58 protein-coding genes (2 of these 58 cut by a window edge) are annotated in these 55,762 nt (G+C 69.5%); 42 read left to right on the plus strand and 16 right to left on the minus strand.

Annotated features, from left to right (window positions below; genetic code table 11):
- Positions 1–60 carry the final stretch of a phosphotriesterase family protein gene (locus ACFXQA_RS13175; protein WP_394520330.1) on the plus strand. The gene continues 987 nt to the left of window position 1, outside the view, so the window shows 60 of its 1,047 coding nt (coding positions 988–1,047); its start codon lies beyond the left edge, outside the window; it ends in the stop codon at positions 58–60.
- A 20-nt stretch (positions 61–80) separates the two neighbouring features.
- Here the strand turns inward: ACFXQA_RS13175 and ACFXQA_RS13180 are convergent, their stop codons facing one another.
- Both ACFXQA_RS13180 and ACFXQA_RS13185 read right to left on the minus strand, forming a co-directional pair.
- Positions 81–1,592, minus strand: coding sequence for a high affinity choline transporter 1 (locus tag ACFXQA_RS13180; protein ID WP_394520331.1), 1,512 nt, complete (start codon positions 1,590–1,592; stop codon positions 81–83).
- Positions 1,593–1,742: 150 nt separating this feature from the next.
- Positions 1,743–2,402, minus strand: a complete 660-nt coding sequence (locus ACFXQA_RS13185; RefSeq protein WP_394520332.1) for a TetR/AcrR family transcriptional regulator — start codon at positions 2,400–2,402, stop codon at positions 1,743–1,745.
- Positions 2,403–2,486: 84 nt separating this feature from the next.
- On the opposite strand from ACFXQA_RS13185, the gene ACFXQA_RS13190 reads away from it, so the two are divergent.
- The 6 genes from ACFXQA_RS13190 to ACFXQA_RS13215 all read left to right on the plus strand — a co-directional run bounded on the left by ACFXQA_RS13190 (position 2,487) and on the right by ACFXQA_RS13215 (position 11,711).
- Positions 2,487–3,326: an urea amidolyase associated protein UAAP1 gene (locus ACFXQA_RS13190; protein ID WP_394520333.1), complete on the plus strand. Its 840-nt coding sequence runs from the start codon at positions 2,487–2,489 to the stop codon at positions 3,324–3,326.
- Between the two features lie 10 nt (positions 3,327–3,336).
- Entirely contained in the window at positions 3,337–4,017 is a 681-nt protein-coding gene (locus ACFXQA_RS13195; protein WP_394520334.1) for an urea amidolyase associated protein UAAP2, read from the plus strand.
- Positions 4,014–7,628, plus strand: coding sequence for an urea carboxylase (uca, locus tag ACFXQA_RS13200; protein ID WP_394520335.1), 3,615 nt, complete (start codon positions 4,014–4,016; stop codon positions 7,626–7,628). Before ACFXQA_RS13195 ends, uca begins: the two co-directional genes overlap by 4 nt.
- Positions 7,625–9,307: an allophanate hydrolase gene (locus tag ACFXQA_RS13205; RefSeq protein ID WP_394520336.1), complete on the plus strand. Its 1,683-nt coding sequence runs from the start codon at positions 7,625–7,627 to the stop codon at positions 9,305–9,307. The genes uca and ACFXQA_RS13205 overlap by 4 nt, the downstream gene beginning before the upstream one ends.
- Before the next feature lie 4 nt (positions 9,308–9,311).
- Entirely contained in the window at positions 9,312–10,142 is an 831-nt protein-coding gene (locus ACFXQA_RS13210; protein ID WP_394520337.1) for an MBL fold metallo-hydrolase, read from the plus strand.
- Between the two features lie 132 nt (positions 10,143–10,274).
- On the plus strand, positions 10,275–11,711 hold the full coding sequence (locus tag ACFXQA_RS13215) for an MFS transporter (RefSeq protein WP_394520338.1): 1,437 nt from the start codon (positions 10,275–10,277) through the stop codon (positions 11,709–11,711).
- A 12-nt stretch (positions 11,712–11,723) separates the two neighbouring features.
- Here ACFXQA_RS13215 and ACFXQA_RS13220 read toward each other — a convergent pair whose 3' ends face one another.
- Positions 11,724–12,185: an ester cyclase gene (locus tag ACFXQA_RS13220; protein WP_394520339.1), complete on the minus strand. Its 462-nt coding sequence runs from the start codon at positions 12,183–12,185 to the stop codon at positions 11,724–11,726.
- 33 nt (positions 12,186–12,218) lie between these two features.
- Positions 12,219–12,815: a TetR/AcrR family transcriptional regulator gene (locus tag ACFXQA_RS13225; RefSeq protein WP_394520340.1), complete on the minus strand. Its 597-nt coding sequence runs from the start codon at positions 12,813–12,815 to the stop codon at positions 12,219–12,221.
- A 189-nt stretch (positions 12,816–13,004) separates the two neighbouring features.
- Here ACFXQA_RS13225 and ACFXQA_RS13230 point away from each other — a divergent pair, with 189 nt between their 5' ends.
- A complete protein-coding gene (locus ACFXQA_RS13230; RefSeq protein WP_394520341.1) occupies positions 13,005–13,457 on the plus strand; it encodes an SRPBCC family protein in 453 nt (150 codons plus the stop codon).
- A gap of 124 nt (positions 13,458–13,581) precedes the next feature.
- A complete protein-coding gene (locus ACFXQA_RS13235) occupies positions 13,582–14,571 on the plus strand; it encodes a quinone oxidoreductase family protein (RefSeq protein ID WP_394520342.1) in 990 nt (329 codons plus the stop codon).
- A 10-nt stretch (positions 14,572–14,581) separates the two neighbouring features.
- Here ACFXQA_RS13235 and ACFXQA_RS13240 read toward each other — a convergent pair whose 3' ends face one another.
- Genes ACFXQA_RS13240 through ACFXQA_RS13265 form a run of 6 tightly spaced genes read right to left on the minus strand, consistent with a single transcriptional unit; the run spans position 14,582 to position 21,571 of the window.
- The gene (locus ACFXQA_RS13240) at positions 14,582–16,006 is read right to left on the minus strand and encodes an alkaline phosphatase family protein (RefSeq protein WP_394520343.1); all 1,425 of its coding nucleotides are present in this window, start codon (positions 16,004–16,006) and stop codon (positions 14,582–14,584) included.
- Complete coding sequence (gene eboE, locus ACFXQA_RS13245) at positions 16,003–17,163, minus strand: metabolite traffic protein EboE (protein WP_394520344.1); 1,161 nt, start codon at positions 17,161–17,163, stop codon at positions 16,003–16,005. Before eboE ends, ACFXQA_RS13240 begins: the two co-directional genes overlap by 4 nt.
- Before the next feature lie 2 nt (positions 17,164–17,165).
- Positions 17,166–18,050, minus strand: a complete 885-nt coding sequence (locus ACFXQA_RS13250) for a TatD family hydrolase (protein ID WP_394520345.1) — start codon at positions 18,048–18,050, stop codon at positions 17,166–17,168.
- 37 nt (positions 18,051–18,087) lie between these two features.
- Positions 18,088–19,503, minus strand: coding sequence for an EboA domain-containing protein (locus ACFXQA_RS13255; protein ID WP_394520346.1), 1,416 nt, complete (start codon positions 19,501–19,503; stop codon positions 18,088–18,090).
- Positions 19,500–20,363, minus strand: coding sequence for an SCO3242 family prenyltransferase (locus ACFXQA_RS13260; protein ID WP_394520347.1), 864 nt, complete (start codon positions 20,361–20,363; stop codon positions 19,500–19,502). The genes ACFXQA_RS13255 and ACFXQA_RS13260 overlap by 4 nt, the downstream gene beginning before the upstream one ends.
- A complete protein-coding gene (locus ACFXQA_RS13265) occupies positions 20,360–21,571 on the minus strand; it encodes an inositol-3-phosphate synthase (protein ID WP_394520349.1) in 1,212 nt (403 codons plus the stop codon). Before ACFXQA_RS13265 ends, ACFXQA_RS13260 begins: the two co-directional genes overlap by 4 nt.
- Positions 21,572–21,961: 390 nt before the next feature.
- On the opposite strand from ACFXQA_RS13265, the gene ACFXQA_RS13270 reads away from it, so the two are divergent.
- Positions 21,962–22,240, plus strand: a complete 279-nt coding sequence (locus ACFXQA_RS13270) for a DUF3253 domain-containing protein (protein ID WP_394520350.1) — start codon at positions 21,962–21,964, stop codon at positions 22,238–22,240.
- Between the two features lie 19 nt (positions 22,241–22,259).
- On the opposite strand, the gene ACFXQA_RS13275 is transcribed toward ACFXQA_RS13270, so the two are convergent.
- The gene (locus ACFXQA_RS13275; protein WP_394520351.1) at positions 22,260–22,727 is read right to left on the minus strand and encodes a MarR family winged helix-turn-helix transcriptional regulator; all 468 of its coding nucleotides are present in this window, start codon (positions 22,725–22,727) and stop codon (positions 22,260–22,262) included.
- Between the two features lie 105 nt (positions 22,728–22,832).
- On the opposite strand from ACFXQA_RS13275, the gene ACFXQA_RS13280 reads away from it, so the two are divergent.
- The 9 genes from ACFXQA_RS13280 to ACFXQA_RS13320 all read left to right on the plus strand — a co-directional run bounded on the left by ACFXQA_RS13280 (position 22,833) and on the right by ACFXQA_RS13320 (position 31,585).
- Complete coding sequence (locus tag ACFXQA_RS13280; protein ID WP_394520352.1) at positions 22,833–23,303, plus strand: MaoC family dehydratase; 471 nt, start codon at positions 22,833–22,835, stop codon at positions 23,301–23,303.
- Complete coding sequence (locus ACFXQA_RS13285; protein WP_481825245.1) at positions 23,300–24,211, plus strand: SDR family NAD(P)-dependent oxidoreductase; 912 nt, start codon at positions 23,300–23,302, stop codon at positions 24,209–24,211. The genes ACFXQA_RS13280 and ACFXQA_RS13285 overlap by 4 nt, the downstream gene beginning before the upstream one ends.
- A gap of 2 nt (positions 24,212–24,213) precedes the next feature.
- Positions 24,214–25,818: an AMP-binding protein gene (locus tag ACFXQA_RS13290; RefSeq protein ID WP_394520353.1), complete on the plus strand. Its 1,605-nt coding sequence runs from the start codon at positions 24,214–24,216 to the stop codon at positions 25,816–25,818.
- Positions 25,815–26,699 (plus strand): amidohydrolase family protein, encoded by an 885-nt coding sequence (locus ACFXQA_RS13295; RefSeq protein WP_394520354.1) that lies wholly within the window; start codon positions 25,815–25,817, stop codon positions 26,697–26,699. Before ACFXQA_RS13290 ends, ACFXQA_RS13295 begins: the two co-directional genes overlap by 4 nt.
- Positions 26,696–27,877: an acyl-CoA dehydrogenase family protein gene (locus ACFXQA_RS13300; protein WP_394520355.1), complete on the plus strand. Its 1,182-nt coding sequence runs from the start codon at positions 26,696–26,698 to the stop codon at positions 27,875–27,877. Before ACFXQA_RS13295 ends, ACFXQA_RS13300 begins: the two co-directional genes overlap by 4 nt.
- A gap of 108 nt (positions 27,878–27,985) precedes the next feature.
- The gene (locus ACFXQA_RS13305) at positions 27,986–28,990 is read left to right on the plus strand and encodes an ABC transporter substrate-binding protein (RefSeq protein ID WP_394520356.1); all 1,005 of its coding nucleotides are present in this window, start codon (positions 27,986–27,988) and stop codon (positions 28,988–28,990) included.
- A gap of 77 nt (positions 28,991–29,067) precedes the next feature.
- Positions 29,068–29,919 (plus strand): ABC transporter permease, encoded by an 852-nt coding sequence (locus tag ACFXQA_RS13310; RefSeq protein ID WP_394520358.1) that lies wholly within the window; start codon positions 29,068–29,070, stop codon positions 29,917–29,919.
- Positions 29,919–30,773, plus strand: a complete 855-nt coding sequence (locus tag ACFXQA_RS13315) for an ABC transporter permease (RefSeq protein ID WP_394520360.1) — start codon at positions 29,919–29,921, stop codon at positions 30,771–30,773. Before ACFXQA_RS13310 ends, ACFXQA_RS13315 begins: the two co-directional genes overlap by 1 nt.
- A complete protein-coding gene (locus ACFXQA_RS13320; protein WP_394520361.1) occupies positions 30,770–31,585 on the plus strand; it encodes an ABC transporter ATP-binding protein in 816 nt (271 codons plus the stop codon). The genes ACFXQA_RS13315 and ACFXQA_RS13320 overlap by 4 nt, the downstream gene beginning before the upstream one ends.
- On the opposite strand, the gene ACFXQA_RS13325 is transcribed toward ACFXQA_RS13320, so the two are convergent.
- Positions 31,582–32,568 carry an LLM class flavin-dependent oxidoreductase gene (locus ACFXQA_RS13325; protein WP_394520362.1) on the minus strand — a complete coding sequence of 329 codons (987 nt, stop codon included), beginning with the start codon at positions 32,566–32,568 and terminating at the stop codon, positions 31,582–31,584. The two genes, ACFXQA_RS13320 and ACFXQA_RS13325, sit on opposite strands and share 4 nt — an antisense overlap.
- 121 nt (positions 32,569–32,689) lie before the next feature.
- On the opposite strand from ACFXQA_RS13325, the gene ACFXQA_RS13330 reads away from it, so the two are divergent.
- The 7 genes from ACFXQA_RS13330 to ACFXQA_RS13360 all read left to right on the plus strand — a co-directional run bounded on the left by ACFXQA_RS13330 (position 32,690) and on the right by ACFXQA_RS13360 (position 37,677).
- Positions 32,690–33,124 carry an Hsp20/alpha crystallin family protein gene (locus ACFXQA_RS13330; RefSeq protein ID WP_394520363.1) on the plus strand — a complete coding sequence of 145 codons (435 nt, stop codon included), beginning with the start codon at positions 32,690–32,692 and terminating at the stop codon, positions 33,122–33,124.
- A 68-nt stretch (positions 33,125–33,192) separates the two neighbouring features.
- Positions 33,193–33,741, plus strand: coding sequence for a hypothetical protein (locus ACFXQA_RS13335; protein ID WP_394520364.1), 549 nt, complete (start codon positions 33,193–33,195; stop codon positions 33,739–33,741).
- Positions 33,741–34,625 carry a carbohydrate kinase family protein gene (locus ACFXQA_RS13340; RefSeq protein ID WP_394520365.1) on the plus strand — a complete coding sequence of 295 codons (885 nt, stop codon included), beginning with the start codon at positions 33,741–33,743 and terminating at the stop codon, positions 34,623–34,625. The genes ACFXQA_RS13335 and ACFXQA_RS13340 overlap by 1 nt, the downstream gene beginning before the upstream one ends.
- A gap of 180 nt (positions 34,626–34,805) precedes the next feature.
- Positions 34,806–35,546 carry a hypothetical protein gene (locus ACFXQA_RS13345; RefSeq protein WP_394520366.1) on the plus strand — a complete coding sequence of 247 codons (741 nt, stop codon included), beginning with the start codon at positions 34,806–34,808 and terminating at the stop codon, positions 35,544–35,546.
- A complete protein-coding gene (locus ACFXQA_RS13350) occupies positions 35,524–35,937 on the plus strand; it encodes a phage holin family protein (protein WP_394520367.1) in 414 nt (137 codons plus the stop codon). Before ACFXQA_RS13345 ends, ACFXQA_RS13350 begins: the two co-directional genes overlap by 23 nt.
- The gene (locus ACFXQA_RS13355; protein ID WP_394520368.1) at positions 35,934–36,533 is read left to right on the plus strand and encodes a DUF3618 domain-containing protein; all 600 of its coding nucleotides are present in this window, start codon (positions 35,934–35,936) and stop codon (positions 36,531–36,533) included. Before ACFXQA_RS13350 ends, ACFXQA_RS13355 begins: the two co-directional genes overlap by 4 nt.
- A 73-nt stretch (positions 36,534–36,606) precedes the next feature.
- Positions 36,607–37,677: a YihY/virulence factor BrkB family protein gene (locus ACFXQA_RS13360; RefSeq protein WP_394520369.1), complete on the plus strand. Its 1,071-nt coding sequence runs from the start codon at positions 36,607–36,609 to the stop codon at positions 37,675–37,677.
- Positions 37,678–37,696: 19 nt separating this feature from the next.
- On the opposite strand, the gene ACFXQA_RS13365 is transcribed toward ACFXQA_RS13360, so the two are convergent.
- Entirely contained in the window at positions 37,697–38,071 is a 375-nt protein-coding gene (locus ACFXQA_RS13365; protein ID WP_394520370.1) for a hypothetical protein, read from the minus strand.
- A gap of 106 nt (positions 38,072–38,177) precedes the next feature.
- Positions 38,178–39,830: a sensor histidine kinase gene (locus tag ACFXQA_RS13370; RefSeq protein ID WP_394520371.1), complete on the minus strand. Its 1,653-nt coding sequence runs from the start codon at positions 39,828–39,830 to the stop codon at positions 38,178–38,180.
- Positions 39,831–39,918: 88 nt separating this feature from the next.
- Here ACFXQA_RS13370 and ACFXQA_RS13375 point away from each other — a divergent pair, with 88 nt between their 5' ends.
- Both ACFXQA_RS13375 and ACFXQA_RS13380 read left to right on the plus strand, forming a co-directional pair.
- Positions 39,919–40,707 (plus strand): alpha/beta fold hydrolase, encoded by a 789-nt coding sequence (locus ACFXQA_RS13375; RefSeq protein ID WP_394520372.1) that lies wholly within the window; start codon positions 39,919–39,921, stop codon positions 40,705–40,707.
- A complete protein-coding gene (locus ACFXQA_RS13380) occupies positions 40,704–41,372 on the plus strand; it encodes an esterase/lipase family protein (protein WP_394520373.1) in 669 nt (222 codons plus the stop codon). Before ACFXQA_RS13375 ends, ACFXQA_RS13380 begins: the two co-directional genes overlap by 4 nt.
- A gap of 38 nt (positions 41,373–41,410) precedes the next feature.
- Here ACFXQA_RS13380 and ACFXQA_RS13385 read toward each other — a convergent pair whose 3' ends face one another.
- Entirely contained in the window at positions 41,411–42,085 is a 675-nt protein-coding gene (locus tag ACFXQA_RS13385) for a DUF998 domain-containing protein (protein WP_394520374.1), read from the minus strand.
- A gap of 87 nt (positions 42,086–42,172) precedes the next feature.
- On the opposite strand from ACFXQA_RS13385, the gene ACFXQA_RS13390 reads away from it, so the two are divergent.
- The 5 genes from ACFXQA_RS13390 (at position 42,173) to ACFXQA_RS13410 (ending at position 46,197) form a co-directional block, all read left to right on the plus strand.
- Positions 42,173–42,667 (plus strand): metallophosphoesterase family protein, encoded by a 495-nt coding sequence (locus ACFXQA_RS13390; RefSeq protein WP_394520375.1) that lies wholly within the window; start codon positions 42,173–42,175, stop codon positions 42,665–42,667.
- 70 nt (positions 42,668–42,737) lie between these two features.
- Positions 42,738–43,748, plus strand: a complete 1,011-nt coding sequence (locus tag ACFXQA_RS13395; protein ID WP_394520376.1) for an SDR family oxidoreductase — start codon at positions 42,738–42,740, stop codon at positions 43,746–43,748.
- Between the two features lie 44 nt (positions 43,749–43,792).
- Complete coding sequence (locus tag ACFXQA_RS13400; protein ID WP_394520377.1) at positions 43,793–44,278, plus strand: SRPBCC family protein; 486 nt, start codon at positions 43,793–43,795, stop codon at positions 44,276–44,278.
- Positions 44,275–45,729 carry a phytoene desaturase family protein gene (locus ACFXQA_RS13405; RefSeq protein WP_394520378.1) on the plus strand — a complete coding sequence of 485 codons (1,455 nt, stop codon included), beginning with the start codon at positions 44,275–44,277 and terminating at the stop codon, positions 45,727–45,729. The genes ACFXQA_RS13400 and ACFXQA_RS13405 overlap by 4 nt, the downstream gene beginning before the upstream one ends.
- Before the next feature lie 132 nt (positions 45,730–45,861).
- Positions 45,862–46,197, plus strand: coding sequence for a hypothetical protein (locus ACFXQA_RS13410; RefSeq protein WP_394520379.1), 336 nt, complete (start codon positions 45,862–45,864; stop codon positions 46,195–46,197).
- Positions 46,198–46,217: 20 nt separating this feature from the next.
- On the opposite strand, the gene ACFXQA_RS13415 is transcribed toward ACFXQA_RS13410, so the two are convergent.
- Complete coding sequence (locus tag ACFXQA_RS13415) at positions 46,218–46,664, minus strand: MarR family winged helix-turn-helix transcriptional regulator (protein ID WP_394520380.1); 447 nt, start codon at positions 46,662–46,664, stop codon at positions 46,218–46,220.
- A 207-nt stretch (positions 46,665–46,871) separates the two neighbouring features.
- On the opposite strand from ACFXQA_RS13415, the gene ACFXQA_RS13420 reads away from it, so the two are divergent.
- The 9 genes from ACFXQA_RS13420 to ald form a co-directional block, all read left to right on the plus strand.
- Complete coding sequence (locus ACFXQA_RS13420) at positions 46,872–47,225, plus strand: DUF7882 family protein (RefSeq protein WP_394520381.1); 354 nt, start codon at positions 46,872–46,874, stop codon at positions 47,223–47,225.
- A gap of 155 nt (positions 47,226–47,380) precedes the next feature.
- On the plus strand, positions 47,381–48,391 hold the full coding sequence (locus tag ACFXQA_RS13425; RefSeq protein WP_394520382.1) for a pyridoxal-phosphate dependent enzyme: 1,011 nt from the start codon (positions 47,381–47,383) through the stop codon (positions 48,389–48,391).
- On the plus strand, positions 48,388–49,545 hold the full coding sequence (locus ACFXQA_RS13430) for a cystathionine gamma-synthase (RefSeq protein ID WP_394520383.1): 1,158 nt from the start codon (positions 48,388–48,390) through the stop codon (positions 49,543–49,545). Before ACFXQA_RS13425 ends, ACFXQA_RS13430 begins: the two co-directional genes overlap by 4 nt.
- Before the next feature lie 222 nt (positions 49,546–49,767).
- On the plus strand, positions 49,768–50,883 hold the full coding sequence (locus tag ACFXQA_RS13435; RefSeq protein ID WP_394520384.1) for a fatty acid desaturase family protein: 1,116 nt from the start codon (positions 49,768–49,770) through the stop codon (positions 50,881–50,883).
- A 242-nt stretch (positions 50,884–51,125) separates the two neighbouring features.
- Positions 51,126–52,163: an iron-siderophore ABC transporter substrate-binding protein gene (locus tag ACFXQA_RS13440; protein WP_394520385.1), complete on the plus strand. Its 1,038-nt coding sequence runs from the start codon at positions 51,126–51,128 to the stop codon at positions 52,161–52,163.
- Positions 52,160–53,203, plus strand: coding sequence for a FecCD family ABC transporter permease (locus ACFXQA_RS13445; protein ID WP_394520386.1), 1,044 nt, complete (start codon positions 52,160–52,162; stop codon positions 53,201–53,203). Before ACFXQA_RS13440 ends, ACFXQA_RS13445 begins: the two co-directional genes overlap by 4 nt.
- Complete coding sequence (locus ACFXQA_RS13450) at positions 53,200–54,243, plus strand: FecCD family ABC transporter permease (RefSeq protein ID WP_394520387.1); 1,044 nt, start codon at positions 53,200–53,202, stop codon at positions 54,241–54,243. The genes ACFXQA_RS13445 and ACFXQA_RS13450 overlap by 4 nt, the downstream gene beginning before the upstream one ends.
- Positions 54,240–55,052: an ABC transporter ATP-binding protein gene (locus ACFXQA_RS13455; RefSeq protein ID WP_394520388.1), complete on the plus strand. Its 813-nt coding sequence runs from the start codon at positions 54,240–54,242 to the stop codon at positions 55,050–55,052. Before ACFXQA_RS13450 ends, ACFXQA_RS13455 begins: the two co-directional genes overlap by 4 nt.
- Before the next feature lie 36 nt (positions 55,053–55,088).
- Positions 55,089–55,762, plus strand: the 5' portion of a protein-coding gene (gene ald / locus ACFXQA_RS13460; RefSeq protein ID WP_394520389.1) for an alanine dehydrogenase. 412 nt of this gene lie beyond the right edge of the window; 674 of the gene's 1,086 nt are visible here — the first part of the coding sequence; its start codon is at positions 55,089–55,091; its stop codon lies off the right edge, out of view.

The following is a 55,762-nucleotide window of genomic DNA, read 5'->3' on the forward strand; positions in this document are numbered from 1 at the left end:
GGATCGATGCTGGTGGACGAGCCCCGACGACTCCTCGACCGCCCGACGGCGACGGCGTGAACCGCCGTCGGGCACCGGCGTCACGCCGGGGTGGGAACCGCCGGCTCGGAGGAGCGGCGCTCCGCGTCGAGATCGGCGCGGACGTTCTCCTCCGCCGCCACCTCCGACGCGCGGCGTCCGACGATCGCCGCGACGAGCACGAAGGTGCCGAAGCCCACCAGCGCCGAGACGAGGGTGGCCCACCCGTCGAAGTCGGCTCCGACGACGGTGTTGGGGACGTAGAAGATGTCGTTCGGCACGCCGTACAGCGTGGGGGTCAGAGCGAGGAACACGATCCGCACGACGAATCCGACGGCCATCGCCGCGAGCGCGGCTGCCGAGCCGGGGCGCTTCCAGAACACGCCGAACAGGAACGGGGCGGCCAAGCACGCGAGCATGAGGTCGAAGGCGAGGGTCAGCAGGATGCCGGTCTGGCTCACCTGGATGGCGAGGAACGCGCCTCCGATCACGAACGGGATCATGGCGATCCGCGTCCAGCGCAGCAGCGGGTCGGGGCCTGCCCCGGTGTGGCGGCGGACGGTGAAGATGTTGCGCACCGCGATCGCCGAGGTCGCGAGCATGGCGCCGGACGCGGTCGAGAACGAGGCGGCCACGATGCCCGACAGCACGAGGATCGCCACGAGCGGTGGCGCGAAGTCTCCGAGGAGCGTGAAGAGCACCGGCCCGTCCTCCACCGAAATGCCGAGGGTCGCCGACACGCTCAGCGCCACGATCGCGAAGATGGTGCCGATGGCCGCCGTGAGTCCCGCGGCGATGAAGCACGAGCGCTGCGCGACCGATGGGCTCTTGGCGCCGAAGATGCGCTGCATGAAGTCGATCGCCACGATGTCGCCGATCGCCAGAGAGACGAGCGTCGCCCAGTTGATCGGAGCTCCGGCCGCCGGGTCGGTCAGTTGCTCGAGGTCGAACGGGCCCATCCCCTCGGGGATGACGATGCCGTAGGACACGGCCACCCAGAGCAGGAGCACGATCGACGCGACGACCGTGATCGCGGTCTGGATCGCCGCGGTATAGGCGTCCGAGAACAGGCCGCCGGCGATCGTGTAGGCCAGCACGAGGATGACGGCGAGGATCACGCCCCACGCGTACGGGATGTTCGCGAAATGTTCGAGCAGGAAGCCGCACGCCACGAGGTTGCCCGCGAGAAGGATCGTGAACGACACGACCATGAGCGCCGAGGCGGCGAGCTCCGTGGGCCGGTTGTAGCGCAAGCGGAAGAAATCGCCGAGGGTGAACAGTTTCATCGCGTTCATGCGCTTGGCGAGGAAGATGCCGGTGAGCAGCAGGCAGATCGCGAGTCCGATCGCCAGAGACGCTCCCGACCAGAATCCGAATTGCGAGGTGAGGTCGGTGTTCCCGACGGTGGCGTTCGCATCGACGGCGGCGGCCGTGAGCGAGACGGCGACGAGGGGGACGCCGAGGCGTCGTCCGGCGACGAGATAGTTGGCGCTGTCGCCGTCGACCTTGCGAGCGACCACGATGCCGACGACGAGGATGACGACGACGCTGAGTGCGACTCCGAAGATGATCATGTGAACTCCCGGGCGGGAAAGGGCGGTGGGGTGGGGTTTCTGTTGCTTGACAGAAAGAATCGCCACCGGCACCGCCATCAGCGGTTTCGACCGTGTAACAGTCCTGTGAAATCAGCCGGGATCGACCCGGACCCGGGAAGTACGCGCGGCTCAGCCGATGCGGTCGAGCGCGTCCCGGCCGACCGCGACGGCCTGAGAGATCGCGTCGGGGCGCAGGTCGAGGACGCGCAGCGCTGCCGAGGCGATGGCTTCCGCGGTGCGCTCCGTGATCACGACGCCGCGCTTTCGCTGGAGGATCACGCTCTCCACGAGTCCCAGAACGAGGCTGGTCGTGATCTGCAGGCGGTCGTCGGCGACTCCGCTGGCCGCGACGAGCGTCTTGTACGTCGTCTCGAGCTCGTTGCGCCGCTCGCGGAAGGGCAGGAAGGCGTCTTCCGATACCTCGGGCAGCAGGTACAGCGCTCCGACGTTCTCGGGGCCGGCCGAGAGCAGCCGCACATCGGCGACGCACAGCGCCCACAACCTGGCCGCGGGGTCGTCGTCGGCCGCGAGCAACTGGGCGGCGACCTCGAGAGACGGCTGCACGGTCTCGAGCAGGAGAGCGAGAAGGATGTCGTGCTTGCGCTCGAAGTGGTGGTACATCGAGGCCTGTCGGATGCCGGCGGCCTCGGCGATCGCGTGCGTGCTCGACGACGTGTACCCGCGGGTGCAGAACAGCGCCGCCGCGGCGGTGAGCACGTCGGCCCGGGTGCCCTGACCGGTGGGGGACGGGCCCGCGACGCGGGGTCGTCCGGTTCGTGCCGGCGCCATGGACCCACCGTAACGCCCGTGTCGTAACACGGGCGAAACGCCGACGTGGTGTCATACCTGTCAATCGATAGAAAGGTTCCCGGAATGGACGGTCGAAAGCTCGCCCTGGGTGATGTCGAACGTGCGCGCGAGGATGCCCGCGCCCGCGCCACCGAGTCGGAATGGATGCCGTACCTCCCCCCTGCGTCCGCGCCGTTCGCGCCCGCAGACGTCGAGCCCTCGTCGCTCCGGTGGGCGGAGACCGTGGCGCCCGGGGGTTACACCCACCTCAGGGTTGCGCGGGGCACGCGCATCCGACTCGAGGACCCCCACGGAGACGCCTGCGCGCACGTCCTCGTCTTCAACGCCGTCAACCCCGCAGAACGGCTGAACGTCGCCGACACCCAGAAGATCCCCTGGCAGGCCTACCTCCGTGACGGCCATCCGCTGCTCTCCGGTGACGGGCGGGTGCTCGCCACCGTCGTCGCCGACACCTCGGGGCGGCACGACGCCTTCTGCGGCACGACCAGCGACGCGTGGAACGAGCAGAAGTACGGCGACGCGCTTCCCGAGGGCCCGACGCCGTCTGGACACGGGCTGCTGTGGCTCGCAGCGTCGAAGCACGGCCTGACCTCGCGCGACCTGCCCCCGGCAGTCACGTTCTTCCAGGGGGTGAGGGCGGATGCTGAGGGGTCACTCGTCTGGCACGGATCCGCGGGTGCCGGAACCCGCGTCGACCTGCGTGCCGAGCTGCCGCTCATCCTGCTCGTCGCGAACGTCCCCCACGCGGCCGACCCCCGTGAGGACTACGTCGTCGGGCCGCTCCGCGTCATCGCCTGGACGGAACGCCCGACCGGCGAAGACGACGACGTCTTCTTCGCGAGCCCCGAACGCACGCGTGCGTACCGCAACACCATCGCCTATGCCGAGCTCGCCGGTCTCTGAGGAGGATGCCATGATCACCACCGTTCCCGACCGTCCCGTCCACGCCGAAGGCGTCGCGCTCGACTGGTCGTCGCCCCTCGCCGACGGCGAGATCGTCCGCGACGAAGTCGTGGCGCCCCGCGCCGCGTGGTCGGCGGTCATCCCAGCCGGTTCCGTGTTGACCATCGTCGACGTCGGCGGCAACCAGTCGGCCGACTTCCTCGCCTACTCCGCCGCCGACACCGACGAGCGCTACTCCGCCGCCGACACGATCGCCTGGCAGCAGAACGTCTACGTTCGCACCGGCACGGTGCTCCGCAGCAACCTCGGGCGTCCGCTCATGACCGTCGTCGGCAACGAGGTCGATCGACAGGACACGATCGGTGGTGCCTGCAGCAAGGAGTCGAACACGCTGCGCTACGGCCATCACACCCTCTATCAGCACGGCTGCCGCGAGAACTTCCTGGCGGAGGCAGCCCACCACGGCCTCGGTGCGCGCGACCTCGTATCGAACCTCAATTGGTTCATGAACGTGCCGGTGGAGGCCGACGGGTCGCTCGGCATCGTCGACGGCATGTCGGGCCCGGGAAAGCGGGTCGCTCTCCGCGCGGAACGCGACGTGCTCGTGATCGTCTCGAACTGCCCGCAGATGAACAACCCGTGCAACGACTTCAGCTGCACGCCGCTGCGCATGATCGTGACGAGCCCGTGAGCGGCTTCGATACCGTCCTCGTCGCGAACCGGGGCGAGATCGCGCGCCGCATCGTGCGTTCGGCGCGCGAGCACGGTCTGCGCACGGTCGCGGTCTTCTCCGACGCCGACCGCGCCGCCCCGCACGTGCGCGAGGCCGACATCGCGGTGCGCCTGGGGCCTGCGCCCGCCGCCGAGTCGTACCTGCGCATCGACGCCGTGCTCGACGCCGCAGCGAGCAGCGGGGCGGGGGCGATCCATCCGGGCTACGGGTTCCTCGCCGAGAACGCCGCGGCCGCGCGCGCCGTCGAAGCCGCCGGGCTCGCCTGGGTCGGCCCCACGCCCGACCAGCTCGACGCGTTCGGACTCAAGCACACCGCGCGGGAGCTCGCCGCGGCGGCGGGCGTGCCCCTCCTTCCGGGGAGCGGTGTGCTGGCCACGCGTGACGAGGCGGTCGCCGCCGCATCCGCCATCGGGTTCCCCGTCATGCTCAAGGCCACGGGCGGCGGCGGGGGTATCGGCATGCGCGTCTGCGCCGACGAAGACGCGGTCGCCGAAGCGTTCGACGCGGTGACCCGTCAGGCACAGGCCAACTTCGGATCGTCGGGGCTCTTCGTCGAGAAGTACGTGCGTCCCGCGCGGCACGTCGAGGTGCAGCTGTTCGGCGACGGCGCCGGCCGTGTGGCAGTTCTCGGCGACCGGGACTGCTCGCTGCAGCGCCGCAACCAGAAGGTGATCGAAGAGGCTCCCGCGCCGCGGCTGCCCGATGCCGTGCGCGCGCAACTGCACGCGACGGCCGCCGCTCTCGCGGCGAGCGTCGACTATCGCTCGGCCGGCACCGCGGAGTTCGTCTACGACCCGATCGCGGAGCGCGCGTACTTCCTCGAGGTCAACGCACGCCTGCAGGTCGAGCACCCGGTCACCGAGGCGGTCTTCGGCATCGACCTCGTCGGGCTCATGCTGGATCTGGCATCCGGCGGGCCCGGTGCCCTCGACGCCTCGCTCTTCGAGGCCGCCCGCACGCCGAACGGTCACGCGGTCGAAGCGCGCATCTACGCCGAAGACCCCGACCGCGGCAACGCGCCCTCCACCGGTCTCGTCACCGGCGTGCACCTGCCCTCCGGAGACGGCGTGCGCGTCGACTCATGGATCGAACCCGGACTCGAGGTCACGTCGTACTACGACCCGCTCCTCGCCAAGGTGATCGCGCACGCCTCGTCGCGCGACGCGGCCCTCGACCTCCTCCACTCCACGCTCGCCGACACGCGCATCGACGGGATCGTGACCGGCACCGGGATGCTGCGCGAGGTGGTGCAGCATCCGCTCGTCCGAGACGCCGCCCACGACACCGGCACCCTCGACGGCATCGGTGATCCCGACCCCCGCATCGAGGTCGTCGAGCCCGGAATGATGACGACCGTGCAGGACCTGCCCGGTCGACTCGGCTACTGGCAGGTCGGCGTGCCGCCGTCGGGGCCGATGGATGCGGTTTCGTTCCGCGAGGCGAACCTCGCCGTGGGCAACCCGCCCCAGGCCCCCGGACTCGAGATCACGCTGACCGGGCCCACCCTCCGCCTGACCGCCCCGACGGTCCTCTGCGTGACCGGGGCGCCCGTCGAGGTGACGCTCGACGGCGCTGTCGTGCCGATGTGGGCACCCGTCGAGGTTCCCGCGGGCGGCGTGCTGCGCGTGGGGGCTTCCGCCGGTCCCGGCATCCGCTCCTACCTTGCCGTCGGCGGCGGGATCGATGTATCCGCCTACCTCGGAAGCGCCTCGACCTTCACCCTCGGAGGTTTCGGCGGGCACGGGGGCCGTGCCCTGGTGGCCGGTGACGTGCTGCGTCGGGCTCAGGTGGTCGACGCCTCACAGGTCGGCGCGACTCCGTCGGAGCGGCGTCCGCACCTCACCACGCACTGGACGATCGGCGTCACCGAGGGCCCTCATGCCGCGCCGGAGTTCTTCACCCGTGCCGACATCGACGAGCTCTACGCCTCCGAGTACACGGTTCAGGTCAACTCGGCGCGTACCGGCGTGCGGCTGAGTGGACCGCAGCCGGAATGGGCCCGCACCGATGGAGGGGAGGCGGGCCTCCACCCGTCGAACATCCACGACACCCCGTACGCCGTCGGCGCGCTCGATTTCACCGGAGACACCCCGATCATCCTCGGGCCCGATGGGCCGAGTCTCGGCGGGTTCGTCTGCCCCGCCGTCGTCGCGAGCGGCGAGTTGTGGAAGACCGGTCAGCTGCGCCCGGGAGACACCGTGCGTTTCTCGCCCGTTCGCGAGGTCGATGCCGCCCGGCTCGAGTCGGCGCGCGCGCTGGGTGCCCCGCCCCTCGTCGGGCGCGGCGACGGCGACGACGGTGTCATCGCCGTGCGCGAGGCCGATGTCGACGAGCGCGGCGTGGATCGGCCCCGCGTGACCTACCGCCGAGACGGCGACGACAACCTGCTGGTGGAGTTCGGCGCGCAAGAGCTCGATCTCGGGTTGCGGATGCGGGTGCACGCGCTGCAGACGAGCCTGGCCGAGCACGCCCCGCGCGGCATCGTCGACGTGACCCCGGGTATCCGTTCGCTGCAGGTGCACACCGACGCGTCGGTGCTCCGTGCCTCCCAGCTGGTGGGACTCCTCCGCGAACTGGACGACGACCTGCCGCCGACGCGCGAACTCGTGGTGCCCTCCCGCGAGGTGCGTCTGCCGCTGTCGTGGGACGACCCCGCCACCCGCCTGGCCATCGAGCGGTACATGGCGGGGGTCCGCGACGATGCTCCCTGGACGCCCTGGAACATCGAATTCATCCGCCGCATCAACGGGCTCGACAGCGTCGACGACGTGTACCGCACGGTCTTCGACGCGCAGTACCTCGTGCTCGGTCTCGGTGACGTCTACCTCGGTGCGCCGGTCGCGACACCGCTGGACCCGAGGCATCGCCTCGTCACGACGAAGTACAACCCCGCCCGCACCTGGACGGCGGAGAACTCCGTCGGCATCGGTGGTGCGTATCTCTGCATCTACGGCATGGAAGGTCCCGGCGGCTACCAGTTCGTCGGGCGCACGGTGCAGGTGTGGAACAGGTTCCGGCGCGGGGGGCTCTTCCGCGACAACCCGTGGGCGCTGCGGTTCTTCGACCGCATCCGCTGGTATCCCGTCTCGGCCGACGAGTTGCTCGAGCTCCGCGCCGAGACCGACGCCGGGCGCGGGGAGTTCGAGACCGTCGACGGAGAGTTCCGGCTGGCTGATCACGAACGGTTCCTCGCCCACAACGCGGCGGGCATCGACGCGTTCCGCGCTCGGCAGCAGGAGGCCTTCGGTGCGGAGCGGGACCGCTGGCGGGCCGCCGGGGAGTTCGACCGCCCGGTGGACTCGGGGACGGTCGCTGCGGTACCGACCGAAGAACCACTGCCGCCGGGCTGCGTCGCGGTGCGGGCCCCCTTCTCGGCGGCCGTCTGGAAGATCGAAACGCAACCGGGGCACGACGTGGAAGAGGGAGATCGGATGCTGGTACTCGAGGCGATGAAGATGGAGACGGCCGTGAACGCGACCGAGGCGGGCACCGTGCACCGCATCTACGTGCGGCCCGGCGAACGCGTCGAGGCGGGCCAGCTCCTGGCGGCGGTCGAGGTGACCCGATGACCGGCGTCGGCGCGGCGCTGGAACGCGTGGTCGCCGCCTACGCCCGGAACGTCGCGGTCGACCGCCCCGAGGCGTGGATCTCGCTCCGGCCCGAGGCCGAGGCACGCGCCGAGGCCGCAGACATCGACCGCCGTGTGGCAGCGGGGGAGCGATTGCCCCTCGCCGGCACCGTGGCCGCGGTGAAAGACAACATCGACGTCGCCGGCTTCGATACGACGGCGGGGAGCCCCGCGTACGCCTACGCCCCTTCCGCGGATGCGACGGCGGTCGCGCGGCTGCGCGCAGCGGGCACGGTCGTTCTCGGAAAAGCGAACCTCGACCAGTTCGCGACAGGACTCGTCGGCACGCGGAGCCCGTACGGCGCCGTCCGGGGGGCCTGGGATCCCATGCGAATCTCGGGCGGATCGAGCTCGGGCTCGGCGGTGCTCACCGCGCTCGGCGTCGTCGACATCGCTCTCGGCACCGATACGGCCGGCTCCGGCCGCGTGCCCGCCGCCTTGAACGGCATCGTCGGGGTGAAACCCACGGTCGGACTCGTGCCGACGACCGGTGTCGTCCCGGCCTGCCGCAGCATCGACTGCGTCACGGTCTTCGCCCGCGAGCTGACGCTCGCCCGCGAGGCCGCCGAACTCATGAGCGGGCCCGACGGCGTCGACCCGCTCGCCCGGGTCGATGTGCCCGCCCCACCGCTTCCCGCCCGGCCAGTGGTCGCCATCCCGACGTCCGAGCACCTCGAGGGGCTCGCAGAGGGATGGGCGGAGACCTTCCGCGGCGTCGTCGGGCGGCTCGCCGCATCCGGTGTCGACATCGTCGAAGTCGACATCGCTCCGCTCTTGGAGGCCGCCTCGCTCCTCTACGGCGGAGCGTTCGTCGCCGAGCGGACCGCCGCCGTCGGCGGGTTCATCGAGGCGAACCGCGATCTCATCGGCACGGACATCGACCCGACGGTGGCGGCGATCGTGCTGGCCGGAGCCGAAGCCCGAGCTGTCGACTACTTCCGTGATCGCGAGAAGCTCGAGCGACTCGGGCTCGAGGGTCTCCGCCGACTCGAGGGCACGGTGGCCCTCCTGACGCCCACGACGACCTGGCATCCGACGCTGGACGAGGTGGCCGCAGACCCCGTCGGCGCGAACTCGCGCATGGGGCGCTTCACGAACTTCGCCAACCTCCTCGATCGCAGCGCGCTCGCCGTTCCCGCGGGGGTGGTGGGCGGCAAGCCGTTCGGTGTGATGCTCACCGGCGCGGCGTTCGCCGACCGCACGCTGGCCCAGCTCGCCGAGCGGATCTCGGCACCGGCGATAGAGGTGCTCGTCGTCGGGGCGCACCTGCGCGGTCAGCCGCTGAACCACCAACTCGTCGCGGCGGGCGGCACCTTCGCCGCCGCCGTGACGACGTCGGCCGACTACCGGTTGTTCGCGCTCGCCACGACCCCGCCGAAGCCCGGACTGGTCCGCGTCGACGCGGAGGGCGCCTCGATCGAAGGCGAGGTGTGGCGACTGCCCGCCGCGGGGTTCGGCGGTTTCGTCGCCGCGCTGCCGGAACCGATGGGCATCGGTTCCGCGCGGCTTGCCGACGGGTCGGTCGTCTCGGGCTTCCTGTGCGAGACCGTGGCGCTGCAGGGGGCGGTCGACATCACCGCGTTCGGCGGGTGGCGTTCGTTCCTCGCCTCGAAGGCATGAGCCGATGACCGTTCCGACTCCGTGGGCGGATGCCGCCCCTCTCCGTCTCGGCGGGCGTCCACGACGTCTGATTCCCTTCGTCGTCGGTTACGAGCCGATCCCCGAATCGGTGTCGGTCGCCGGGGGGAGCAGCTTCCGTTTCCTCATGGAGCCGGTCACTGCTGCAGCGATCGTCTTCGACGAGGGGTGGTTTCTCATCGACGGCGGATTCGATCCATCGCGCATCCGCGATCGCGACCGCCGCGTCGCGAGCTTCGACTACGAGAACTACCTCCCGATCGTGCCCGCGGGCGACCCGCTCGTCGACCAGGTCGCCGCTGCCGGCCTGGAGTGGGGCGACCTCGCCGCGGCTGCGATCACCCACGCGCACTTCGACCACACGGGGGCCGCGCGGCTGCTCTCTCCGGATCAGCCGCTGCTCCTCCAAGCGCGCGAATGGGATCACGTGCTCTCGGCGACCGACGCGCGGGCCGCGTTCTTGTTCGTGGACGACCTGGTGCGGGAGGGCCTGACCGTGGTGACGCTGGACGGCGACACCTCCCTCGCCGCCGGGCTCCAGGCGATCGACACCTCGGGCCATACTCCGGGCCATCAATCGTTCGTCGTCGATCTCGGCGATCGCACCGTCGTTCTGGCGGGCGACGCCGCCGACCTCCGGCGCAACATCGTCGACTGCGTCCGTTGCGGGTCGACGGTGGGTCACGACGGCGACGCGCGCGCGGCCGGCGCCGCGCGGCGACTGCACGATCTCGACGCCCGCGACAGCGTGGAGGTGTGGCCCGCGCACGATCCCGAATGGGGGCCGTGGCGCCAGGTCATCGCACAGCAGTCCTGATCGCGGCGGCGCTGCGCGGAGTAGGATGGTGGTCTGACCGGCCACGTGGGCCGGGGTGGTCGGTCCTCTTCTGCGGCATCGATCCGAGGCTCGAAACCTCCGGCATCCGTCAAACGACCCGGAGGTTTCTCCATGTCCGCACCCCAGCCCGAACGACGCAAATGGTGGGCGCTCGGCGTTCTCTCGCTCACCCAGCTCGTCGTGGTGCTCGATGGCACCATCGTCAACATCGCCCTCCCGCAGGCGCAGGCGCACCTCGACCTCTCCGACAGTCAACGTCAGTGGGTCGTCACGGCCTACGCCCTCGCGTTCGGCGCGCTCCTCCTGCTCGGCGGCCGCGTCGCCGACTACTGGGGCCGCAAGCGCACCTTCGTCGTCGGCATGGTCGGCTTCGGTCTCGCCTCCGTCTACGGCGGTTTCGCGCAGAGCGGCGTCGAGCTGATCGTGGCACGTGGTCTGCAAGGAGCCTTCGCCGCCCTGCTCGCCCCGGCGGCTCTCGCCCTGCTGACCGTCACTTTCCCGTCGGGCAAGGAGCGCAACACCGCGTTCGCGGTGTTCGGCACGGTGGCGGGTGCAGGAGCATCCGTCGGGCTCGTTCTCGGAGGGCTTCTCACCGACTTCTTCGACTGGAGATGGTGCCTGTTCGTGAACGTGTTCTTCGTCGTGGCAGGTCTCATCGGCGGGCTGATGTTCCTCGGCGAGAGCAAGGCCGAGGGCGAGAACCGTTACGACATCGTCGGGGCCGTCACCGTGACGCTCGGGCTCGGGTCGCTCGTCTACGGGTTCAGCCTCGCTGAAGAGGGGTGGGGGAGTCCCCGCACGATCATCTTCCTGGCGGCCGGGGTCGCGCTCTTGGCGCTCTTCGTCTGGATCGAGAGCCGGGTCGCGCAGCCTCTCCTGCCGTTGCGGATCGTCACGAACCGGGTGCGCGGCGGGGCATTCCTGATTCAGGCCGTCGCGGGCACCGTGATGATCGGCGCCATGCTGTACCTCACCTTCCACCTCCAGATCGTCCTCGGCATGTCGGCGCTCCAGGCGGGGTTGGCCACCCTTCCGCTTCCGATCTCGATCATGATCGTGGCGGGGTTCGCCGCGCGGATGCTGGCACGCACCGGCCCGCGACCGCTTCTCATCGCCGGCCCCCTCATCGCCGCCGTCGGGCTCGTCTACCTCAGTTTCATCACCGAGACCGGCAACTATTTCGTGCAGGTGATGCCGGCGCTCATCGTGATGGGCATCGGTATGGCTCTCATCTTCGTGCCCCTGCAGAACGTGGCTCTCGCCGGCATCGACCCCGAAGACGCGGGCGCGGCATCAGCGTTGGCGAACTCGGCGATGCAGATCGGCGGCTCGATCGGGCTGTCGGTGTTCACCGCGATCTACGTCTCGGCCGTGAACGGAGAAGCGAGGCCCGAGCCGGCCGTGCTCGCCGACGCGTACGGTGCGACCTTCATCGCGGTGGCCGTCGCCCTGGTCGTGGCGAGCGCGATCGCCCTGGTGATGGTCCGCGGTGCCGGCACGAAGCCGGTCGCCGCCGGCGACAGCCCGGCGATGATGCACGTCGGCTGATCGACGCGGTCGCTACCCGGCCCCGACCTGGAGCTGGGTCATCAGGTCGAGGGTGTCGGCGTTGAGCCAGTACTCCACGACCCGTGCGTCACTCACCCGCAGGATGTCGGTGCCGTGGAAGGTGACGGCGGTGCCGACCGGTGCTCCGGCGCCGGGGATGCCGCCGCCGTAGTGGCCCGTCGCCACCCAACGCACGACCACGTGGTCGCCGTCGACGAGGGGCCCGACCTCGGGGGAGAAGACGAGGTCCGACATGAGCGATCTCATCTGCGTGACGAGGTCGACCATTCCGGCGACACCGCCCACGGCGCTGCCGTCGCCCCCGTCGAACATCGCGGCGTGCACGCGGTTGTCGGGAGAGATGATCTTCTCGGCGATGGCATACTCGCCGTTCCACATGTCGACCCACGACGCCACGAGCGAGGTGGCGGCTTCACGGGGCGAGTGGGTGGTGCTGTTGTCTGCGGTGTCCATTTCTTCCTCCGATGTTGTCGTGGCTGGCGTGGTTCAGGTGGGGTCGAGGGCCGGATGGGTGTCGGTGTCGGCCCACTGGGTGAGGGCGAAAATGAAACCGCGAACGAGGCGCTCGAAGCTCCGGTCGACGTGCGCGCTCCACGCGAACGCCCCGGCCGTCTCGTAGGAGACGAACCCGTGCAGGGTCGACCGGAAGGCGCGGATCGCATCCACCGCGTCGTCGCCGGCGAGCTCGTAAGCGCTGAGAACGTCGGCGATGACCTGGATGGCCGCGACAGAGACGGCCTCGTCTTCGACGTCGCCCGGGGCGGGCATCAGATTCGACGCCGCGTATCGGGCGGGATGCTGCCGCGCCCACTCCCGGTAGGCGTGAGACATGGCCGCGATCGCGTCTGCTCCCGACCGTCCGACCGACGCCCGCGCGAGCACCTGGCCGAGATCGCGCTTCGCATGGACCGCGATGTCACGGTGGAGGCCCGCGAGCGAATCGATGTGCTTGTAGAGAGAGGGCTGCCGCACGCCGAGGCGTTCGGCCAGTGCGGCAAGAGTCAGCTTGCCCAGCCCGACCTCGTCGGCCATGACGGCTGCTTCTTCGGCGACGCGGTCGCGGGTGAGTCCCGCCCTAGGCACGGGGCACCGCCCGGGGCTGATCGGTGGTCGGCGTGCGGAGCATGAAGCTAAGGATGCCCAACCCCGCGGCTACCGTCAATAGCCAAAGCGGCAAAAAACCGAATCGGAGAAAGCTATTGACAATAGCTAAATGGTGAGTGAAGCTAGCCATGCGACCGACACGGCGCCCCGACTTCAAGGAGATCACCCATGAGCGTTCTACTCACCACCACCATCGACATCGCTGCGACACCCCAGGACGTGTGGGCGGTGCTGTCGGACTTCCCCCAGTACGGGCTGTGGAGCAACTTCTCCGAGATCGAGGGAGAGGCCGAAGAGGGCGCACGGCTCGCGATGCGCATGCCCGGCTTCTCCTTCGGGTCGACCGTCACGATCGCGGTCCCGGGGGAGCAGCTGCAGTGGTCGGCCAAGATCCTCAGCGAGCGTCTCTTCCTCGGACGCCACACCTTCACCCTCGTGGCGAACGGCGACGGCACGACCCGCGTGACGAATTCCGAAGAGTTCTCCGGAGCATCCGTGGCCCCGTTCCAGCGTCTGTTCAAGGGTGACGGCGACGGTGGCGGGTACGCCGCGTTCAACCGGGGACTCAAGGAGCGGGTGGAGACCCTCGCCGCACGCCGACCGGTCCGTTCCGCAGGCTGAGCACGACCCGCGACACGACAAGGGATTGCATCCGCGGGCCGTTCTGCTACGAATAGCCCTACGACGTCCGGATCCCGGTTCGGTCGCCGCCTGCACTGTCTCGCGCGATGAAGGGTCGTAGATCGTGTCCAAGAAGCCGACTCGCACAGAAGTCTTCGAGTACGACGCCGTCGGTGAGGCCGACGTCCTGCAGTTGCGTACGTACGAACTCCCGCCGCCATCGGCTCGAGAGGTCACGGTCGAGGTGATCACCGCGGGTATCAGCCACATCGACGGCTTTCTGCGAACGGGTCACGAATCCTCCTGGGAAGAGGACTGGCCCCGCAGATCCGGGAGCGAGTTCGCGGGCGTGGTCGTGGCGCGGGGCGCCGACGTCACCGGGTTCTCGGTCGGCTCCGACGTCATCGGTCACCTCTCGAGCGGCGCTCACGCGACCTACGTGAACGTGCCGATCGAGGCGCTGGTGGCGAAGCCGCGCGAGGTGACGTGGGAGACGGCCGGGGGGCTCTACCTCGCCGGAGCGACGGCGTTGGCCATCCTCGACGACCTTCGGATCGGCCCGGGCGACACCGTCGTGATCTCGGCCGCCGCGGGCGGGGTCGGCAGCATCGAGGCCCAGGTGGCGAAACACCTCGGCGCGACCGTCATCGGCACCTGCGGTGAGCGCAACTTCGACTACCTCCGCCAGCTCGGCATCAAGCCGGTGAAGTACGGCGAGGGCATCGACGAGCGCATCCGTCGCGCCGCGGGGGGCCGGCCCGTCACCGCGATGATCGACAACTTCGGAAAAGACGGCAGCAGGCTTCTCGCCGAGCTCTCCATCCCCGAGGGGCGCTATCGATCGAGCGCCGACCGGCGGGATGTCGAGCTCGATCTTCTGAAGAACGACCCCGAGTCGGTGGCGCGCGGCACCGATCTCCTGCGCCGGGTCGTGGAACTGGCCCGCAAGCGGGCCTTCACGCTGCTCATCTCGGGGTTCTATCCGCTCGCCGAGATCGCGCAGGCCTACGACGATCTCGGACGACTGCACGCCCGCGGCAAGATCATCCTCGCCACCCACCCCGTGACGACGTCGCGCACGCCGAACGCGCGCGACATCCACGAGGCGGGGTGACCGCGCGTCGTCAGCCGCGCGAACTCCGCCGTGTCGGCACGCTGACCGGCGCGCCGTGCGCGCTCAGGATCAGGTCTCGCACGTCGGTTGCGGCGACCGAGGTCGCAGAGTCGTCGAGGAGCGACTCATCAGAGCACAGCAGAAGGGGAGTGTCGGCCGCCGATTCGGGCAGGCGCCCGTGGGTTCCGCGCACGCACGAGGGGTCGAGAGGCACCGTGCTCATCGCGTAACGGAGCCCGAGCTTCTTCTTCACCAGGTTGAGCCCCGCCTTCGCCTTCGCGAGGCGGTCGGCGGGGTCGAAGAACAGTTCGGCCGGGTCGTAACCGGGCTTGCGGTGGATGTCGACGCCGCGGGCGTATTCCGGTGCCCGGTCGTCGTCGAGCCAGAAGTAGTAGGTGAACCACGCACCCGGCTCGGCGACGACGACGAGTTCGCCCGAGCGTTCGTGGTCGAGTCCGTACGCCGCTTGCGCCCCGCGGTCGAGCACCTCGTCGACGCCCGGCAGCCCGCGCAGCAGCGCCGCGACGCGGGGGATGTCGCTCTCGTCGTCGACATAGACGTGTGCGACCTGGTGGTCGGCCACGGCGAACGCGCGCGAGGTCCAGGGGTCGAGCTGCTCGCGCCCGTCTTGCACGTATACCTCGAGCAGGCCCTCGCGGCGGAGGGCCCGGTTGATGTCGACGGGCCGATTCGCGTCGGCGATGCCGTACTCGGCGAGGGCGACGACGGTGTACCCCCGCGACTCGGCGTCGTCGAGGAGCGGTGCCAGCGCGTTGTCGAGTTCGCGCGCCGCGCGATCCGCCTCGGGTGAGTTCGGGCCGAACCGCTGCAGGTCGTAGTCGAGGTGCGGCAGGTACGACATCACGAGCTCGGGCGCGGGGGTGCCCCACCGCTCGCCGAGCATGCCTCGGGTGGCGTCGATGAGCCACTGCGACGAGGCGATGGTCGCCGTCGGACCCCAGTACTGGAAGAGCGGAAAATCACCGAGATCGCGCACGAGCTCGTCATGGAGCTCGGCCGGGCGCACGTAGGCGTCGGGGCTCTTGCGCCCGTCGGCGTGGTAGACCGGGCGCGGGGTGACCGTGACGTCGGTCGTGGCACCCATGGCGTACCACCAGCCGAGGTTCGCCGCGCGGTACGCGGGGTCTCGGCGCCGCGCCGTCTCCCAGACCTTCTCGCCGCCGACGAGCTTGTTGTGCTGACGCCAGAGCATCGGGTCGCCGATGCCGCGGAAGTACCAGCCGTTGCCCACGATGCCGTGCTCGCGCGGCATCGTGCCGGTGAGGATGGTCGACTGCACGCTGCAGGTCACCGCGGGCAGGATCGTGTCCATCTGAACCGTTCGGCCGCGATCGCCGAGCGAGCGCAAACGGGGCATGGCGGCGAGGGCCCGGGGTGTGAGGCCGACAATGTCGAGGAGCAGGACGTTCTTCATGGGACAACCACTTCTGCGGGGGGTGCGAGTGCGGTGGACAGGTGGGCGGATGCCCAGCGGAGTTCGGCGGCGATCCCGTCGACGAGGGTTTCGGGACGCAGGTGCTCGGGCAGCACCGACCACGTGTAGGTCTCGACATCGAGGTGGGCGTCCGCCCCGTGGGGGGTCTGCAGCACGGCCGCGACGGCGCTCAGGAGCACCTCGGTGGTGGCCCGCAGCGGTGGCTGCGGGGTGGCGTGCAGGGGAATGTGCACGTGCACGCGCCACGGCCGGTCGGTCGGCCAGGCAGCATCCGCCTGCAACACCTGCGGAAGGTCGTCGGCCGCGAAGTCGACGACGGATGCTGTGGGACGAGCGCGCACCTGGTGCACATAGCGGGCTTCGGCGAACGGCGCGAGGGCCTCGAGGGCGCCGTCGGCAGAGGGGTCGGTGAGCTCGAGGGCGACGGAGGCCTGCACCTTCACCACGCGCACCCCGGCATCGGTCGCCGCGGCGACGGCGAGTGCGGGGTCGGCGAACGACACCGCGAGGTGGCACGTGTCGAGGCAGAGCCCCAGCAGGCCGTCCTCGACGAGGTACGGGCGAGCGCCGAGCCACGACACCACGTCGGCGACGTCGTCGAGGATGCACCCCGGCTCCGGCTCGATCCCCACGCGAACGGTGCGTCCGGTCCGGCGTTCGATCTCGCGCAGTTGCTCGACGAGTTCGCGCAGCGAGGCGTCGGCCGCCGCGTCCGCCGCAGCATCCCACCCTTCTCGCCATCCGAGGGGCAGCGTCGAGATGCTGCCGGACGCACCCTCGGGCAGCATCGCGGCGAGGAGCCTCGCGCAATCGGCGGTGTAGCGGAGGCGCTCGGCCGTCGTCCAGTCGGGACGGTAGACGGCGAGTTTGACCACGTCGTCGTGGAACCCGCGGTACGGGAAGGCGTTGATGGTGCGCAGCACGAGGCCGTTGCGCGCGAGCGCGGCGGCCAGCCGGTCACGCGAGGGCGCCTCGGCGGCGAGCAGAGCAGCCGTCTCGGCGGGGATCCACAGGCCGACGCCCAGACTGTCGAGGTGAGCGGCGGCCCGCACCGGGCCGGCGTGCACGTCGAGCTGCTCGATGATCCCGTCGAGGTCTTCGGCGGGGTGCACGTTGGTGCAGTACGACAGCTCCACGCTCAGGCCTCGCGGCGCGAAGCGACGCCGCGGAGCACCGAGTTGCCCTCGAACGTGTCGGCACCCTGGCGCTCGGGCTCGAACCCGGGCACGGGGTCGAGCATGAGGCGGCCGCTCTGGCCGTAGAAGTCGACGGGGTTCTGCCAGAGCACGCGGTCGACGTCCGCGGCGGTGAATCCGGCGTCGAGCATCGCCTGACCGGTTTTGGCGGTCTTGAGCGGGTCGGAGCGCCCCCAGTCGGCCGCGGAGTTGACGATGACCCGGTCGAGCCCGATCCGCTGCATGATCGCGACCACGCGCTGCTCGTCCATCTTGGTGTCGGGGTAGATCGAGAAGCCCATCCACGCCCCGCTGTCGGCGACCATGTCGACGCAGGTCTCGTTGAGGTGGTCGACGAGCAGGTGCTCGACGGGCAGCCCCGACTCGATCGCGACGTCGAGCGTGCGGCGGGTGCCGGTGACCTTGTCGCGGTGCGGGGTGTGCACGAGCGCCGGAAGACCGTACTCGATCGCGAGGGCGAGGTGCTGCGAAAGGATGTCGTCCTCCTCGGGCGTCATCGAGTCGTAGCCCGTCTCACCGACCGCGACCACGCCGTCTTTGAGCAGGTAGCGGGGAAGGTGCTCCATGACTTCGCGGCACCGGGGGTCGTTCGCCTCTTTCGGGTTCAGCGCGATCGTGCAGTGGTGGCGGATGCCGAACTGGGCGGCGCGAAACCTCTCCCAGCCGATGAGGGCGTCGAAGTAGTCGATGAACGACCCGACCGTGGTGCGCGGCTGACCCAGCCAGAAGGCCGGCTCGACCAGAGCGCGGACGCCCGACGCGTACATGGCTTCGTAGTCGTCGGTGGTGCGGGAGGTCATGTGGATGTGCGGGTCGAAGATGCGCATCGGTTCGCCTTTCGAGAGATGTGGTGGTCGAGGTGGGTCAGACCACGAGCAAGGAGATGTCATCGGGGATGCTGCGCCCCGCCGCGCGACGTTCTTCGGCGAAGCGCGCGGCCATCTCCGACAGTTCGGTGTCGCGACGCTCGCCGAGGCCGCTCACGACCGACAGGGGAACGCCCATGAAGACGAGTTTCAAGACACCGTGACGCCACGCGTGGTCGTCGAGGTGAGTCGCGGCGAACGCGCCCATCGCGGCGGCGACCAGGCGCGTGTCGTTCGTGCGGAGGGCATCGGCGATCAGCTCGTCGCCGAGCCGACGCCACTCGGTGCCGAGGTCTCCCTTCTGCTCCGCCAGCAGATTGAGCCCGCGCAGCACTCCGCGCCGTTCGGCGTCGTCGCCCTCGCGATAGAGGGTCGCCGCCATCCCGGCGTCGTCCAGCGCCACGATGAGCGAGGCGCGCGCCTCGTCGTCGACGGTGCCTCCGAAGCCGTGCTCATCGGCGGGGTCGATCGAATCCCGCCCGACCGCCCGGCCCGCTTCGGCGAACAGTCGGTGAGCCCGTGACGGGTCGACCGCGAGCGTCTCGACGGCGGCCGTCGTCCAGGGGTGGGGGAGTCGGCGTTGGGCGCTCATGATGGCCTCCATGCTCGTGCGGGCCAGCCGCGGTGCGTCGAAAGAGTGGCGAGGAAGCTCGACCGCCGCGACGCCGCGGTAGCCGATCTCGGCGAGGGTGGCGAGGGCGGCGTCGAGGTCGAGCTGCCCGGTACCGAGCTCGAGATGCTCGTGCACCCCGGGCATCATGTCGTCGACCTGGACGTTGAAGAGCAACTCGCCCGCGGCGCGAAGAGCCCCGACGACGCCGTCGGGCTCGACCGCGACGCAGTGGCCGAGGTCGACCGTGATCCCGACGTTCGCGGGGTCGCCGAGGTCGGCGCGAAGACGCAGGGCATCGCTCACGTTCTCGACCAGCATTCCCGGTTCCGGTTCGATCGCGAGGCGCACGCCGGCCGCCTCGGCGAACGGCACGAGGACGCGCAGGCGGTCCGTGAGGAGCGCCCACCCCTGTTGGCGCGTGACGTCGTCGGGGAGCACGCCGCTCCACAGCGACACGCAGTCGGCGTCGAGGAGCGCGGCGATCTCGACCGCGCGGCGGAGGAACAGCATCCGCTTCTCGGCTTCGAGGTCGACCAGCGTCGGACGGTGCTTCTGACGCGGATCGAGCATGTAGCGGGCGCCGGTCTCGACGACGACGCGCAGCGACCGTCGTCGTAGTTCTTCGCCGAGCGAGATGGTCCTCGCGCGCCATCCCTCGGCGAACGGGTCGAGGTGCGGGTGGCCGAGCGTCAGAGCGACGGCCCCGTAGCCGTAGCCCTGCATGACGTCGAGAGCGTCGTCAAGCGGATGGTCGGCGAACCCGTTCGTGCCGTACCCGACCACCCAGCCGGGTGAGGTCATGTCACATCGCCCTTCGAGCGACGTCTTGCCAAGGCCGTGCCCGCGGCCTGCACAGCGAGAAGGGCCGCTGTCGCCGCACTCGCACCGGTGCGAGCGACGAGGGCGGTCTGCAGGGGCACCATCGCGAAGATGCTCGCGCGCGCCGCGGTGCGAGCGTGCGCGGCGTCAGGATGCTGCGCGGCACTGATCTGCGAGGGGAGCGCGGCGGCGAGGTATCCCGCGCCGCCGAGGAGTGCGGCCGTGGTGTGCGGGGCCGACCCCGCGACGGTGGCGACGGCGGCGCCGACACTCGCGGCGGCGGTCGCACCGGCGGTGACCGACGTGGTGCCGTTCACTTCGCCGCGGGCGATCAGTGTGAGCGATGCGGTGTGGGCGGCGACGACCAAGGCCGGGACGATCGCGCGTCGCCAGCCCGGACCGGCGGCCCCCATCATGACGTCGAGCCCACGGCAAGCGGCCATCACGAGGGGGCCGAACCTGGTCGGCTTCGCGACGAGGTCGTACGTCCAGACGGAGGCGGCCAGTGCGATCGAGATCCACCCCGAAGAGCGGCCCGCCGTGAAGGCCAGGCCGACGCCGGCCGCGGTGAGACCCGCTCCCACCTTCAGCGCGGTTTCGCGGCTCACGCGCCCCGAGGGGATCGGTCGTTCGGGGCGCTCGACCGCGTCGAGCTCGGCGTCGGCGTAGTCGTTCAGCGCCATGCCCGCCGCATAGAGACAGACAGACGACGCCGACAGTGGAACGGCCGAGAGGTCGACGCGGCCGCGCGCGTTGGTTCTTCCGACGAGGGTATCGCCGATGACGGTGAGGGCGGCGGGAGCCCGCACCAGGTCGAGCAGATCGGTCAGGCGGCCGGTCATCCGGCGCTGACCTCCTCCGCCAGACGGACGAGGACACCGGTGCGCTGCACCCACGCGACGTACGCGGCGGTCTGGTCGGCGAAGGCGTGCGTGTTGCTTCCCCACGGGTCTTTGAAGAAGCATCCGAGCTCGGCGACCGCGCCGGACTGCCCCGCCGCTGAGGCGAGACCGAGTACCCGCACCAGATCGATCACCAGCGGGGCGGCGAGCGTCGAGTCGTAGGCGCTCCAGGTCGTCTGCAGCGTCACGCGGCTGCCGAGGAAGCCGACGGCGCTGATGTGGTCCCACGCGGTCTTCACGTCGCCGAGGTCGGGCACGTTGTCGATGTGGAGAGGTGCCACGACATCGTCGCCGACGAGGGAGTGCAGGCCGCGGTTCTTCGACACGAGCTTCGAACGCACCGCTTCGGGATCGGCGAGGGTCGCGCCGTCGCCGCCGCCGAGCAGGTTCGTTCCGGCCCACGAACGCACCTTCAGGTGGCGCGCGGTGAACATCGGCGCGAGCACGGTGCGGAGCAGGGTCTCGCCCGTCTTGCCGTCCTGGCCGGCGAAGGGGATGCCCGCGGCTTCGGCGCGAGCGCGCAGAACGGGGAGGTTGAGGCTCGCCGACGGGGTGAAGGCGGCGACGGCCGCCCCCGCCTGAATGGCCGCGGCGGCCGCGACCGAGCTCGCGGGCAGCACGCGCTCGGCGGGGTCGGCCAGCGCACGTCGGAGTGCATCTTCGGAGTGGAAGGCGGGGTGGTCGGCGGGCAGCGCCTCGGTGGACGACACGTCGACGACGACGACCCTCTCGAGGCCGTGGCGCGCGCGGAAGTCGGTGATGTCCGCGGCCATCCGGTCGATGTGGTCCTGCTGCGTCGCACCGCTGAGATCGATCAGCCGCAGGTTGTCGTCTGTGCGGTCGAGGTCGTCGCGAACGGCGTCGACGAGGGCGTCGGCGAACATTCCGCCGGCCGCCAGCGATGCTGCTTTCGCGGCGAGCGGAACCTCGTAGATGTCGTGGCCGCCGACGACGATGTCGGTGAGCGCGACCAGCGGTACGTCGTCGAACTCGGCGTTCGCGGTCGTCAACCCCAGAGGAGCGGCTGCCCCGCGCGCGAGGGCGAAGAGCCCGAGGGTGGCGGTCGTCGCGAGTGACCCGCGAGCTCCGATGAACCAGGCGCCGACGCGTGGCGCGGTGAAATCGGGAGTGGAAGCACTGTCGGTCATCATTGTCCTTGCTACGTGCGCGGCGGTGCGCGGGTCGCCTCGCGGGGGCTGGGGCGACTTACCGACCGTATGCCGATCTAATGTCCGCGGTCAAGCAGAAGTCGCCTTGATCTTCGATAAAAGATGGTCTACCCCGTGTGTTCTTTCGTGCACCGCGCTCGCCGAATTGCCGAAGCGCGGTCAGGCCCGCATCCCGCGACTTCGGCCGCGCGCTTTCCGGCGAGCCTCCCCGCACGAACTCAGGATGAAACGGCCCGGGAGAGCCGACACGCCGCGAGAACGGCAGCGCACGAACTTTCAGCCTGCGTTAGTGCACGGGTAGGGCGCGTACGGCGGTGACAGAGCGCAACCCCCGGTGCTCGGCGGGGCCGAGGATGCATCGTGGGGGGCATGGACGAGCCCGGCCCCGCGGTACCCGATGACGACCTCGAAGCGGCGATCCTCGAACTCCTCGACAAACGCGCCGCGACGTCGACCATCTGCCCCTCCGACGCCGCTCGCGCCGTCGGCGGCGAGCAGTGGCGGGACCAGATGGATGCTGCCAGGGCCGCCGCCCGGCGCCTCGAGGCCGCCGGTGTCGTCGACATCACGCAGGGCGGCGAGGTCGTGGACCCCCTCACCGCTCGCGGCCCGATCCGCATCCGCAAGCGCCCTTCGCCCCTCGGGTGAGCGGGGGAGTGCCGTTGCGCTAGGCCGCGGGTTCAGACGTGGATGCGGGCGGAGCGCCCTCGGCCGAGTCGGCGAGGCTCCGGCGAGCACGGCGCAGGAAGCTGGCGAACAGCGCGACCTCGTCATCGTCGAAGCCGCTGAGCATCTCGTCTTCGATGCGGCGGACGTCTTCGGCCATGGCCTCGATCTTCGCTATTCCGGCGGGGGTGATCGAGAGCAGGATCTGGCGTCCGTGATCGGGGTTCCGGTCACGTCGGGCGAACCCGGCGTCGATGAGGGGCGTCAACGTCTCGGCCATCGACTGCGGGCGCACGAAGGATCTCCGGGCGAGTTCGGACGACGTGAGCCCGGGCAGACGTTTCAACACGGTGAGGGCGGTGTACTGCCCGTAGTTCAGTCCGTGAGAGGTGACAGCGTCGAAAAAGGGGCGTCGCACGCTCATCTCGGCCTGTTTGATCAGGTAGATGAGACCTCTGTCGCCGGGCATGTTCTCGCCGATATCCTCTCCGCGGCATCTCGCCGCGCGGATTCATCATGTCACCCGGGAGGTTTTCAGGTAAACTGATATCCATCGACTTCAAAGGAGAACGCGATGACTTCAGCGGATGCTGCGCGCCTGAGCGCATCGATCGACGAACTGCCGGCGCTCGTCGGGCAGAACTTCGGACCCTCGTCCTGGCGTGAGATCACCCAGTCCGAGGTGGTGGACTTCGCCGAGTTGACGGGGGACAAGAACCCCGTCCACCTGGATCCCGTGATGGCGGCCGGAACCCCGTTCGGAGGCACGATCGTCCACGGCTACCTGACGCTCAGCCTGGTCGTCCCGCTCATGGCGGAGGTCTTCGAGGTCACCGGCATCGGTGTCGGCATCAACTACGGGCTGAACAGACTGCGGTTCCCCGCACCCGTGCCCGTGGGCTCACGGGTGAGGATCGTGGGCGAGCTGCTCGCCGTCGACGAGGTTGCGGGCGGGTTCCAGGTCGAGCCCCGCGTGACCTTCGAGGTCGAGGGCGGATCGAAACCGGCGTGCGTGGCCGACATGGTGCTGAGGTACTACCGATGAGCGGCATCGATCTGACAGGACGCGTCGCCGTCGTCACGGGGAGCGGACGCGGGCTCGGCAGCGCCTATGCGATCGCCCTCGCGGCGGCCGGAGCCGCGGTGGTCGTCAACGACGTCGACGCGGACTCCGCCCAGCAGACGGCAGACCTCATCTCGGCGGCGGGAGGGCGAGCGGCCGTCGTGGTCGCCCCCGTCGGTACCGCCGAGACCGCCGACCTGCTCGTCTCGACCGCGGTCGGCGAATTCGGGCGCCTCGACGCCATGGTCGCCAACGCCGGCGTTCTTCGCGATCGGGTGCTGTGGAAGACCAGCGACGAAGAGTTCGACGTCGTCGTCGAGACCCACCTCCGGGGGGCCTTCACGTGCGGGCGTTCAGCCGCGGTGCACTTCCGCGAAGCGGGGGAGGGGGGTCGGATCATCCTGGTCGGTTCTCCCGCGGGGCAGTTCGGCAACTTCGGGCAGACCGCCTACTCCGCATCGAAGGCAGGGGTCGTCGCCATGGCGCGCACCTGGTCGCTCGAACTCGCGCGGGCGGGCGTGACGGCGAACGCGATCATCCCGACGGCGATGACGGCGATGACCGGCACCATGCCGATCTATGCGGAGCACTACGAGCGACTGCTCGCGGGCGAGCCCCTGCCGCGGATCATCCGGCAGGAGCACGCCCTCGGAACGCCCGACGATGTCGCGCCGCTGGTCGTGTGGCTCGCGTCGGCGGCGTCTGACGGTGTCACCGGCCAGGCGATCGGCCTCGGCGGCGACCGCCTCACGCTCTACTCGCACCCCGCCGTGCTCGCCACGCACGACGCCGAAGGCGGGTGGACCGCCGACGGCATCGACGATCTCTGGCGAGAACAGCTCGCCGCGTCTGCACAGCCCTCGGGCCCGACCTTCGCTCCGCTGGACTGAGGATGGACGCGCACTACGCCGACCTGTGGCACCGCATCGCGCTCGAGACCCCCGACAGGCCGGCGGTGGTGACGGTCGGCGAAGGGACGATGACCTACGCCGAGTTCGACGATGCCTCGGCACGGTTCGCCGCCCTCGCCCACGAATCGGGGGTGGGGCGCGGCGACAAGGTGTCGATCCTGTTGCACAACCGCCCCGAGTGGCTGGTGACGTTCGCCGGCTCCATCCGCGTCGGGATCGTGCCGGTGTCGCTCAACTTCCGCTACCGCGCCCACGAGATCGCCAGTCTGCTCGACGATTCCGACTCGGCAGCGCTCGTGTACAGCGCGAGCCTGGCCCCGGTGGTCGCCGACGCGGTGGCGCTGCTCGGCCGGCCGATCGTCCTGCTGCAGGTGCAAGACGTCGACGCCGCCCTCCTGCCCGGGGCCCGGGACTTCCAGGAGTACGCGGTGCGTGCGCCGGTGCCCTACGAGAATCCGGTCGACGGCGACTTCTTCATGTACACGGGTGGCACGACCGGGGCGCCGAAGGCAGCGGTCTGGAGCGTGCGGCAGATGCTGGCGATGCAGGTCTACAACGCCTACGTCACGGCCGGTCTGCCGCTGCCCACCTCGCCCGACGACGCCGTCCGGCTCGCGACCGATCCGGGCAATCGCCGCATGGTCGCGCTCGCGCTGTCGCCGTACATGCACGGCACGGCGCTGACGACGGTGATCAACGCGCTCCTCCTCGGGGGCACGGTCGTCGTGCTCCCCACCGCCAAGTTCGACCCGGCGAGAGCGATCCGCACCATCCTCGACGAGGGCGTCACCCGTGTCGCGGTCGCGGGGGATGCGATCGCCATTCCCCTGCTGGATGCTGCGGCCGAGGCGGGCATCACGGCCCTCCCGGCGCTCGAGTCGGTGCTGTCGTCGGGCATGCGCTTCAGTGACGCGACGAAAGCACGACTGCATGCCCTCGGGCCGGTCGTCGTCACCGACATCCTCGCCTCCACCGAAGGGGGTGCGGTGGCTTTGGGCATCACGCGGTCAGCGGCCGATCTCCCGGCGCGCTTCCGCCTCACCCCCGGCACCGTGGTCCTCGACGACGCCCTCGAAGAAGTGCAGTCGATCCCGGGCTCGACGGGAAAGATCGCCTTCACCGGCGGCATGCCGAAGGGGTACTACAAAGACGCGGGCAAGACGGCCGCCAACTTCGTCGAGATCCGCGGGCGTCGGCATATCATCGCGGGCGATCTCGTGCGCGTCGAAGAGGACTCGTACATCGAGCTGCTCGGACGCGGCGCGACGGTCGTGAACTCGGGCGGCGAGAAGGTCTTCCCCGCCGAGGTCGAGGAATCCCTCCTCCGTCACCCCGAGGTGCACGACGCGGTGGTCTTCGGTGTGCCGGACGAACGGTGGGGCGAGGTGGTCGCCGCGGCGATCGCGGTGACGGACCCGGCGTCGGTGTCGAAGGCCGACATCATCGCGCACGTCGGCGAAGAGCTGGCGGGGTACAAGAAACCCAAACGACTGCTCGTCGTCACCGGTCTGGAGCGCAGCGGAAGCGGCAAGGTCGACCTGGCGAAGCTCAAGGCGCGACTCATCGAGGCGGAGGCCACGCAATGACCCGATACGAGCCCGCGATCGCTCTGGAGGGCATCCGAGCGATCGACACCCACGTGCACGTGCAGTTCGACTCCGAGGGCCGCCGCGCGTTGCCCGACGATCTGCTCGACGCCATGGACGCCTACTTCGGCCATGCCCCCCGGCCCCTCGGGGTCGACGAGCTGGCCGAGTACTACCGCGAGCGATCGATGGCCGCGGTCGTCTTCACCGTCGACGCGCGCACCGCGATGGGGGTCATTCCGAACAGCAGCGCAGAGATCGCGGCGGGGGCTGCGCGCAACGCCGACGTGCTCATCCCGTTCGGCAGTGTCGATCCGCACACCGGTGCAGAAGGAATCGACCTCGCCCGGCGGCTGTTCCACGACCACGGGGTGCGGGGGTTCAAGTTCCACCCGAGCGTGCAGGCGTTCGATCCGTCCGACGAGAAGTACTACCCCCTCTGGCAGGCGATCCAGGAGATGGGGGTGCCCGTCGTCATCCACACCGGTCAGACGGGCGTCGGGGCGGGCCTGCCCGGGGGGTACGGCATCAAACTGCGCTACTCCAGTCCGATGCTCATCGACGATGTCGCCGCCGACTTTCCGGGTTTGACGATCATCTTGGCGCACCCCTCGGTGCCGTGGCAGGACGAAGCGCTGTCGATGGCCGCACACAAGGCGAACGTGTTCATCGACCTCTCGGGATGGTCGCCGAAGTACTTCTCCGCCGCGCTCGTGCGCCAGGCCGGCAGCATCCTTCAAGACAAGATGCTCTTCGGCTCCGACTACCCCGCTCTCACCCCCGACCGCTGGCTCGAAGACTTCGCGCGCCTCGAGATCAGAGACGCCGCGCGCCCGAAGATTCTGAGGGACAACGCGGTGCGGGTGCTCGGGCTGTCGTGAGCGCGCTCTATCCGGTCTCGGATCTCTACGGGTTCGCCGATCTCCTCACCGAACCCGAGGTCGCCAAGTTGAGGGCGCTCCGGGAGGTTCTCGAGCAGCAACTCGCGCCGATCCTGCCCGATTTCTGGGAGCGTGCGGCGTCGCCCGTGCACCTGCGTGAGCCGCTTCGCGATCTGCGTCTCATCGACGACCCGGCGATCCTCGACCCGCGCGGGCGCTCCCGCGAGCTCTACAACGGTTTTCGCACTTTCGAGTTCTCGCGCACCGACGTCAGCACCGGCATGCTCTACCACGGGCAGGTGGCGATGTTCCGAGAGTTGGTGCGGCAGGGCGGCAGTGCGCAGCAGGTCGCGCAGTGGGACGACGCCATCGTGTCGTTCTCGATGACCGGATGCTTCGCACTGACCGAACCCGATCACGGGTCCGACGTCGCGCGCGGGCTGCAGACCACGGCGCGGCGCGAGGGCGACGAATGGATCCTCGACGGTCGGAAGCGATGGATCGGGAACGCCGCTCACTCGGAGTACGTCGCGGTCTTCGCGCGCGATGTCGCCGACGATCAGGTCAAGGTGTTCCTCGCTCGCACTGACGCGCCGGGGATCAGTCTCACCACGATCGAGCGGAAGATCGCCCTGCGCCTGATCACCAATTCCGACATCGACCTCGACGGTGTGCGTGTGCCGGATTCGCATCGGCTGCAGCGGGTCGCCTCGTTCGCCGACGTCTCGACTCTGTTGCGCACGCTCCGCCCCGACGTCGCGTGGATCGCCGCGGGGGCGCAGGCGGGCGCCTACGAGGCCGCCCTGCGGTACACCCTCTCGCGCGAGCAGTTCGGGCGTCCTGTCGCCGGATTCCAGCTCGTGCAGGACAAGCTGGTGCGCATGCTCGGAAACGTCACCGCGTCGCTCGGTATGGCGGTCCGTCTCGCCGAACGACGCGAGGGCGGCGTCTCGCGCGACGAGGACTCGGCGCTGGCGAAGGTGTGGATCGCCGATCGGCTGCGAGAGACCGTCGCGTGGGCACGGGAGGTCGTCGGAGGCAACGGCATCGTCGTCGACCATGATGTGGCGCGATTCTTCGCCGATGCCGAGGCGGTCTACACCTACGAGGGAACCCGTGAGATCAACACCCTCATCGTGGGACGCTCGATCACGGGGTTGAGCGCGTTCACCCGGTGATGCGCCGATCCCTTGTCGGCGGTCTGCGTTTCAGGTAGCCTGATACCCCGGCCGGTGTTCAGTGGAACATCGGCAGCACCATCTCGACGAAGAGATATGAGGAGAGCAATGACGTTTTCCCGGAAGCACAGTGCGGCGGTCGCCGCCATAGTCCTGATCACCGGTCTCGCCGGATGCTCCGGCTCGACGAGTCCGAGTGGGGGCGGTGGCGCCGAGCAGACACTCGACCCCGCGAGCCCGGTCGCCATCACGGTGGGAACCCTGCCCGCGGGCGACTACGCCCCGCTGTTCATCGCGCAGGAAGAGGGGTACTTCGCCGACGAGGGCCTCGAAGTCACGATCGAGACGATCGCCGGGGGCGCTGTCGGGGTGACCCAACTCATCTCGGGCGACCTGCAGTTCAGCTCGGCCACCTGGGCGAACGTCCTATCGGCCGTGTCGCAGGGCCTCGAGTTGCAGGTGGTGCGCGAGGGCACGGACTCGAACAAGGAGGGCATCAACGGCATCATCGTCGCCGAGGACTCCGGCATCGAGTCGGTCGAAGACCTGCGCGGCAAGACGGTCTCGGTGAACACCCTGCAGTCGGCGACCGAGGTGCAGATCCGCGACTGCTTCGCCTCCGAGGGCCTCGAGCCCGGCGAGTACGAACTGGTCGAGGTTCCCTTCCCCGAGGTCGGTGCCGCGGTCAGCCAGGGTCGGATCGCCGCGGGCCTCGTGCCCGAGCCGTTCATCACCATCGGCGCGTCGCAGGGGCTCACCAGCATCCTGGCGCCATCGGTCTGCAACGAGGACCAGCAGAACAGCCCCCTCGTGACCTGGAACACGTCGAAGGCGTACGCGGATGAGAACCCCGCCGTCGTCGCGGCGTTCGTACGAGCCATGGACAAGGCCACCGAGCTGGCTCTCGACGACCCGAACACCGTCGTCGAGATCCTGCCGACGATCACGACGCTGACGCCGGAGCTCGCCGCCGCCATCACGCAGCCCAGCTTCGTGCGCGACGGTACGCCGAACATCGAGGGAGCCCAGCTCACGATGGACCTCATGGTCGAGTACGGGCTTCTCGAGGAGCCCCTCGACGACCTCTCGCAATACGCCTGGCAGGCCGAGTGATCGCGCGGCGCGGAGCGCGGGAGTCATCCCGCCTCCGCGCCGCCCCCACCGATGACACCCGAGCAAGAGGAGCAGTGATGGCGTCCGTCACCACGGGTACCAGGCTCGCGCCCCGGCGTGCCCGCGCCGGGTCTCGTCGCGGATCGCATCGCGGCCGCACGATGGTGCGAGGGGCCGCGGGGCTGCTCGCGGTGTTCGTGATCGCCGAGGTCATCTCGCGCTCGGGCATCGTCGACGAGGCCTTCCTTCCGCCAACCTCGGTCGTGCTGGTGCGCGTCGCCGAGCTGCTGGTCGACCCGGCCTTCCTCGGCGCGGTGGCCGCGACCCTGCAGGCATGGGCGGTCGGGCTGGTCATCTGCATCGTCGTCTCGGTCACGCTCGGGGTGATTCTCGGATCGTCGCCGGGCGCGTACTCCGCGAGCCGTGCCGTCATCGAGTTCCTCCGACCGATCCCGTCGGTCGCCCTCATCCCCCTCGCGATCCTGGTGCTCGGCAACGACGCCGAGATGAAGATCGCGCTCATCGTCTTCTCGACGGCCTGGCCCGTGCTCTTCAACACCATCTACGGCATGCACGACGTCGACCCGATCGCCAAGCTGACCGCGAAGAGCTTCGGTCGGGGGAGGATCGCCACCCTCTGGGAGGTATCGCTCCCGAGCGCCGCTCCCTTCATCTTCACCGGCATCCGCATCGCCGCCTCCGTCGCGCTCATCGTCGCCATCAGCGCCGAGCTTCTGGCGGGGGCGTCCGACGGACTCGGACGATGGATGCTGGACGCCAGTGCGACCGGCAATCGCCCCGACCTGGTCTACGCCGCGACGATCATCGCGGGGCTCCTCGGACTCGCGATCAACGGGGTGCTCGTGCTCATCGAACGGCGCTTCCTCTCGTGGCAGCCCGCGCTCAGGCCCACCGGGAAGGACGACTGATGACCGCCACGACGACGTGGATCGGGGTCGTACGGCCCCCTCGCCGATCGGCCGTCGCCTCGCGCAGACTCCGGCAGTTCGCCGTGCGGTGGGGTGCTCTGCTCGCGCTCGGGATCGTGTGGGAGATCGCCGCGCGATCAGCCGGCTCGCCCTACTTCCCGCCGATCTCCGAGATCATCCAGCGGTTCGCGAAACTCTGGCTGTCGGGGCCCGTCACTTCGCTCTTCCTCACCGAGGGCGTGTTCGCCGACATCGTCCCGAGCCTCGTCCGCATGCTGGGCGGCTGGTCGATCGCCGTCGTCGTGGCGGTTCTCCTCGGGGTGGCTATCGGACGCAGTCGCGTTCTCGGAGATTTCGTCGAGCCCGTTGTGCACTTCGCCCGGGCCATTCCACCGCCGGCGTTGCTGCCGATCTTCTTCATCCTGCTCGGATTCGGCAACGAGATGCGCGTTTCGCTGATCGCCTTCGCGGTGGTGTGGCCGGTGCTGCTGAACACCATCGACGGTGTGCGCTCGGTCGAGCCGCTGCACCTCGACACGGCGCGGGTGTTCGAGATGGACCGCCGCAAGGTCTTCTTCGGGATCGTGCTGCCGAGTGCTGCCCCGAAGATCTTCGCCGGTATGCGGGTGGCCCTGTCGGTCGCCCTCATCGTCATGGTGATCTCCGAGATGGTCGGTTCGCAGGAGGGTATCGGCTCGATCATCCTGGGCGCCCAGCGCACCTACCGGATGCTCGACATGTGGTCGGGCATCCTCCTGCTCGGAATCCTCGGCTACGTCCTCAACGCGATCCTCGCCCTGGTGGAATCGCGCGTCACGAGATGGCACCGGGGCGCACGAGAAGGAGTGTCATGAGCATCGCGACCACCGCCACCGACCTGCTCACCATCGAGGGCCTCGGCCACGTCTACGAGGGCAAGCAGCGACACGAAGCCATCGGGCGACTCGATTTCACGGTTCCGCAGGGTGCGTTCGTGTCGATCGTCGGACCCTCGGGATGCGGCAAGACCACCATGCTGCGGTGCCTGTCGGGTCTCATGCGGCCGACCCGCGGCACGGTCCTTCTGGGCGGCGAACCGGTGATCGGGGTGCCGCGCGACCTCGCGCTCGTCTTCCAGGACTACAGCCGCTCGCTCTTCCCCTGGCGGACGGTGGCCGGCAACATCGCCTTCGTGCTGCCGCGCGGCGGGATGTCGAAAGAGGAGCGCCAGTCGCGCATCGATGAGAGCCTCGACGCGGTCGGGCTGACGGGCGCGGCCGAGAAGTACCCGTGGCAATTGTCGGGGGGGATGCAGCAGCGCGTCGCGATCGCGCGGGCGCTCGCCTATCGCCCGAAGATCCTGCTGATGGATGAACCGTTCGCCTCGGTGGATGCGCAGACGCGTGCCGAGCTCGAAGATCTCATGCTGGCGGTGCGGGAGAAATTCGACATGACGATCCTCTTCGTCACCCACGACATCGACGAGAGCGTCTACCTCGCCGACCGGGTGCTGGTGCTATCGAAGTCGCCGTCGACGATCGTCGCCACGATCGACGTCGATCTGCCGCGGCCGCGCGACCAGGTCGCCACCCGCGAACTCGACGCGTTCGTCCACCTCCGGGGGAGCATCGCCCGCATGATCCGCGACCAGTCGACGCGCCGTGCTGCGCCCGACGCCGAGGCCTAGACCAAGACGGCGGCGAGGTTCTCCAACCCGGCGGAGCGGTCCTCTTCCACCGGGATGAGGATCACACTGGTCGCCCCGGCACGATGCCGGGCGGTGATTCCTTCGTGCACGCGCGCGGGTGTACCGACGAGCGCAAGGGCATCGACCCACTCGTCGGGCAGGGCGGCGGCGAACGCCTCGGGCGTGCCCGCGCGCTCGCGGAGTGCGATCAGCTCGTCCGCGAACGCGAGGGGTGCGATATGCGGGTGCCAGTCGGGTTCGCCCACGACGGCGAGAGCCGGACGCACCAGCTCGCGGGCAGCAGCATCCGACGCGGCGACCGCTGCGACGTCGTAGGTCACGACCCGTAGCGACGCCGTAGGAGACCCCGCACCCCCGCCGGACACCGTGGCGATGGATGCGCGGATGTACTCCGGGGTCGCGGGCTCCGCGAGCACGACGCCGTCGGCGATCGCTCCGGCCGCTGCGAGCGAACGAGGGCCGCGCACGCCCCAGACCAGGGGCGGCGGCGTCGCGGGCGCCGACTCGAGGCGCACGTCCGCCACGTTGACGTACCTCCCGGCCGGAGGGCCCGGCTCGCCCCGCAGAAGCGTCGTCAGGGCGGAGGTGTATTCGCGCAGGAGAGTGAGCGGGCTCCCGGGCCATGCCCCGACCGAGCGCATCCACTGCGGCATGCCGTGCCCGATGCCCACGACCACCCGGCCGGGGAACAGCTGGGCGAGGGTGGCGATCTCCATCGCGGCGAAGGCGACGTTCCGCGCGCCGGCGGGCAGGATGCCGACGCCCACCGTCACGCGGGTCGTCGAGGCCAGCACCGCCGCAGCCTGGGCGACGCCGCCCCGGAATCCCAGATCTTCGACGACCCACAGTTCGTCGAAACCGAGCCTCTCGGCCCGCTGAGCGAACGGGATGACCTCCGTGGGCGGAAGGTCGCGAGGAAGCACGACGCCGACAGAGCGCGCAGGACGAGCGGGGGCGGTCATAGTGCTTTCATTCTCGGCGATTTTTCAGCGATCGGAATGCGCACTCGCGCGTCGGGAGTGCTAATTTATCCGTAGTTGAGCCGAGGGGGCTCAACCTCAAACGGAAGGAGATGGATTCATCATGGCAATGACTTTCGACCCTTTCGCGGAGCTCGATCGCCTCGCCGGGAGCGTGCTGTCGTCGCGCTCCAACCTGCGGGTGATGCCGGTCGACCTCTACCGCGACGCTGACCGGTACGTGCTCAACGCCGACCTGCCGGGTATCGATCCCGGATCGGTCGACATCGACGTCGACGGCCAGCTGCTCACCATCCGCGCGCAGCGCACCGCTGGCGGTATCGAGGGTGCGAAGTGGCTGACCCAGGAGCGCCCTGCGGGGAGCTTCCTCCGCCAGTTCAGCATCGGCGAGGGTGTCGACACCTCCGGCATCTCTGCCAGCTACGACAACGGCGTGCTGAGCGTCGTCCTCCCCGTGAGCGAGCGCGCGAAGCCGCGCAAGGTCGAGGTGCAGAGTGTCCGCCACGACTCCGACGTGCAGCCGGCGATCCGGAGCTGAGCCGAGCCCTCACGCGCAGACGCCCCGCGGGACGCTCCGCGGGGCGTCTGCGTCGGTAGCCTTGTCTGGTGGATACCCAGATCGTCGAGCACCTGTCCGCTGCCCGCGTGCGTCGCGACGTGCAGAACATCCGGGATGCGCTCTCGGAGCTCTCCGCCGGTGACGTCGCTCGCGCGGTGATCCGGTCACCGCGCTACGGCCTGTATGTCGTCGACGGCACCGTGCGCACCGGCGTGGGCAACCAGCTCATGCTCGCCGACGTGATCCTCGGCACGGGCAGCGAGATCCAGCGCATCTATCCGTCGATCCCCGAGGTCGTCCCCACTTTCGACCCCGAGGTCGGTGGCGCGCTCGACGGGCTCGGCCACGGCGACCTCGTGCGGGTGACCTTCGCCACCCCCGCGCACGGCGCGTTCGCGATCACCGGCCCGCTCACCGCCGGCAACGACGACTTCCTCCTCGTGGGCAGCTGGATCGTCTCCGCGGCCGGCAGTGTCGTGCCCCGCGTCGCCGCCGTCGAACGGTTCCCCGAGGTCGAGACGCACGCCGCCAACGTGCCGCCCCTCCGCTCGGCGATCGTCGAGGCAGCATCCGCCCCGGTCGTCGAGGCGGGCTGATGACCGGCACGCCCGCCTACGACGTCGTCGTCATCGGTGAGGCGCTCGTCGACATCGTCGAGACGTCGGCGGAAACCTCCGAGCACGTCGGCGGCAGCCCCGCGAACGTCGCCCTGGGGCTCGGGCGCCGGGGTCTGTCGGTCTTGCTCGTCACCCAGCTGGGCTCCGACGAACGCGGCGAACGGATTCTCGCGCACCTCGAGGATTCGGGGGTGACCCTGGCGCCCGAGTCGTTCACGCCGCGGCCGACGTCGACCGCCCTCGCCCGCATCGGCCCCGACGGTCAGGCGTCGTACGTGTTCGATCTCGCGTGGAACGCCTTTGCCCTGCCCGGCACGCCGACGCGGGTGCTGCACACGGGATCGGTGGCCGCCTTCCTCGAGCCGGGCGCCGAGTCGGTGCGCGAGGCCCTTCGCGCGTCGCGCGCCGCAGAGGTCACGTTCGACCCGAACATCCGCCCGGCGCTCGTCGGCGCGCACGCTCCCGCCTTCCGGGCGTTCGAGCACACGGCCCGGCTCGCGACGGTGGTGAAGCTCAGCGACGAAGACGCGGCGTGGCTCTACCCGGGGGCCTCGCTCGACGCGGTCGTCGATGCCATCCTCGCCCTCGGGCCTCGCCTGGTGGCGGTCACCCTCGGCAGTGCCGGAGCCATCGTGGCGACGGCGATGCAGCGACTCACGGTCCCCGGCGAGAGGGTGGCGGTCGTCGACACGATCGGCGCCGGCGATACCTTCATGGCCTCCCTCATCTTCTCGGTGGCGCGCCTCGGTAGTGCCGGCCTTTCGGCGCCCGCCCTCGAGCGGATCGGGCGCGACGCCGTGCACGCCGCGGCTCTGACGGTCTCGCGCGCCGGGGCCGATCTGCCCTGGGCGAGCGAACTCTGATCGACCCCCGTCGGCGCTACCGCTGACGTCGATTTTCCTCTCCACGCGGCCCAGCACACCCGTGCCCGCGATGCACACGGGGTGGCAGGGAGTCAACCCGCGCGCCTTATCGCCCGGGGGCGCTTAGACCGGTACCCCGAGTTCGGTTCATCCCCCGGACCGGCAGCCGAGAGGAACAACATGTCCGAAAGCTATGGAGGCGGTTACACCGCACCGACGGGCGGCGAGAGCTCCCAGCCGTCCGGAACCGTCGAGACCGCGAAGAACGAGGCCGGAGAAGTCGCGAGCACCGCGACCCACGAAGCAGGCCACGTCGTGGAGACCGCCCAGAACGAAGCCGCAGCCGTCGCCGGCGAGGCGAAGACCCAGGTCAAAGACCTGTACACCCAGACCCAGGGCGAGCTGAAAGAGCAGGCGGGCGTTCAGCAGCAGCGCGTCGCCGAGGGCCTGCGCTCCGTAGGCGAAGAGCTCGAGTCGATGGTGCAGACGTCCGAGAACCCCGGCATCGCCGCGGATCTCGTCCAGCAGGTGTCGACGCGCGTCAGCGGCGCCGCCACCTGGATCGGCGACCGCGATCCCGGATCGCTGCTGAGCGAAGTGACCTCGTACGCGCGTCGGAAGCCCGGCACGTTCATCGCCGCCGCCGCCCTCACCGGCCTCGTCGTCGGACGCCTCACCCGCGCCCTCGCCGACAACGCGGCCGATGACAAGAAGGCCGCCGCTGCGGCTCCGAGCGTTCCCGCGACCACGCCCGCGGCGCCGGTCCCGGTCGTCGACGTTCCCCCGGTTCCGGCGATCCCCAGCGACCTCGCCGGTGGGGCTCCCGTGGGTGGCACCCCCCTGTACGACCAGTCCCGCGCCACGTGGGACGAGGTCGTCACGGGCGAGGGGAGTGGCGATGTCCGACGCGACTCCGTCTGAGCAGAAGGCCGCGACCACGTCGCTCGGCGAACTCCTCGGTGAGGTCACCCAAGACCTGTCGACGCTGATGCGGCAAGAGCTCGAGCTCGCCAAAGCCGAGCTCCGCCAGTCTGCGACCCGCGCCGGAAAGGGTGCCGGGATGCTGGGCGCCGCAGCGTACGCCGGACTCATGGCGATCTTCTTCCTGTCTGTCGCACTCTGGTGGGCCTTGGGCCTCCTGGTGGGGCTGGGCTGGTCGGCGGTCATCGTGGCTGTGCTGTGGGGAATCGTCGCCCTGGTGCTGTTCCTCCAGGGACGCAAGCAACTCAAAGAGATCAAGGGGGCTCCGCAGACCGTCGACACGATCAAGCAGATCCCCGACGCCGTGAAGAGAAATGAGGAGAACCGATGAGTGATTCACCCGAAGCCATCCGCGCCAACATCGATCAGACCCGACGGGAGCTCGGCCTCGACGTCGACGCCCTCGCCGACAAGGTCACCCCCTCCAAGATTGCCCAGCGCCAGACCGACAAGGTCAAGGGCGTGTTCGGCTCGGTGCGCGATCGCGTCATGGGCGCAGCCGATGACGCGGGTTCGGCCGTGTCGGGCGCAGGCTCCGCCGTCTCCGACGCCGGTTCGTCCGTGGCGTCCGGTGTGTCGGACGCCGGCCACGCGGTGAAGACGAAGGCGCAGGGCAGCCCGCTCGCGATCGGCCTCATCGCCTTCGGTGCGGGTCTCGCGCTCGCCTCGCTCATCCCGGCCTCCGAGAAAGAGAAGCAGGCGGCCGACGCGGTCAAGGAGCAGGCGCAGCCTCTCATCGACCAGGCCACGAGTGCGGCGAAAGAGGTCGGCGAGCACCTGAAGGAGCCCGCGCAAGAAGCGGCCGCCGCGGTCAAGGACACTGCGACCGACGCCGTCTCGAACGTGAAAGACGACGCGGCAGATGCCGCCACCACCGTCACCGACCGCGCGCGCGACGCGCGCGGCACGGTGACGGACAACGGCTGACGCCACCCCCGATGAATGCGGCAGGGCTCTCGAGCCCTGCCGCATTCGCGCTCCCCCCGAAAGGCACCACCCCGTGACCGACACCACCCGCTCCGACCTCGGCAAGGCCGACACGGCGCCGCACGCCGACAGCGCGGCCGAGCCCGATTCTCCCGACGACCTGACGAAACGGTCGTGGAAGTACGTGCTCTCCAAGACCGTCCGTGAGTTCACGTCCGACCAGTGCACCGACATCGCCGCCGCCCTCACCTACTTCGGCGTGCTGGCGCTGTTTCCCGGCCTCATCGCGGTGTTCTCGCTCCTCGGGGTGCTCGGGCAGAGCGACGCGGCGGCCACCACTGTGCTCGAGATCGTCGACGGGGTGGCGCCGGGCGGAACGGCCGACACGCTGCGCGGCCCCATCGAACAGCTCGCCTCGTCGCCCGGAGCGGGCCTTGCTCTCCTCAGCGGCATCGTCCTGGCGGTCTGGTCGGCGTCGGGGTACATCGGCGCTTTCACGCGTGCGATGAACCGCATCTACGAGATCGACGAGGGCAGGCCATTCTGGAAGCTCAAGCCACTGCAGCTGCTTCTCACGCTCGTCACCGTCGTTCTCGTGACGCTCGCTGCCCTCCTCCTGGTCGTCTCGGGCCCGGTCGCCGAGGCCATCGGCAACGCGTTGGGTCTCGGCGAAGTGGCCGTGACCATCTGGAACATCGCGAAATGGCCGGTGCTGGTCGTCATCGTCATCGCGATCCTGGCACTCCTCTATTACGCCGCCCCCAATGCGAAGCAGCCGAAGTTCCGGTGGATGAGCATCGGTGCGGTCCTCGCGCTCGTGATCCTGGCCATCGCGACCACCGGGTTCGGGCTCTACGTCGCCAACTTCTCGAACTATGACAAGACCTACGGTTCGCTCGCCGGCGTGGTCGTCTTCCTCCTCTGGCTCTGGATCGCGAACCTCGCGATCCTGTTCGGCGCCGAGTTCGACGCCGAGCTCGAGCGCGGCCGTCAACTGCAGGCCGGCATCGCCGCCGAGCGCGACATCCAGCTGCCCCCGCGTGACACGAAGAAGATCGAGAAGAAGGCGGCCGCCGAAGAGAAAGACGCCGCGGAGGGCCGCCGCATCCGTCGTTACCACGGTCAGGACGACGCCACCCGGTGAGTCATCGCTCGCGGGGCGGTCACCACACGACGCGGGTCTTCGAACCCCCGCGTCGCAGACCCCGGGCGAGGTCGTCGACCCATTCGCGGCCTCCGACCACGGTGTCGTCGGCTTCGTAGATCGCCCAGAGGAAGGGGCCGGCGAAGACGGTGTCGTCGGCCGCGCCTTCGTCCCACGCGTCGAGGAGCCCGCTCGCGTGCGGCGTGCTCTCGACGTGCAGGTTCAGCAAGGCTCTGACCTCCCGGTGGGCCTGCTCGCGGGTCATCCCACCCGGACCCAGGACGGGATGCAGCATCCGCCCCGCCGTTTCGACCTGCAGGTAGTTCCAGTCCGAGCCCTCGCGTGTCCCGTTTTCCGCAACGACGCGGGGTGATTCCGGCGGAATTCGGGACATGCCACAGAGCATGTCCCACTTTCCGCAACGGTGGGGCCGATTCGTTGCGGAATTCGGGACATGGGTGCCCGGATGGGCTCGAGCAGCGCGGCGCGTGGGCGCCGGGTCAGGCGCCGGTGCTCGGGTCGGGGCCCTCGCGCGGGAGCTCGAGCGTGAAGGTCGTGCCGGCGTCGTCGGAGGGAACGAGGTGGATGCGACCGTGATGGGCGACGATCGTCGACTTCACCATCGTCAGGCCGATGCCGAACCCCTGTACGGCGTTCTCGCGAGCGAAAGCGGTGCGGTAGAACCGGTCGAACACGCGGGTCTCGTCTGCGCGGCCGATTCCCGGGCCCTGGTCCGAGACGCGGATGAAGGCGTTCTCGGCGGTCATTCCCTGCTCGACCGTGATCACGCTGTGCTCGGGGCTGAACTTCGCGGCATTGACGAGCAGCTCGGTGACCGCCTGCCGCAGACGCGACGAATCGACCATCGCCGAGGCCGGGCCCGTGTCGAGATGTTCTATCGCGATGCTCTTGGCCCCGGCACGATCTCCCGCATCGACGATCGCCAGATCGACGAGAGCTCGCAGATCGGTCGGTTCGAGACGCAGCGGCTCAGACGTGTCGGTCGCGGCCAGCAGTTCGCGGATGCGATCGAGCAGCACCTGAGCGTTCCGCTGGATCACCGCGATGTAGGCACGGCTCTGGGTCTCGGACTCGTCGAGCCCGTCTTCGATGAGTTCGAGATAGCCGGTGATGTTCGTCAGTGGCGTCCGCAATTCGTGCGACACCGTGCGGAGGAACTCCTCGCGCACCTCGACCGCGGTGGCGAGTTCGGTGACGTCGTAGGCGACGACCACCGTGCCGAGCAGCGCCCCGTCATCACGGGTCACGCGGCGCGACGAGGCGAGGATGGCGACCTGCTGATCGGGCGGGCCCAGCCACTCCATGTGATCGGTCAGGATCTCGCCGCGCAGTGCACGGGGAATGATCTGGCCCTCGTACGGGATCGGTGTCATGCGGTCCATGGCGAGCACGTTGTCGCCGGCGTACGGCGGCCGGTCGAGACGGAACCCGACGATCTCGGTCATGGTCGACGCGATCTTGTTCGACAGCGCCAGCTCGTTGGAGGGCCCGTAGAACGCGACGGCCGTGTTCACGGTGTTCAGGATGCTGCGCATCAGGATCGCATTGTCTTCAGCTTGCAGGAGCGCCGCCGTCTGCTCGGCGTGCGCCTCGGCGACGCGATCGCGATTGCGCCGCAACTGACGCGCGGCGAGATTCGCCATGAGGGCGACCCCCACGATGATGGCCGGGAGCGTCACGACGTTGGCCCACTCGAGGGCGGTGGCGGGCCACTCGCCTCGGGTGAAGAAGGGGAAGGAGGAGATGAAGGCCGCCCCGGCGACGGCGACGAGGATCGTCCAGGGGCGGAATCCGTAGGCCAGCCAGAGGACGGGGAACATCGCGAGAAGCCCGGCAGAGGCGATGACCGAGATCAGTTCGGTGCGGATGAACGCCACCGCGACGATGTCGGTCAGCGCCACCGTGATCAACCACGTGCGATCGAAACGTTCCCAGGGGACGAGTACCGCGGCCAGCGAGGCGAGCGCGACCAGCACATAGGCGGCCGGCATGTAGCCGCTCATGGCCTTCTCGGGCACGGCGATCGCCGCGACGAGTCCGACGAATGCGGCACCCAGCAGGAAGGGCAGCTGGGCGCGGACGAACACCCTCATGCGCCCCCGGGGCGAGGCCTCCAACTCGAAGAGCGGCATAACCCATCTCCCTGGGTCTCGTGTTGTCGAAGCATACGGCGCGCCGGTCGTAGATCGGACCCGATTGCCTCCGGGGTACGGTTGCCCGATGACGCGACCGCCCGAGAGCCCCTCTTCCCACGAGCGGAGGATCGATCTCGCCGGCAGCGTCTTTCGCGTCGTCACGACGGACTCCACCGCGGCTGAGCCGGGGCCGCCCTTCGTGCTGGTTCACGGCATCGGTATGTCCCACCGGTACTTCACCAAACTGCACGCCCTTCTCTCGGTCGAGAGCGACGTGCACTCCATCGACCTCCCCGGCTTCGGCGGTCTTCCGAAACCCGGACGCGACCTCGACGTCGAAGCCATGGCGGGGCTGCTCGGCGAGGTGCTCGATCAGATCGGCACCGGGCCGGTCGTTCTCGTCGGACACTCGATGGGGTCTCAGTGGGTGGTCGAGCTCGGTGCGCAACGCCCGGATCTCGTCCGCGCGGTGGTGGCGATCGGACCCGTGACCGACGACCGCCACACCTCCGTGTTCGCGCAGGCGACGGCCCTCACTCTCGACTCGCTCGGCGAGCCGCCGCTGATCAACGCGATCGTGTTCGTCGACTACCTCCGCTGCGGCGTTCCCTGGTACCTCGCTCAGGTGCGTCACATGCTGACCTATCCCATCGAAGAACGGGTGGCCGACCTGGCGTCGCCCTTCCTCGTGATCCGCGGCGGCACCGACCCGATCGCGGGTACCGACTGGTGCCGGCGGCTCCGCGACCGCGCCGCGGACGGAACGTTCGTGACCGTGCCCGGCCACAATCACGTGGTGCAGCAGAGTGCGCCGCGCTCGACAGCATCCGCCATCGACGCCTTCCTCGCCGCGCGCATCGAGGGTGGTGCGTGAACCCCTTACGCGTTCCGATCTGGTGGGCGCGCGACTACGCGTACGCGCTGACCTGGCAGGTGCGCGCGTTCTTCAACCGCACCGACCCGATGACGTTCCTCACCGGCGACAAGACCCCCATCATCGTTCTGCCCGGCATCTACGAGACGTGGAAGTTCATGCAGCCGCTGATCGAGGCGCTGCACGAGCGGGGGCACCCCATCCACGTGATCGATCTGCTGCGGCGGAACGAACGCCCGGTCGTCGAGATGGCGGAGCGTGTGACCGAGTACCTCGATGAGCACGATCTCTCGGACGTGGTGCTCATGGCCCACAGCAAGGGCGGACTCGTCGGGAAGCAGGCGATGGTGGTCGGTACCGCGGGCGGTCGTGTGCGAGGGATGCTGGCTGTCGCGACGCCCTTCGGCGGGTCGCGCTACGCCCGGCTGATGGTGCTCGCGCCGACGCTGCGCATCTTCTCGCCGCGAAACGCGACCATTCTCGCGCTCGCGAAAGAGACTGCGGTGAACGAACGGATCGTGTCGGTCTACGGCCGCTTCGATCCGCACATCCCCGAGGGGAGCGAGTTGGCCGGGGCGAAGAACGTGCGGCTCGAGACCGGGGGACACTTCCGCATCCTGGCGCACCCGCGAGTGCTCGCCGAGTTGGCGGTACTCGCGGGCTGAGGCCGGCCATCGTGAGTCGTTCCGTGCCCGCGGCAGGGTCATGACCGCGGGGAGACGGTGCGGGTCGCGGCGACGGGGTTGCGCAGCAGGGCGACAGCCGCCACCAGCTGCCAGAGGACGATGGTGTACACGGAGGCGCGTTCGATCGCCCCGGAAGGAACGTCTGCCCCGAAGGTCGACAGGAGTACGACGGTGGCGATCAGGCCGATCGATCCGACGATGATGCTGATGACGCCGAGGGTTCGCGTCGCGACGACTTTCCGCCAGTGCAGGCCGAGGACGAGTGCCAGGGCGTTCCCGCCGAGGATCGCCAATCCCGCGCCCGTGAAGTGCAGGCCGAGGGTGCCGTCTTGTTGCGCTTGCAGGGAACCGTGGAACGTGCCGACGAGGACGTAACCGATGGCGGTGACCACGCCCATGACGGCGGTGAAGTGACGAAGGCGACCCGTGAGCGTTCGGGAGAGCAGCACGATGGCGAGCCCGAAGAGCAATCCCTGAATGACGAAACCCGCATTCATCACCGCGTGAAGAGGCGAGTTGAGTTCTCGCCCCTGGAATTCGCCCGCGGTCGCCGACCCGAGGTCGCTGATCCAGTTCTGGGCGTAGCTGTAGGTGGGCGACCGCCAGGCAGCGGCGGCGATGGTTTCGGCCGCGAGATACACCGCTGAACCCACCAGGAGGGAGGCGGCGGCGAGAGTGCGAAAAGCGTTCATGATTTCCATTCCTTTGGTATGTGAGTGATTAAACACTCACTCTGCACCGCGCGTCAAGCCTGCGGCGGGAAACGGTACCGTCGAGCCATGGCGACGCGGCTGCTCATCCTCTCCGATACCCACATTCCTGGGCGCGCGCGGGCCCTGCCGCCGGCGGTGCTGCGGGCGGCCGACGACGCCGACCTGATCGTCCACGCGGGCGACTGGGTGAGCGTGGGCGTGCTCGACGAGCTCGAGCGCCACGGGGACGTGCTCGGCGTGTGGGGCAACAACGACGGTGCCGACCTTCGTGCGCGCCTGCCCGAGATCGCGCGCCGCGAGATCGAAGGCGTCCGTTTCGCGGTGATCCACGAAACCGGAGAAGCGCGTTCGCGAGAGCGCCGTATGGCTGCGGCCTTTCCCGACGTCGACGTGCTCGTTTTCGGCCACAGCCACATTCCGTGGGACACCCGGGCCCCGGGCGGGCAACGTCTGCTCAACCCGGGGTCGCCGACCGACCGCCGTCGGCAACCGCACCACACGTTCCTCTCCGTCGTCGTGGACGACGGCGAGCTCGCCGAGGTGCAACTCGTCTCGCTCTGACGCCCTAGCCGCCCGCGGGCGCCGTGGCAAGTCCGGTTGCCACCGCATCCGCTCTGCGTACCCTCACCACATGAGCGACACGAACGCACGAGGCACCGCCGTCATCACCGGCGGCTCCGCAGGACTCGGGCGGGCCACCGCCCGCGAACTCGCCGACCGCGGGTGGGATGTCGTCGTGCTCGCGCGCGGCGAAGACGGTCTCGCCGCGACCGTGGCCGAGATCGACGCCGTCGGACGCCGGAGCTTGGGCATCTCGGTCGACGTCGCCGACTCGAAGGCGGTGGATGCTGCGGCCTCCCGCATCGACGAGGAGTTCGGAGGAATCGACCTCTGGATCAACAACGCCATGGTCGGCACGATCTCGCCGTTCCTCGACACGACCGAAGAGGACTTCGAGCGCGCGACCGATGTCACCTACCTCGGTGTCGTGAACGGCACGCGCTCTGCGCTGCGGCGCATGGTGCCGCGCGGGCGCGGGCACGTCATCCAGATCGGGTCCGCTCTGGCGCACCGCGGCATTCCTCTGCAAGCGGCGTACTGCGGGGCGAAGCACGCGATCCACGGCTTCACCGATTCGGTGGTCGCCGAGCTGACCCACATCGGCTCCCCGGTGGCGATCTCGATCGTCGACATGCCCGCCCTCAACACCGTGCAGTTCAACTGGGTGAAGTCCGACTTCTCCGAGCACCCGCAGCCGGTGCCGCCGATCTTCCAGCCCGAGGTCGGGGCCCGTGCCGTGGCCGATGTGGCCGACACCCCTCGCCGCCGCACGTGGGTGGGGCTGCCGACCGTCGGTCTGATCCTCGGGACGCGCTTCGCGGGTCGGTTCATGGACTGGTATCTCGCCAAGACGGCCTGGAACGGGCAGTTGTCCGAAGACCACGACGACCCGCAGTTGCCGCCGAACCTGTATGAGCCCGTGCCCGGCGACCACGGCGCCCACGGGATTTTCGACGACCAGGCCCGGTCGGGCAGTATTCAGACGTGGGCGATCCGTCACCGACGGCTTCTCGCGGGCGCCGGAGTTGCGGGGTCCGCCCTCACCGCACTCGGCGGAGCGCTGGCCTTGCGGCGTCGCTGAACCCGCACCGCGCCCGATCCAGCCCGACAGGGGAGGAAAACCGGATGTCTCTCAACGTACGCGTACTCCGTTGCGCACCCGCCGACGTCTTCGCGGTGATCGCGGACGGGTGGCTCTTTCCTTCGTGGGTGGTCGGGGCCTCCCGGATGCGCGAGGTCGACGATGCCTGGCCCGCGGTGGGGTCGGAGCTGCACCACTCGTTCGGGGCCTGGCCCGCCGTCATCGACGACACCACCGTCTCGATCGAATGGGACCCGCCCCGCCGCGCCGTGATGAAGGCGCGCGGGTGGCCGCTGGGCGAGGCGCTCATCACGCTCGACGCGAAGCCCCGTGGTGACGACACGGTCGTGCGCATCCAAGAAGAGGCCGTCGCCGGCCCCGGCCGGCTGATCCCCACACCCCTCCTCGACGTCGGCCTGCACGTCCGCAACGCCGAGACCCTGCACCGCCTCGCCTACCTCGCCGAGGGGCGGGTCCACCGCGCCGAGCGTTCGACCGCCGAGCAAGAGATCGTCGAGGGCGGCGAGTGACCGAGCAGTTCGACGCGATCGTCGTGGGGTCGGGGCCCAATGGGCTCGCCGGAGCGGTGACCCTCGCGCGGGCGGGACTGCACGTGCGCGTGTATGAGCGTGCGTCGCTCATCGGCGGCGGCGCATCATCGGCCGAACTGACTCTTCCGGGCTTCTTGCACGACGTCTGCTCGGCGGTGCATCCGATGGCGTTCGAGTCGCGGTTCTTCCGCGAGTTCCAACTCGGATCGCGTGTCGACTTCGTCGTGCCCGAGATTTCCTACGCCCACCCGCTCGACGGCGGCCGGGCGGGCCTTGCCCATCTCGATCTCGATCGCACCGTGCAGAGCCTCGGCCGCGACGGCGCCGCCTACGACCTTCTGATGCGGCCCCTGGCAGAGCAGGCCTCGCGGGTCGCCGAATTCACCAGTTCGACGCTGCTGCGCATGCCGCGGCATCCGGTTACCGCCGTCAACTTCGGATTGCGCGCCCTCGCGCAGGGCGGACCATGGTGGAACGCCCCGTTCCGCGAAGACGCAGCGCCGGCCATGATCACGGGTGTCTCCGCACACACGATCCTGCATCAGCCAAGCCTCGCGGCCGCCGGCGCCGGCCTTGCCCTGGCGGCTTACGGCCACGCGCGCGGCTGGCCGATCCCGCGCGGCGGCAGCCAGGCCATCGTCGACGCGATGGTCGACGACATCCGCGCGCACGGTGGAGAGTTCGTGACCGACCACGAGGTCACCTCGCTCGACGAGCTGCCGTCGTCTCGCGTGGTGCTGCTCGATGTGACCCCCGAGGCGTTCGTGCGTCTCGCGGGGGAGCGGATGCCGACGGCCTACCGCACGCGCATGGAGCGCTTCCGCTACGGCGGCGGCGTCGCGAAGGTCGATTTCGCCCTGTCCGATCCGGTGCCGTGGACCAACGAGGGGGTGCGCGAGGCCGGGACGATCCACGTCGGCGGAACGCGCGCCGAGATCGCCGAGGCCGAGAACGATGTCTCCCGAGGCAGGCTCCACCCGCGCCCCTACGTTCTCGCCGCGCAACCTTCGCTGTTCGATGAGGGGCGCGCCCCCGATGGTGCGCACACGCTCTGGACCTACACGCACGTGCCGGCCGGGAGCGATGCCGACCGCGCCGAGGCCGTCGTCTCTCAGATCGAGCGGTTCGCACCGGGGTTCCGAGACACGATCCTCGCGACGAGTTCGCGCTCGGCGGTCGAGGTGGGTCGGTACAACCCGAACTACCCCGGAGGCGACATCGCCGCGGGAGCCCCGACGTTCCCGCAGCTCGTGCGGCGCCCGGTGCTGAGTCCGGACCCGTGGCACACGCCCGTACCGGGTGTGTATCTGTGCTCGGCGTCGGTCAGCCCCGGCCCCGGGGTCACGGGCCTCGTCGGTTGGCGGGCCGCTCTGAGCGCTCTGCGTCACGACTTCGGTACGCGCACCCAGCCCTCCCTGTCTCACGTGTGAACGGCGAGTCGTGGGGGAGATATCTCACCGCAGCGGCTAATCGCGACGACATCGTTCTCGCGGTGTCTGCAGCCCACCCCATAATGGACGCAGACGGCGATCGCAGAGCCGGTGGTCAATGATGGAGTCGCGATGCCGTTTCGAAGCCAAGACACGCTACAGGCGTGGCTCGACGAGTTTCTCGCACTCGGCTACGAGGTGTCGCTGAAGGTCATCCCGCAAGACGGCGAAGACGGGGCGAACACGGGCCTCGTCGCCGTGACTCTCCACAACGCGTCGACCTCGACGTTCATCCAGCCCGAGTCGCACGACTCCGACCGATGGGTGGTGACGATGGAGGCGGAAGAATCCGCGGTGACTCTCGATGCGGGCGAACTGCACGGCCTCGCCTCGGACCTGTCGATCGCGTCGTCGTTGTGCGCGTTCCTCCAGGCGAAGTCTCAGAGCGAGAACAACGACTCGGTCTGACCGATCGAGTTCGCCGGGTCTCAGGACGCGCGAGCGAGGGCCACGACGGTGTGGGTGAATCCGTCGAGGGTCGTCGCGAAGAGTTCGTTCTGCACGGCGTCGCCCTGCGAGACCGCCTGATCGAAGTCGGTGTCGAACCGCGTGAGCGCCGACCACGGAAGAATTCCGAGATCGACCGTGACGGTGATGCGGTTGACGCGGCGGTCGTGGGGATCGACGTCACGGCGTACCGCATCGCGATCGACCAGCCGGTCGATGAGCGTGGTGACGCCCGCCGAGGTGATGCCGAGATACCCGCGGAGCTGCGTGGGACGAGCCCCGGGATTGGCGGCGACGAACAGCAGGGCACGCGCGTCGAGTTCGCCGATCTTCAGCGTCCGCCGAGCTTCGATGAGCGCGGCGTTGCGGGCGTCGATGAAGCCGTGCAGGGCGCGCCGCAGAGGTGACTGGGTCGATGAACTGCTCACGAGCAAACCTCCTCTGACCACGGGCAACCGGGGCCTATCTCCTCAGCTTAGCTAAATAATCGAAGATGTAAAGAGATTAGCTAAATATCTGAAGTATCTGTAGAGTTCTGGGAAGAGGTCCCCGAGAGTGGCCACGCGTGGCTGCTCGATCGGCAACGGGAGCCTCGAGACGGCGCCGCACGGCGCACCGAGCAAAGGGAGTATCCGATGGGCAAATTGTTTTACGGCAGCACGGACCAGCCGATCGAAATGCCCGACCGGGTTCTGGCTCATGTGAAAGTGGTCGTCGCCACGAAGCTCCGTCGTGGCGAGAGCTTCACCATGTCGTGGCGCCACGACGACGACACACCGCGTGGCCGTTCCACCATCTGGATCCAGCCGTCCATTCCGCTGCGCTTCGTCTTCGCGTCGGCCGAGCCCGAGCTGCTCGATCCCGAGCACCTCAAGCGCCTGGCGAACGACGCGAGCTCGACCTCGGGGCTCGTCGTCGACTTCGACGCGTTCGCCCAAGAGGTCGCCGAGCCGCGCGCGCCCCGGGCCCGTCGCGCCGCCAAGGTCTGAGCCGTCCCGCGTCGGCGGATCCGTGCTGCGGCACGGCCGCCCTCGTGTGTACTCTGGGTGTGTGCTGACCTGTCGTTGTTGTCGCTGAGCCTCTCGGCTCCTTCCGACCCGACAGCTTCCGCGCCTCCGAGCGCGGCTCACCCCAGGAGCAATTCGTGCGATACGCCCGCACCGTCACCGACCTCGTCGGCAACACCCCTCTCGTCCGGTTGAACCGCGTGACGGCGGGCATCCGCGCCACCGTTCTGGCGAAGGTGGAGTACTTCAACCCCGGCGGCTCGTCGAAAGATCGCATCGCCGCGAACATCATCGACGCGGCCGAGCGAGAGGGACTCCTCCGCCCCGGCGGAACGATCGTCGAGCCCACGAGCGGCAATACGGGTGTGGGTCTCGCCCTGGTCGCCCAGCAGCGCGGCTACCGGTGCGTGTTCGTCGTGCCCGACAAGGTCGCCGAAGACAAGCGCGCGGTGATGCGCGCCTACGGCGCCGATGTCGTCGTGACCCCGACCGCGGTCGAGCCCGAAGACCCGCAGTCGTACTACAGCGTCTCCGATCGGCTCGTCGCCGAGATTCCCGGGGCCTTCAAGCCCAACCAGTACGCCAACCCGAACGGGCCGCGCAGCCACTACGAGTCGACCGGTCCTGAGGTCTGGCGCGACACCGACGGCCGCCTGACCCACTTCGTCGCCGGCGTCGGAACCGGTGGCACCATCTCGGGCACGGGTCGTTTCCTCCGCGAGGCGTCGGGCGGCGGCGTGCGGATCGTCGGCGTCGACCCCGTCGGCTCGATCTACACCGGCGGCCCGATCCACGGATACGACGTCGAGGGCGTCGGTGAAGACTTCTGGCCGCCCGCCTACGACCCGGGCGTCGTCGACGAACTGCACCAGGTCTCCGACGCCGAGTCGTTCGCGATGACCCGTCGGCTCGCCCGCGAGGAGGGCCTCCTCGTCGGCGGATCGAGCGGCATGGCCGTCGTCGGTGCGCTCCGAGCTGCGCGCGACCTGCCGGAAGAGGCGGTCGTCGTCGTGCTGCTGCCCGATCATGGGCGCGGTTACCTCAGCAAGATCTTCGACGACGAATGGATGGCCGCTCGCGGTTATTCGACAGACGACGTCACCGCAGCATCCTCAGCATCCGCCGGCGAATCGGAGAACCCCTCATGACCACCGAGAACCTCCGCGGCTTCGACAGCCTCGCCGTGCACGCCGGGCAGGACTTCGACCCGACGACCGGCGCTGTGATCCCGCCCGTGCACTTCTCGACGACCTATGCCCAAGACGGCATCGGCGGACTCCGTGAGGGGTATGAGTACGGCCGGAGCGGGAACCCGACGCGAACGGCCCTGCAGACACAGCTCGCCGCGATCGAGGGCGGGCGCCACGCCCTCTCGTTCGCGTCGGGGCTCGCCGCCGAAGACGTGCTGCTGCGCGCCGTCCTCCAGCCGGGCGACGAGGTGCTGCTCGGCAATGATGTCTACGGCGGCACCTATCGCCTCATCGCCCGCGTCCTCGCGCCCTGGGGAGTGAAGCTGCGCGTGGTCGACATGAGCGACGCGGGTGCCGTCGCGGCGGCACTGGACGAACGAGCACCGCGCATCGTGTGGGTCGAGACCCCGAGCAACCCCCTGCTGCGGATCACGGACATCGCCGAGCTGGCACGCGTCTCTCACGAGGCGGGGGCACTGGTGGTCGTCGACAACACCTTCGCCTCGCCCGCGCTGCAGCGCCCGCTCTCGCTCGGCGCCGACGTCGTCGTGCATTCGACCACGAAGTACCTCGGCGGCCACTCCGACGTCGTCGGCGGCGCCCTCGTGCTCGACGACGACGCCCTCGCCGAGAAGGCGGGCTTTCTGCAGTTCGCGGCGGGTGCGATCTCGGGGCCGCTCGACGCGTGGCTGACCACGCGCGGTATCAAGACCCTCGGGGTGCGTATGCAGCGCCACAGCGAGAACGGTCAGGCGGTGGCCGACTACCTCGAGGCGCATCCGAGTGTCGCCCGCGTCTACTATCCGGGCCTTGCGAGCCACCCCGGGCACGAGATCGCCGCGCGCCAGATGTCGGGTTTCGGCGGCATCGTGTCGCTGGCTCTCGAGAACGCGGCCGCGGCGCGGCGCTTCGCCGAGTCGACCACGCTGTTCACCCTCGCCGAGTCGCTCGGGGGCGTCGAATCACTGCTGAATTACCCCGACGCGATGACCCACGCCTCGGTGCGCGGAACCGAGCTCGCCGTGCCCGAAGAGGTCGTTCGCCTGTCGGTCGGAATCGAGTCGATCGACGACCTCATCGGCGACCTCGACAGCGCGCTGCGAACCGTCTGAATCGGCCCTCAGAATCGCGCGGTTCCGCACCGTAGAGCATGGGCGCCACCCTCGTCAACGGGCTTTGTGGAGCATGCCTGTGAGGAGCCTGAACATACCCTCGGACATACCCGAGAGGGCATGTGAAACCCCGTAATGTCGGCTCTGTGATCGGCGCCCGCCGTGAATCTTTTCTCCCCCCAGCACCGACCCCCCGGTGCTGCAGACCGACAGGAGCCGCCCGTGGCCTCACCCGTCGCTTCGACACTTGGACCCGTACGCCAGACGTACGCAACGGCGAAGGACTTCCCGCCCGTTGCGAAGGCCTACACGCAGGTCTCGCAGGTGGTGAAAGAGATGGGTCTGCTGCGACGCGCGCCCCTGTTCTATGCGCTCACCGGCACCGCCATCGCCCTCGGCTTCGCCGGTGCGATCACCGCGTTCCTTCTGCTCGGCGACTCGTGGTGGCAGTTGGCCGTCGCCGCGGCGCTCGGCATCCTCTTCACCCAGGCCGCCTTCATCTCGCACGAGGCCGCCCACAAGCAGATCTTCGCGTCGGGCAAGGCGAACGACCGCCTCGCGCGCATCATCGGCCCCGGCATCGTGGGCATGAGCTACACGTGGTGGGACTCGAAGCACTCCCGCCACCACGCCAACCCCAACCGGGTCGGCAAAGACCCCGACATCGAGATCGACACGATCTCGTTCGTCGAAGAAGATGCGGCGAAGGCCAAGGGCCTCCTCAAGCTGATCACGCGCAAGCAGGGCTACCTGTTCTTCCCGCTGCTCACGCTCGAGGGTCTCAACCTCCACTTCCTCGGAATCAAGCACAACCTGGCCCGCGGCCCGGTACCGCGCCGGTGGGAAGAGCTCACGCTCATCACCCTGCGCCTCGCCGTCGTCATCGTGCCGGTCTTCCTGCTCCTGCCGCTCGGTATGGCGTTCGCCTTCATGGGCGTGCAGCTGGCCGTGTTCGGCGTCTACATGGGTGCGGCGTTCGCTCCGAACCACAAGGGCATGCCGATCATCGACCCGAACGCGCGCCTCGACTTCTTCAGCAAGCAGGTCCGCACCTCGCGCAACGTCGCCGGTGGCTGGTGGGCGACCGCGCTCATGGGCGGGCTCAACTACCAGGTCGAGCACCACCTGTTCCCGAGCATGGCTCGCCCGCACCTCGCGAAGGCTCGCGAGATCGTGATCGAGTACTGCAAGACCTTCGACGTGCCCTACACCGAGACGTCGCTCATCAAGTCGTACGGCATCGTCATCGAGTACCTCAACCGCGTCGGTCTGTCCGCCGGCGGCGATCCCTTCGACTGCCCCGCTGCGGCATCGATGGGCGCGTACCGCAAGGTGTGAGTCGCTCGCCACGACGAGAGTTCTGAGAACGGATGCTGCGCTGATGCGCAGCATCCGTTCTCATTTCTGCGCCCCGGGGTATCTCGACGGGCGGGCTTTCGTTTTGGCGGCACGCATCGTGACGTTCTAGGGTGAAGGTAAGCCTCACCTAAGCAACCCGACCGAGGCGCCCCCCGGCGCCACAGCACGGTCGCACTTCTCCTGCCGGTGGGGCATCCCCTGCACCCCATCGAAAGAGTCCCATGCGCCCTCGTCGCCTCACCGCTGTCGCCGCCCTCGCGGCTGCGGCCGCCCTCGTCCTCGCCGGTTGCAGTACCGGCGCGTCCGCCCCCGCGGGTGAGAGCACCGCCGACACGGCGACCGAGGGATACCCGATCACCATCGAGCACGCGCTCGGCACCACGGTCATCGAGTCGAAGCCCGAGCGCGTCGCCACCGTCCAGTGGGCCAACCACGAGGTGCCGCTGGCCCTCGGCGTCGTGCCCGTGGGAATGGCCGCCGCGAACTTCGGTGACGACGACGGCAACGGCATGCTGCCCTGGGTGGAAGAGAAGCTCGAAGAGCTCGGTGGTGAGGCGCCCGTGCTGTTCGACGAGACCGACGGCATCGATTTCGAGGCCGTGGCGAACACCGACCCCGATGTCATCCTCGCCTCCTACTCCGGCCTCACGCAGGAGGACTACGACACCCTCAGCGAGATCGCGCCGGTCGTCGCCTACCCGGAAGCGGCGTGGTCGACCTCTTGGCGCGACATGATCAAGTTCAACGCCGAGGGCATGGGAATGGGCGCCGAGGGCGATGATCTCGTCGCCGAGATCGAGGGCGAGATCGAGTCCGCCGTCGCGGACCACCCGCAGCTCGAAGGAAAGTCCGCGATGTTCCTCACCCACATCGACCCCACCGACCTCAGCGAGGTCAGCTTCTACACTCCGAACGACACCCGGGCAGCCTTCTTCGCCGACCTCGGGCTGACGACGCCCGGAAGCATCGAAGAAGCCACCGGCGACAGCGGCGAGTTCAGCGGCACCCTCAGCGCCGAGCAGGCCGACGCGCTGTCGGACGTCGACATCATCGTCACCTACGCCGATGCAGAGACCCTCGCGGCGATCAAGGCCAGCCCGCTCCTCTCGCGGGTGCCCGCCATCGCGAACGACGCGATCGTGGCGCTCGACGGAACGGGCCCGCTCGGGACGGCGGCGAACCCGACTCCGCTGTCGATCTCTTTCGTCCTCGACGACTACGTCGACCTCCTCGCCGAAGCTGCCGACAAGGGCCAGTGACCTCCACAGCATCCGTCACCGATTCGGGCGTCGCCATCGTGCGGCGCCCGAATCGCGTGCGCCTGCTGTGGTTCGTCGTCGCTGCCGTCGTGCTCGTCGCCCTGATGGGCGTCTCGGTCGCGGTGGGCTCGCGCGAGGTCGCCTGGGGTGACATCGTCGCCGGCCTCGGGGGGTCGCTCGACAACATCTCGCAGGCAGCGGTGGCCACCCGCGTTCCGCGCACGCTGCTGGCCGTTCTCGTCGGGGCGGCGCTCGGCGTCTCGGGTGCGGTCATGCAGGGAGTCACGCGCAACCCGCTCGCCGACCCGGGCATTCTCGGGGTCAACACGGGCGCCTCGCTGGCCGTCGTGATCGGGATCGCGTGGTTCGGCCTGTCGTCGGCGAGCGCCTACCTGTGGGTCGCGATCGTCGGAGCCGCTGCCGCGGCCCTCTTCGTCTACACCGTCGGTTCGCTGGGCCGCGGGGGAGCGACCCCCCTCAAGCTCGCGCTCGCGGGAGCGGCGACGTCGGCCGCGCTGACCTCTTTCGTGACGGCCGTGTACCTGCCGCGCGGCGATATCTCGGGAACCATCCGGTCGTGGCTCATCGGCGGGGTGGGTGGCGCGACAGCGGAGACCATCGCGCAGGGGCTGCCGTTCCTCGTCGTGGGTCTCATCATCAGCCTGCTCTCGGCACGCAGCCTCAACTCGCTCGCACTCGGCGACGACCTCGCCGCCGGCCTCGGTGAGCGCGTGGCCATCGCCCGCGGGGTCGCCGCTGTCGGAGCGGTGCTGCTCTGCGGGGCAGCGACCGCACTCGCCGGCCCCATCGCGTTCGTCGGCCTGCTCGTCGCCCACGCCAGCCGCCTGCTCGTCGGCGTCGACCATCGCTGGCTGCTGCCGTTCTCGGCGCTGGGCGGTGCAAGCCTGCTCGTCGTCTCCGACGTGGTCGGGCGCATCGTCGCCCGCCCGACGGAGATCGATGCCGGCATCGTCACGGCTCTCATCGGTGCGCCGTTCTTCATCGCCATCGTGCGCCGCCAGAAGGTGCGGGCACTGTGAGCGCCGTTGCCGTCGATCCCGCAGCCGCCGTCGCAGCGGGACGTTCCCAGCGGGGGCGACGGCGGCGCGTGATCCTCAGCATCCTCGCCGCCCTCATCGTGGTCGTCTTCGTCGTGAGCCTCATGGTGGGCGAGACCTTCTACCCACCCTCCGACGTGCTCGGCGTGCTGCTCGGGCAAGACGTTCCGGGGGCGTCCTTCACCGTCGGGCGTCTGCGCGTGCCGCGTGCCACCCTCGCCGTGGTCGTCGGGCTCAGCTTCGGGCTCGCCGGTGTCACGTTCCAGACCATGCTGCGCAACCCTCTGGCGAGCCCCGACATCATCGGGATCAGCGCCGGTGCGAGCGCCGCGGCGGCGTTCGCGATCATCGTCCTCGGCATCCGCGGCTTCGGGGTCTCGCTGTCGGCGATCATCGCCGGTCTGATCGTCGCGGTGCTGGTGTACGCGCTGTCGTATTCGCGCACGGGCGCGGGCACCCGGCTGATCCTCATCGGGATCGGGCTCGCGGCCATGCTGCACGCGGTCACGCAGTACGTGCTGTCGCTCGCCGGCCAGTGGGATCTGCAGGAGGCCCTGCGCTGGATCACGGGGAGCCTCAACGGCGCGACCTGGCAAGAGGTTCTGCCCGCGCTCGGAGCGCTCGCCCTGCTGGGTCCGCTGCTGCTGTCGCGTTCGCGCGACCTCGGCGCGCTGCAGCTCGGCGACGACACCGCCTCTGCCCTCGGGGTGCGGGTCGAACGCACGCGGCTGCTGGTGATCGTCGCCGCCGTCTGCCTCATCTCGTTCGCCACGGCCGCGGCAGGACCGATCGCGTTCGTGGCGTTCTTGTCGGGTCCGATCGCGGCCCGCATCGTGGGTCGCCACGGCTCGCCCCTCCTGCCGGCGGCGCTCGTGGGCGCGCTTCTCGTCCTCGTGGCCGACTTCGCGGGGCAGTACCTTCTCGGACTCCGCTACCCCGTCGGCATCGTGACGGGTGTGCTCGGCGCCCCGTATCTCGTCTACCTCATCGTCCGCACCAACCGCGCCGGAGGTTCCCTGTGACCGCATCGCACACGCTCGTGGCCGAGGGCGTCACGCTCGCCTACGGCGATCGCACCGTCATCGAGGGCCTCGACCTCGAAGTGCCCGCCGGGCGCATCACGGCGATCGTCGGGCCGAACGCCTGCGGCAAGTCGACGCTGCTGCGCGCCATGTCGCGCCTGCTCCCTCCGCGCGCAGGGCGCGTCGTGCTCGACGGGAGGGCGGTGCACCGGATGCCGGCGAAGGAACTCGCCCGCACCCTGGGGCTGCTGCCGCAGTCGCCGATCGCCCCCGAGGGCATCACCGTCGCCGACCTCGTCGGTCGCGGCCGCCACCCCCACCAGGGAATGCTCTCGCGCTGGACCCGCGCCGACGACATCGCCGTCGCCGAGGCGCTCGAGGCGACCGACACCGCGGTGCTCGCCGACCGCTCGGTCGACGAACTGTCGGGCGGGCAAAGGCAGCGCGTATGGATCGCGATGGCCCTGGCGCAGCAGACCGACCTGCTGCTGCTCGACGAGCCGACGACGTTCCTCGATGTGAGCCACCAGGTCGAGGTGCTCGATCTGCTCACCGACCTCAACCGCACGCGTGGAACGACGATCGTCATGGTGCTGCACGACCTCAACATGGCCGCCCGCTACGGCGACCACCTGATCGCGATGACCGACGGGGCGATCGCGGCGGCGGGAACCCCCGAAGTGGTGCTGACGGCGCAGACGGTCGAGCAGGTCTTCGGCATCCGCAGTCTGGTGATCCCCGATCCGACATCGGGGCGCCCGTTGATGCTCCCCATCGGACGCCATCACGCGAACACCGCCGGAATCTGACATCCTCGGCTCATCGCCACAAGCGGAGGAGTCCCCATGCGCATCGCCGTCGCGTCCGAGATCAAGAACAACGAGAACCGCGTCGCTCTGACGCCGGCCGGGGTAGACGCCCTCGTCAGGCGCGGCCACGACGTCATCGTGCAGGCCGGAGCGGGGGTGGGCAGCGGCGTCCCCGATGAGCGTTATCGCGCGGCCGGCGCCGAACTCGTGGACTCCGCCGACGAGGTCTGGGGGCGGGCCGATCTGCTCGTGAAGGTCAAAGAGCCGATCGCCGAGGAGTACCGTCACCTGCGCCCCGACCTCACCCTGTTCACCTACCTGCACCTGGCCGCCGATCGCCCCCTCACCGATGCGCTCATCGCGGCGGGAACGACCGCGGTGGCCTACGAGACCGTGCAGCTGGCCGATCGCACGCTGCCGCTCCTGGCGCCGATGAGCGAGGTGGCGGGCCGCCTCTCGATCGTCGTCGGCGCGGGGTCGCTGCTGCGGGCCGCCGGCGGGCGGGGGATGCTCCTGGGTGGCGTGCCCGGAACCCCGAAGGCCAAGGTCGTCGTCATCGGCGGGGGCGTGGCCGGTGAGCATGCCGCAGCCAACGCGCTCGGCCTCGGTGCGCAGGTCACGGTGATCGACATCTCGCTGCCGCGGTTGACGGCGCTCGAGGCCCGGTTCGGCGGGGCGATTCAGACGCGCGCCTCGACCCGTTACGAGAT

Source organism: Microbacterium shimangi, assembly GCF_043556445.1.
Classification (GTDB): domain Bacteria; phylum Actinomycetota; class Actinomycetes; order Actinomycetales; family Microbacteriaceae; genus Microbacterium.

Coding starts and splice junctions, on each gene's coding strand:
- ACFXQA_RS13180 (WP_394520331.1), bottom strand. CDS start 1,592: ATGATCATCTTCGGAGTCGCACTCAGCGTCGTCGTCATCCTCGTCGTC.
- ACFXQA_RS13185 (WP_394520332.1), bottom strand. CDS start 2,402: ATGGCGCCGGCACGAACCGGACGACCCCGCGTCGCGGGCCCGTCCCCC.
- ACFXQA_RS13190 (WP_394520333.1), top strand. CDS start 2,487: ATGGACGGTCGAAAGCTCGCCCTGGGTGATGTCGAACGTGCGCGCGAG.
- ACFXQA_RS13195 (WP_394520334.1), top strand. CDS start 3,337: ATGATCACCACCGTTCCCGACCGTCCCGTCCACGCCGAAGGCGTCGCG.
- ACFXQA_RS13205 (WP_394520336.1), top strand. CDS start 7,625: ATGACCGGCGTCGGCGCGGCGCTGGAACGCGTGGTCGCCGCCTACGCC.
- ACFXQA_RS13210 (WP_394520337.1), top strand. CDS start 9,312: ATGACCGTTCCGACTCCGTGGGCGGATGCCGCCCCTCTCCGTCTCGGC.
- ACFXQA_RS13215 (WP_394520338.1), top strand. CDS start 10,275: ATGTCCGCACCCCAGCCCGAACGACGCAAATGGTGGGCGCTCGGCGTT.
- ACFXQA_RS13220 (WP_394520339.1), bottom strand. CDS start 12,185: ATGGACACCGCAGACAACAGCACCACCCACTCGCCCCGTGAAGCCGCC.
- ACFXQA_RS13230 (WP_394520341.1), top strand. CDS start 13,005: ATGAGCGTTCTACTCACCACCACCATCGACATCGCTGCGACACCCCAG.
- ACFXQA_RS13240 (WP_394520343.1), bottom strand. CDS start 16,006: ATGAAGAACGTCCTGCTCCTCGACATTGTCGGCCTCACACCCCGGGCC.
- ACFXQA_RS13250 (WP_394520345.1), bottom strand. CDS start 18,050: ATGCGCATCTTCGACCCGCACATCCACATGACCTCCCGCACCACCGAC.
- ACFXQA_RS13255 (WP_394520346.1), bottom strand. CDS start 19,503: ATGACCTCACCCGGCTGGGTGGTCGGGTACGGCACGAACGGGTTCGCC.
- ACFXQA_RS13260 (WP_394520347.1), bottom strand. CDS start 20,363: ATGACCGGCCGCCTGACCGATCTGCTCGACCTGGTGCGGGCTCCCGCC.
- ACFXQA_RS13265 (WP_394520349.1), bottom strand. CDS start 21,571: ATGACCGACAGTGCTTCCACTCCCGATTTCACCGCGCCACGCGTCGGC.
- ACFXQA_RS13270 (WP_394520350.1), top strand. CDS start 21,962: ATGGACGAGCCCGGCCCCGCGGTACCCGATGACGACCTCGAAGCGGCG.
- ACFXQA_RS13275 (WP_394520351.1), bottom strand. CDS start 22,727: ATGCCCGGCGACAGAGGTCTCATCTACCTGATCAAACAGGCCGAGATG.
- ACFXQA_RS13280 (WP_394520352.1), top strand. CDS start 22,833: ATGACTTCAGCGGATGCTGCGCGCCTGAGCGCATCGATCGACGAACTG.
- ACFXQA_RS13285 (WP_481825245.1), top strand. CDS start 23,300: ATGAGCGGCATCGATCTGACAGGACGCGTCGCCGTCGTCACGGGGAGC.
- ACFXQA_RS13290 (WP_394520353.1), top strand. CDS start 24,214: ATGGACGCGCACTACGCCGACCTGTGGCACCGCATCGCGCTCGAGACC.
- ACFXQA_RS13295 (WP_394520354.1), top strand. CDS start 25,815: ATGACCCGATACGAGCCCGCGATCGCTCTGGAGGGCATCCGAGCGATC.
- ACFXQA_RS13305 (WP_394520356.1), top strand. CDS start 27,986: ATGACGTTTTCCCGGAAGCACAGTGCGGCGGTCGCCGCCATAGTCCTG.
- ACFXQA_RS13310 (WP_394520358.1), top strand. CDS start 29,068: ATGGCGTCCGTCACCACGGGTACCAGGCTCGCGCCCCGGCGTGCCCGC.
- ACFXQA_RS13315 (WP_394520360.1), top strand. CDS start 29,919: ATGACCGCCACGACGACGTGGATCGGGGTCGTACGGCCCCCTCGCCGA.
- ACFXQA_RS13320 (WP_394520361.1), top strand. CDS start 30,770: ATGAGCATCGCGACCACCGCCACCGACCTGCTCACCATCGAGGGCCTC.
- ACFXQA_RS13325 (WP_394520362.1), bottom strand. CDS start 32,568: ATGACCGCCCCCGCTCGTCCTGCGCGCTCTGTCGGCGTCGTGCTTCCT.
- ACFXQA_RS13330 (WP_394520363.1), top strand. CDS start 32,690: ATGGCAATGACTTTCGACCCTTTCGCGGAGCTCGATCGCCTCGCCGGG.
- ACFXQA_RS13340 (WP_394520365.1), top strand. CDS start 33,741: ATGACCGGCACGCCCGCCTACGACGTCGTCGTCATCGGTGAGGCGCTC.
- ACFXQA_RS13345 (WP_394520366.1), top strand. CDS start 34,806: ATGTCCGAAAGCTATGGAGGCGGTTACACCGCACCGACGGGCGGCGAG.
- ACFXQA_RS13350 (WP_394520367.1), top strand. CDS start 35,524: ATGTCCGACGCGACTCCGTCTGAGCAGAAGGCCGCGACCACGTCGCTC.
- ACFXQA_RS13355 (WP_394520368.1), top strand. CDS start 35,934: ATGAGTGATTCACCCGAAGCCATCCGCGCCAACATCGATCAGACCCGA.
- ACFXQA_RS13365 (WP_394520370.1), bottom strand. CDS start 38,071: ATGTCCCGAATTCCGCCGGAATCACCCCGCGTCGTTGCGGAAAACGGG.
- ACFXQA_RS13370 (WP_394520371.1), bottom strand. CDS start 39,830: ATGCCGCTCTTCGAGTTGGAGGCCTCGCCCCGGGGGCGCATGAGGGTG.
- ACFXQA_RS13375 (WP_394520372.1), top strand. CDS start 39,919: ATGACGCGACCGCCCGAGAGCCCCTCTTCCCACGAGCGGAGGATCGAT.
- ACFXQA_RS13385 (WP_394520374.1), bottom strand. CDS start 42,085: ATGAACGCTTTTCGCACTCTCGCCGCCGCCTCCCTCCTGGTGGGTTCA.
- ACFXQA_RS13390 (WP_394520375.1), top strand. CDS start 42,173: ATGGCGACGCGGCTGCTCATCCTCTCCGATACCCACATTCCTGGGCGC.
- ACFXQA_RS13395 (WP_394520376.1), top strand. CDS start 42,738: ATGAGCGACACGAACGCACGAGGCACCGCCGTCATCACCGGCGGCTCC.
- ACFXQA_RS13400 (WP_394520377.1), top strand. CDS start 43,793: ATGTCTCTCAACGTACGCGTACTCCGTTGCGCACCCGCCGACGTCTTC.
- ACFXQA_RS13410 (WP_394520379.1), top strand. CDS start 45,862: ATGCCGTTTCGAAGCCAAGACACGCTACAGGCGTGGCTCGACGAGTTT.
- ACFXQA_RS13420 (WP_394520381.1), top strand. CDS start 46,872: ATGGGCAAATTGTTTTACGGCAGCACGGACCAGCCGATCGAAATGCCC.
- ACFXQA_RS13430 (WP_394520383.1), top strand. CDS start 48,388: ATGACCACCGAGAACCTCCGCGGCTTCGACAGCCTCGCCGTGCACGCC.
- ACFXQA_RS13440 (WP_394520385.1), top strand. CDS start 51,126: ATGCGCCCTCGTCGCCTCACCGCTGTCGCCGCCCTCGCGGCTGCGGCC.